At 46.3% G+C, this 57,671-nt stretch carries 53 protein-coding genes (1 of these 53 running past the window's edge); 40 read left to right on the forward strand and 13 right to left on the reverse strand.

The features are described from left to right. Positions 1–53 precede the first annotated feature (53 nt). Together B4E62_RS09505 and B4E62_RS09510 are read right to left on the reverse strand one after the other, a co-directional pair. Positions 54–1,094 carry a hypothetical protein gene (locus tag B4E62_RS09505; protein WP_331351883.1) on the reverse strand — a complete coding sequence of 347 codons (1,041 nt, stop codon included), beginning with the start codon at positions 1,092–1,094 and terminating at the stop codon, positions 54–56. 29 nt (positions 1,095–1,123) lie between these two features. Further along, the gene (locus tag B4E62_RS09510) at positions 1,124–2,083 is read right to left on the reverse strand and encodes a matrixin family metalloprotease (RefSeq protein ID WP_331351884.1); all 960 of its coding nucleotides are present in this window, start codon (positions 2,081–2,083) and stop codon (positions 1,124–1,126) included. A gap of 1,175 nt (positions 2,084–3,258) precedes the next feature. Between B4E62_RS09510 and B4E62_RS09515 the strand changes: the two genes are divergently transcribed. The 23 genes from B4E62_RS09515 to B4E62_RS09625 all read left to right on the forward strand — a co-directional run bounded on the left by B4E62_RS09515 (position 3,259) and on the right by B4E62_RS09625 (position 30,894). Next, positions 3,259–3,606, forward strand: a complete 348-nt coding sequence (locus tag B4E62_RS09515) for a hypothetical protein (protein ID WP_331351885.1) — start codon at positions 3,259–3,261, stop codon at positions 3,604–3,606. An 11-nt stretch (positions 3,607–3,617) separates the two neighbouring features. Next, positions 3,618–4,874, forward strand: coding sequence for a radical SAM protein (locus B4E62_RS09520; RefSeq protein ID WP_331351886.1), 1,257 nt, complete (start codon positions 3,618–3,620; stop codon positions 4,872–4,874). Positions 4,875–4,902: 28 nt separating this feature from the next. Beyond that, positions 4,903–5,706 (forward strand): hypothetical protein, encoded by an 804-nt coding sequence (locus tag B4E62_RS09525; protein ID WP_331351887.1) that lies wholly within the window; start codon positions 4,903–4,905, stop codon positions 5,704–5,706. Then, the gene (locus B4E62_RS09530; protein ID WP_331351888.1) at positions 5,690–6,652 is read left to right on the forward strand and encodes a hypothetical protein; all 963 of its coding nucleotides are present in this window, start codon (positions 5,690–5,692) and stop codon (positions 6,650–6,652) included. Before B4E62_RS09525 ends, B4E62_RS09530 begins: the two co-directional genes overlap by 17 nt. Positions 6,653–6,798: 146 nt before the next feature. After that, positions 6,799–6,957 carry a hypothetical protein gene (locus B4E62_RS09535; RefSeq protein WP_331351889.1) on the forward strand — a complete coding sequence of 53 codons (159 nt, stop codon included), beginning with the start codon at positions 6,799–6,801 and terminating at the stop codon, positions 6,955–6,957. A gap of 211 nt (positions 6,958–7,168) precedes the next feature. Further along, positions 7,169–9,205 carry a peptidase domain-containing ABC transporter gene (locus B4E62_RS09540; RefSeq protein ID WP_331351890.1) on the forward strand — a complete coding sequence of 679 codons (2,037 nt, stop codon included), beginning with the start codon at positions 7,169–7,171 and terminating at the stop codon, positions 9,203–9,205. 49 nt (positions 9,206–9,254) lie between these two features. Further along, positions 9,255–10,850, forward strand: coding sequence for a hypothetical protein (locus B4E62_RS09545; RefSeq protein WP_331351891.1), 1,596 nt, complete (start codon positions 9,255–9,257; stop codon positions 10,848–10,850). Further along, complete coding sequence (locus tag B4E62_RS09550) at positions 10,850–11,281, forward strand: toxin-activating lysine-acyltransferase (RefSeq protein WP_331351892.1); 432 nt, start codon at positions 10,850–10,852, stop codon at positions 11,279–11,281. Before B4E62_RS09545 ends, B4E62_RS09550 begins: the two co-directional genes overlap by 1 nt. Before the next feature lie 50 nt (positions 11,282–11,331). Then, positions 11,332–13,098, forward strand: a complete 1,767-nt coding sequence (locus B4E62_RS09555; RefSeq protein WP_331351893.1) for a hypothetical protein — start codon at positions 11,332–11,334, stop codon at positions 13,096–13,098. Positions 13,099–13,111: 13 nt separating this feature from the next. Further along, positions 13,112–13,687, forward strand: a complete 576-nt coding sequence (locus B4E62_RS09560) for a putative 2OG-Fe(II) oxygenase (protein WP_331351894.1) — start codon at positions 13,112–13,114, stop codon at positions 13,685–13,687. A gap of 38 nt (positions 13,688–13,725) precedes the next feature. Then, positions 13,726–14,922, forward strand: coding sequence for an HlyD family secretion protein (locus tag B4E62_RS09565; RefSeq protein WP_331351895.1), 1,197 nt, complete (start codon positions 13,726–13,728; stop codon positions 14,920–14,922). Beyond that, entirely contained in the window at positions 14,919–15,602 is a 684-nt protein-coding gene (locus B4E62_RS09570; protein WP_331351896.1) for an ABC transporter ATP-binding protein, read from the forward strand. The genes B4E62_RS09565 and B4E62_RS09570 overlap by 4 nt, the downstream gene beginning before the upstream one ends. A 4-nt stretch (positions 15,603–15,606) precedes the next feature. Continuing rightward, complete coding sequence (locus tag B4E62_RS09575) at positions 15,607–17,928, forward strand: hypothetical protein (RefSeq protein WP_331351897.1); 2,322 nt, start codon at positions 15,607–15,609, stop codon at positions 17,926–17,928. An 815-nt stretch (positions 17,929–18,743) separates the two neighbouring features. Beyond that, positions 18,744–19,646 (forward strand): hypothetical protein, encoded by a 903-nt coding sequence (locus tag B4E62_RS09580; RefSeq protein ID WP_331351898.1) that lies wholly within the window; start codon positions 18,744–18,746, stop codon positions 19,644–19,646. Further along, positions 19,643–20,512 (forward strand): nucleotidyl transferase AbiEii/AbiGii toxin family protein, encoded by an 870-nt coding sequence (locus B4E62_RS09585; protein ID WP_331351899.1) that lies wholly within the window; start codon positions 19,643–19,645, stop codon positions 20,510–20,512. Before B4E62_RS09580 ends, B4E62_RS09585 begins: the two co-directional genes overlap by 4 nt. 219 nt (positions 20,513–20,731) lie before the next feature. Then, complete coding sequence (locus tag B4E62_RS09590; RefSeq protein WP_331351900.1) at positions 20,732–23,059, forward strand: AAA family ATPase; 2,328 nt, start codon at positions 20,732–20,734, stop codon at positions 23,057–23,059. Beyond that, positions 23,056–24,951, forward strand: a complete 1,896-nt coding sequence (locus B4E62_RS09595; RefSeq protein WP_331351901.1) for a UvrD-helicase domain-containing protein — start codon at positions 23,056–23,058, stop codon at positions 24,949–24,951. The genes B4E62_RS09590 and B4E62_RS09595 overlap by 4 nt, the downstream gene beginning before the upstream one ends. 57 nt (positions 24,952–25,008) lie before the next feature. Continuing rightward, positions 25,009–26,487, forward strand: a complete 1,479-nt coding sequence (locus tag B4E62_RS09600; RefSeq protein WP_331351902.1) for a DUF6035 family protein — start codon at positions 25,009–25,011, stop codon at positions 26,485–26,487. Positions 26,488–26,751: 264 nt separating this feature from the next. Then, positions 26,752–27,468, forward strand: a complete 717-nt coding sequence (locus tag B4E62_RS09605) for a hypothetical protein (RefSeq protein ID WP_331351903.1) — start codon at positions 26,752–26,754, stop codon at positions 27,466–27,468. Between the two features lie 798 nt (positions 27,469–28,266). After that, complete coding sequence (locus B4E62_RS09610) at positions 28,267–28,521, forward strand: JAB domain-containing protein (protein ID WP_331351904.1); 255 nt, start codon at positions 28,267–28,269, stop codon at positions 28,519–28,521. 300 nt (positions 28,522–28,821) lie between these two features. Further along, a complete protein-coding gene (gene rpmB, locus B4E62_RS09615; protein WP_007639320.1) occupies positions 28,822–29,058 on the forward strand; it encodes a 50S ribosomal protein L28 in 237 nt (78 codons plus the stop codon). Between the two features lie 15 nt (positions 29,059–29,073). Next, positions 29,074–29,229 carry a 50S ribosomal protein L33 gene (gene rpmG / locus B4E62_RS09620; protein WP_007639321.1) on the forward strand — a complete coding sequence of 52 codons (156 nt, stop codon included), beginning with the start codon at positions 29,074–29,076 and terminating at the stop codon, positions 29,227–29,229. 264 nt (positions 29,230–29,493) lie between these two features. Next, positions 29,494–30,894: an HDOD domain-containing protein gene (locus B4E62_RS09625; protein WP_310068818.1), complete on the forward strand. Its 1,401-nt coding sequence runs from the start codon at positions 29,494–29,496 to the stop codon at positions 30,892–30,894. A gap of 72 nt (positions 30,895–30,966) precedes the next feature. Here the strand turns inward: B4E62_RS09625 and B4E62_RS09630 are convergent, their stop codons facing one another. Next, complete coding sequence (locus B4E62_RS09630; protein ID WP_331351905.1) at positions 30,967–31,608, reverse strand: PEP-CTERM sorting domain-containing protein; 642 nt, start codon at positions 31,606–31,608, stop codon at positions 30,967–30,969. 334 nt (positions 31,609–31,942) lie between these two features. On the opposite strand from B4E62_RS09630, the gene mutM reads away from it, so the two are divergent. Continuing rightward, a complete protein-coding gene (gene mutM, locus B4E62_RS09635) occupies positions 31,943–32,755 on the forward strand; it encodes a bifunctional DNA-formamidopyrimidine glycosylase/DNA-(apurinic or apyrimidinic site) lyase (RefSeq protein ID WP_310068813.1) in 813 nt (270 codons plus the stop codon). 21 nt (positions 32,756–32,776) lie between these two features. Here the strand turns inward: mutM and coaD are convergent, their stop codons facing one another. Together coaD and rsmD are read right to left on the reverse strand one after the other, a co-directional pair. Further along, complete coding sequence (coaD, locus tag B4E62_RS09640) at positions 32,777–33,256, reverse strand: pantetheine-phosphate adenylyltransferase (protein ID WP_310068811.1); 480 nt, start codon at positions 33,254–33,256, stop codon at positions 32,777–32,779. Positions 33,257–33,352: 96 nt separating this feature from the next. Then, positions 33,353–33,964, reverse strand: a complete 612-nt coding sequence (gene rsmD / locus B4E62_RS09645) for a 16S rRNA (guanine(966)-N(2))-methyltransferase RsmD (RefSeq protein WP_331351906.1) — start codon at positions 33,962–33,964, stop codon at positions 33,353–33,355. A gap of 116 nt (positions 33,965–34,080) precedes the next feature. Here rsmD and ftsY point away from each other — a divergent pair, with 116 nt between their 5' ends. The 7 genes from ftsY to B4E62_RS09680 all read left to right on the forward strand — a co-directional run bounded on the left by ftsY (position 34,081) and on the right by B4E62_RS09680 (position 40,426). Beyond that, positions 34,081–35,166: a signal recognition particle-docking protein FtsY gene (gene ftsY / locus B4E62_RS09650; protein ID WP_414633258.1), complete on the forward strand. Its 1,086-nt coding sequence runs from the start codon at positions 34,081–34,083 to the stop codon at positions 35,164–35,166. 48 nt (positions 35,167–35,214) lie between these two features. Then, complete coding sequence (ftsE, locus tag B4E62_RS09655; RefSeq protein ID WP_310068802.1) at positions 35,215–35,883, forward strand: cell division ATP-binding protein FtsE; 669 nt, start codon at positions 35,215–35,217, stop codon at positions 35,881–35,883. Then, positions 35,880–36,953, forward strand: a complete 1,074-nt coding sequence (gene ftsX, locus B4E62_RS09660) for a permease-like cell division protein FtsX (protein ID WP_331351907.1) — start codon at positions 35,880–35,882, stop codon at positions 36,951–36,953. The genes ftsE and ftsX overlap by 4 nt, the downstream gene beginning before the upstream one ends. Before the next feature lie 119 nt (positions 36,954–37,072). Then, a complete protein-coding gene (gene rpoH, locus B4E62_RS09665) occupies positions 37,073–37,933 on the forward strand; it encodes an RNA polymerase sigma factor RpoH (RefSeq protein ID WP_331351908.1) in 861 nt (286 codons plus the stop codon). A 91-nt stretch (positions 37,934–38,024) separates the two neighbouring features. Continuing rightward, complete coding sequence (locus tag B4E62_RS09670) at positions 38,025–38,408, forward strand: DUF423 domain-containing protein (protein WP_331351909.1); 384 nt, start codon at positions 38,025–38,027, stop codon at positions 38,406–38,408. Positions 38,409–38,437: 29 nt separating this feature from the next. Beyond that, positions 38,438–39,184 carry a tRNA (guanosine(46)-N7)-methyltransferase TrmB gene (gene trmB / locus B4E62_RS09675; RefSeq protein ID WP_331351910.1) on the forward strand — a complete coding sequence of 249 codons (747 nt, stop codon included), beginning with the start codon at positions 38,438–38,440 and terminating at the stop codon, positions 39,182–39,184. 201 nt (positions 39,185–39,385) lie between these two features. Continuing rightward, entirely contained in the window at positions 39,386–40,426 is a 1,041-nt protein-coding gene (locus B4E62_RS09680; RefSeq protein WP_331351911.1) for an OmpA family protein, read from the forward strand. A 50-nt stretch (positions 40,427–40,476) separates the two neighbouring features. Here the strand turns inward: B4E62_RS09680 and B4E62_RS09685 are convergent, their stop codons facing one another. Beyond that, positions 40,477–41,337 (reverse strand): SDR family oxidoreductase, encoded by an 861-nt coding sequence (locus tag B4E62_RS09685; protein WP_331351912.1) that lies wholly within the window; start codon positions 41,335–41,337, stop codon positions 40,477–40,479. A gap of 66 nt (positions 41,338–41,403) precedes the next feature. On the opposite strand from B4E62_RS09685, the gene B4E62_RS09690 reads away from it, so the two are divergent. From B4E62_RS09690 to B4E62_RS09715, 6 genes are all read left to right on the forward strand, one after another. Beyond that, positions 41,404–42,312, forward strand: coding sequence for a hydrogen peroxide-inducible genes activator (locus B4E62_RS09690; RefSeq protein ID WP_310068780.1), 909 nt, complete (start codon positions 41,404–41,406; stop codon positions 42,310–42,312). 12 nt (positions 42,313–42,324) lie between these two features. After that, a complete protein-coding gene (gene recG, locus B4E62_RS09695) occupies positions 42,325–44,448 on the forward strand; it encodes an ATP-dependent DNA helicase RecG (RefSeq protein WP_331352040.1) in 2,124 nt (707 codons plus the stop codon). Positions 44,449–44,730: 282 nt separating this feature from the next. Then, positions 44,731–46,134: an HDOD domain-containing protein gene (locus B4E62_RS09700; RefSeq protein ID WP_310068778.1), complete on the forward strand. Its 1,404-nt coding sequence runs from the start codon at positions 44,731–44,733 to the stop codon at positions 46,132–46,134. Positions 46,135–46,246: 112 nt separating this feature from the next. After that, complete coding sequence (locus B4E62_RS09705) at positions 46,247–47,044, forward strand: hydratase (RefSeq protein WP_331351913.1); 798 nt, start codon at positions 46,247–46,249, stop codon at positions 47,042–47,044. Between the two features lie 14 nt (positions 47,045–47,058). Beyond that, entirely contained in the window at positions 47,059–47,469 is a 411-nt protein-coding gene (locus B4E62_RS09710; RefSeq protein ID WP_331351914.1) for a thioesterase family protein, read from the forward strand. A gap of 2 nt (positions 47,470–47,471) precedes the next feature. Beyond that, the gene (locus tag B4E62_RS09715) at positions 47,472–48,218 is read left to right on the forward strand and encodes a ZIP family zinc transporter (RefSeq protein ID WP_331351915.1); all 747 of its coding nucleotides are present in this window, start codon (positions 47,472–47,474) and stop codon (positions 48,216–48,218) included. 17 nt (positions 48,219–48,235) lie between these two features. Here B4E62_RS09715 and B4E62_RS09720 read toward each other — a convergent pair whose 3' ends face one another. The 5 genes from B4E62_RS09720 to B4E62_RS09740 all read right to left on the reverse strand — a co-directional run bounded on the left by B4E62_RS09720 (position 48,236) and on the right by B4E62_RS09740 (position 51,653). After that, entirely contained in the window at positions 48,236–49,084 is an 849-nt protein-coding gene (locus B4E62_RS09720; protein WP_331351916.1) for a UDP-2,3-diacylglucosamine diphosphatase, read from the reverse strand. Positions 49,085–49,167: 83 nt separating this feature from the next. Then, a complete protein-coding gene (locus B4E62_RS09725; protein WP_310068764.1) occupies positions 49,168–49,401 on the reverse strand; it encodes a hypothetical protein in 234 nt (77 codons plus the stop codon). 165 nt (positions 49,402–49,566) lie between these two features. After that, positions 49,567–50,352 carry a zinc ABC transporter permease subunit ZnuB gene (gene znuB, locus B4E62_RS09730; protein WP_331351917.1) on the reverse strand — a complete coding sequence of 262 codons (786 nt, stop codon included), beginning with the start codon at positions 50,350–50,352 and terminating at the stop codon, positions 49,567–49,569. Further along, entirely contained in the window at positions 50,345–51,151 is an 807-nt protein-coding gene (gene znuC / locus B4E62_RS09735; protein WP_310068759.1) for a zinc ABC transporter ATP-binding protein ZnuC, read from the reverse strand. Before znuC ends, znuB begins: the two co-directional genes overlap by 8 nt. Then, on the reverse strand, positions 51,144–51,653 hold the full coding sequence (locus B4E62_RS09740; protein ID WP_310068757.1) for a Fur family transcriptional regulator: 510 nt from the start codon (positions 51,651–51,653) through the stop codon (positions 51,144–51,146). The genes znuC and B4E62_RS09740 overlap by 8 nt, the downstream gene beginning before the upstream one ends. Before the next feature lie 125 nt (positions 51,654–51,778). Here B4E62_RS09740 and B4E62_RS09745 point away from each other — a divergent pair, with 125 nt between their 5' ends. Then, positions 51,779–52,687: a zinc ABC transporter substrate-binding protein gene (locus tag B4E62_RS09745; protein ID WP_310068755.1), complete on the forward strand. Its 909-nt coding sequence runs from the start codon at positions 51,779–51,781 to the stop codon at positions 52,685–52,687. Here the strand turns inward: B4E62_RS09745 and B4E62_RS09750 are convergent. Both B4E62_RS09750 and B4E62_RS09755 read right to left on the reverse strand, forming a co-directional pair. Next, a complete protein-coding gene (locus B4E62_RS09750) occupies positions 52,655–52,939 on the reverse strand; it encodes a hypothetical protein (protein WP_310068753.1) in 285 nt (94 codons plus the stop codon). The two genes, B4E62_RS09745 and B4E62_RS09750, sit on opposite strands and share 33 nt — an antisense overlap. Before the next feature lie 310 nt (positions 52,940–53,249). Next, positions 53,250–53,507, reverse strand: a complete 258-nt coding sequence (locus tag B4E62_RS09755; protein ID WP_310068749.1) for a hypothetical protein — start codon at positions 53,505–53,507, stop codon at positions 53,250–53,252. Positions 53,508–53,906: 399 nt separating this feature from the next. On the opposite strand from B4E62_RS09755, the gene polA reads away from it, so the two are divergent. Together polA and B4E62_RS09765 are read left to right on the forward strand one after the other, a co-directional pair. Beyond that, positions 53,907–56,699, forward strand: coding sequence for a DNA polymerase I (gene polA / locus B4E62_RS09760; RefSeq protein WP_310068746.1), 2,793 nt, complete (start codon positions 53,907–53,909; stop codon positions 56,697–56,699). Between the two features lie 76 nt (positions 56,700–56,775). Continuing rightward, a protein-coding gene (locus B4E62_RS09765; RefSeq protein ID WP_310068743.1) for a hypothetical protein crosses the window boundary here: on the forward strand, positions 56,776–57,671 show its 5' portion. The gene runs 1 nt beyond the window's last position; only the first 896 of its 897 coding nucleotides appear in the window; it begins with the start codon at positions 56,776–56,778; the stop codon is cut by the window's right edge — 2 of its three bases fall inside, at positions 57,670–57,671.

Consider the following 57,671-nt stretch of genomic DNA (forward strand, 5'->3'; position numbering starts at 1 on the left):
CATTATTAAACGCAAAGGTGGGTCTGTTTTGAGCGCAATTCAACAATACCATGTCATTTACACTGGTCTGGTTTACTCAAACATAATGCCAATCTCTGTTGTTGCGCGATCACGTCTGCCTCAGCTTTCAATTCAGCTGCCTCAGTTGCTGCTGTTTGGGTTGTCGCGATAGCTCCTAACGAATTCAATGCGGCCGAACCAGAAGATGTTTTCCCAAATGTAAGCGCTGTGACTGAGCCTGACTCAGATAATGCTAGAGTGAATGTTTGCTTTCCGAAGAATTTTCCCTTAGGAATTGGTAGTGTGTAAAATGACGGTAGGGGAACTCTGACGTTTGCACTACCTATCTTGTCAGTATTAACTCCATCAGAAATTGTGATCTCAAATGCGCCAGTTTCCTGAAGTGGAATGTGAACGAATCCATCGCCTAAATTTTTTCCAGTATCTTTTCCTGGAGGTACATCTTTTACGACTGTATTTGCAGCCACTTGTGGACGTGGTGTGTTTATTAAATCGTATAACGCCTTGCTCTCCGGTGCCACACTGAGTGTAGTAGCGTCTAACCCCTGAGTTTCATTAACATCTTCATTCGTCAATGTTTTTCTAAATATTAGAGAAATCGGCTTCTGGGCGCCCCATTTCTCGATCTCAGAACATATCGTTCCGATATTGGCAACTGGCGTCGGAGTAGTTGCCCTTACTCTGTAAGGACCAGTCAGTCCAGCCGCTGCTGCCGCCAATACCGTAACCGCTGATTTAACAATAGCCTCGCCTTGACCATTGCTGGTTTGATTGATTCCTTTTAATCGCCCATCATCGGTAAGCGTTATACCGGTATCGACGTCAGAATACCATTTATCAATATCTCGAATATTGAACTCTAATTTAGTTTCCTCCTTATCTGCCGCATATGCTGTTATGACTGATGATTGTGATAGAACAATGATTTTTGATTTATCAAAATTGCATGCGAGCGTTTGTGTAACGGTGATCGTTGAGGCCCATGTTGCTTTATTATATGAATAGACAACATCTGGTAATGTCGAACATCCAGACAGACACGTAAAAACCGTTAGTAGAATTGCTTTTCTCATTTTACATTTCCTTTCTTTTGATGATGGACCTACATAAAGTTCTTTTTACATAAATGTGTTGAAAATGAGGTGCCAGGCTTAGGTCCGTAAAGGCAAGCTGCACCTATTTTATCCATGGCTGTTAAATTGAGGGTCCAATCAACTAAGTCATTACACGTCGGGTAGTGCATTACAGAAAATGCATCGTAGTCTGTTACAGGCTCCCATTTAGTATCTTCAATGCATTGGCCTGCTTCGGGTCTGATATGTTCATGCCTGAAAGCAAGGGTGTGCCCCAATTCGTGACGAAGTATTCCAACAAGTGTAAGTTTGTGTGGCCCATCTTTCTCTAGGGTGAATGCGCTCTTATTTATAAGTATATTACGCTTTGTTCTGTCCGATTTAGGGAAGAAAGCTCGCGCAAAATATTTTCTTCCCACATCCACTGGCCTAACGTCAAATACGACTCCTTTGGTAGATGAATCGCAGTTCTGATCAAGAGACGAAATATGGACATATTTAACATCACTACTGTTCTCCCATGCATCGGCGGCGAGGCGTAACGCTTTCACCACTGTTTCGTATTTATCAGCAAAGGTTCGACTTACACAATATGAAAGATTTTTTTTCTCTGCGCTGCTCCAAGTAACGGGTTTGCCATTGTCTGTATCAATTATTGCAAAGGGATCGTTAGCATCTAGCTGAATACCAAATTTAGTGGACTTCCATTCTCTTACTATCTCCCGATAATAAAATTCCTTTAGTTCTTCCTCATCAACTATAGGGGTGTCCCCATTCACGATAAATACTCCGTGTTCAAAAGGCTCTTTGTACACTGTCTTTCTAAACTCTTCATACCCTGCTTGTGCTGATTCAAATCTTGAAATCAAAGCTTTCGATCTAGCATGCATTAAGGCGTTGTTAATAGCTTTATTTTGCTGATAGGTATAGGCAACCTGGGAAGGTATTGAGAACAAAATCAGCAGCGCAATACATTTTGCGATTTTCATAAGTCCAATTCCTGTTAGTTGATAGCTATTCCCTACCTCTATTTAACTTTCAAGATATATTTGAGTGAATTTACTTTAATTCCGAGACATTTCATAATGTGGTGCATGTTGCTACTTTAAATGAACGGTGGAATAAACTTAATTGGCATTATGCTCTTCCACTTTAAGTGTTTGTCTATTACACATGATTACACGGCGTTGCCGAGGTATAAAATTAATTTCTATAATATGTAAGATTTTATTTCTTTATGAAATAAGGATATGGCGCCTCATAGTTCACGCTAAGAACTTTATGAAACACTTAAACAGCTCCAAAATATCTTTTTCGTTGTAGTCAATGTCTCACAATAGTTAGAGCATTTTCCTACAGACCGCTATCTCAACGATCACTAAGATTGTGGCACCAGATCTATCTATAAAAAGGATTTTAAATTGAGAATTAGTATCGTTGGCTCTACGAGTACCCACGAAATCAGATTTTTTGAGTTTCGTGCCCCGAGTGGATGGACCATCACATCCTTCTTTCAGATTGTAGAAAAACCCGATACTGGGATTGGTTGTGTTGATACATTTCACGAGGCCCTTGAGCTGATCAATTACCCTTCTTCTAAAGCAAAAGCATATATTGAAGCTACTTATCCGCTATCGCTTGGGATTAGTGAGTTCGATTGCGTCGCTAGTTCATCTTGTTCTGGTGGGAGTTCATGTATTCTGTCGGATCGGTCGAGACCTAGCCTATAAATGTTTGACTGGCGTAATACTGAGATCAGAAAAAGTTCGGGCATTTGATAGTAGAGAAATTTGCGGCTGAATCTCACCGGAATCGCCTAACCACAACTTCAGAATTGCAGCAAAGCAAGAAAATGCGCGAGGGCATTTTTATTCGATTGAGTTTTGTATCTAACTTCACACCAGTCTGACAGAAATTTCACTGACCTTATGTGTTCATCTGAAATGCTTATCTAAGTTCACTTTAATTCTGAGAAGGAATGGATTTTTACAGGTAAAAAGCGCAAGTATTCAAAGGGGGCGAGCTGAATAACATGAAGCTTTAAGCGACAGTCTCTTTTGGTTTTTTGAATTATGAAAATAGTTTTTATGTTTTTTTGACATTAATTATATTGTGCTGATATATTCTTAGGAATTGGAATTAATAATAATGGAGATTTATATCAATGAAGTATTTCCCGTCACGTTTCCTCTTTACCCTTTTTCTGTTTGCTATTTCGATTTGCAGTGCGAAAGCTGAAGAGCTAGCGTTCGTAACGTTCTTAAATGATGTAATAACTCCCATAGAAATTAAAAAAGATTTGACGCGCGATGAACTCGTAGAGTTAACGTTCACTACAGGTTATAAGGTCACGGTATATACTGAAATAAAGAATCAAGAACAAATCTACTATTTTAAATGCGAAGATCAACCCCTCATGGAAGTCCGAAATGATGTTGGCCAGCCAGGCACATATATGTTTCGCGACTTGAAAGATAATGTCTATCAAATAAAAGCGAGCATTAAACAATAAGGATGTTTTAAATGATTTCTACAAATGGAGTATTTGTACCGCTGCATGAAACCAGTCAACCTATAACGCGATTGTCAAAGATACAAATTGTTTTGAAGTTGATATCTACTTGCAATCTGCGTTGCACCTATTGCTATTGGTTCTTCAAAGGTGATGAGACATGGAAAAAGTCCAGCATTTCTCTAAAGTCTGGCACTGTCGAACATCTAATAGAATTTCTAAGTGAAGCACAGGCCGAGCTAGGCGTGGGTGAAATCGATATCATTTATCATGGTGGTGAACCCATGATGATGAAAGTTTTAGAATTTGATGATGTTTGCAAAAAGCTTAAGAATGCTTTAGGTGGAATTTGCCGCTTGCATTTTAAGATGCAAACTAATGCAACTTTAATAGATCAGCAGTGGATGGCTGTTCTTGAGGAGCATAAAGTCTTTATGGGCGTTAGTTTGGATGGCCCAAAAGAAATAAACGATATAGCTCGGGTCGATATCCGTGGGAATAGTTCGTACGACAATTCTATACGCGGAATTAAGATGCTTATGGACTCAGCGGATCAGGGAAGGCTTGCTAAGCCTGGGTTGATTGCAGTCCTAAACCCGTCTCTCAACAATGCAGATATGTACAGGTTTTTTCTGGATCTAGGATTCCAGAGTATGAATTATCTGCTTCCCAATTATTCATATGATGATAAGCCTCAAGATCTTGATGTGGCATCAATCGGTAGTGCAATGATTGAGGTTTTTGATACATGGAGTTCGCTCGAAAGCCCGTTGTCATATTCCGTTGCCTTTATTGAGAATACCTTAAATTTCTTCCAGTATATAAATGCCAAAAACTTTAAGGCTCAAGAAAATATACGGTATAACGCAATTATTGCATGTACAACTGACGGAGATATCTCAGTCGACGACAATTTGATGTGCACTGATTGGCGGCGCAATCTTATAGCTCCGAAGTTAGAAGAGACAACGGCCGGTGACTTCATAAATGGTGAAATATATTCAGTAATAGATCGTGCCTCTCAACAGCTCCCCACGGCGTGCGAGCGTTGTAAATATAGAAACCTTTGCCGTGGTGGTGAGCTTCCTCACAGATATTCTAATAAAAATGGTTTCGATAATCCCTCAATTTACTGTGACGGTTTAATCATGTTTTTCGAGCACGTGATTAATTACTTGCTCAATAACGGATATCCTGTCAGTGAGATTAATCGGAGGCTGGCGCCAGGTTATTCAATGATTCTGCAGGTTCAAGAGCGGGTTTTCTAAGATCGCCGGGAATATTCAAATAAAATTTATGCGAAAAATAAAATTCTTCGATTTCACAGAGCAGCGTGCGCAAAACCGGGTTTCATTTTATCAAAGCGTTAGACTAGCGAGCGAGGAAAAGTTCACTGAGTATTTTCAAGATGCGCACATACCTGCTGGAAGTATTTCCACGTGTGATTACGAAAGTGAATTTAACACTGGAGGTCTTTGGCGGCAAGGAAGTTCGGTAGCTGTGGTATCAGTCAACAGAGCTCTTTGTAGTGAAGCTCTTTGCGCACTTACGAGAATTCGGGCTCACAAAAGCTATCGCACTGAATTAGAGATGGTAACGAACGAACTGGTATCAAATATTTTTCAGAGCAATATTTTCAGTGGTGATGTACATGCCATCGGCTATGTGTCGACTAATGACTCCCTTCCTACTTTGACTAAAAACTTTGGTTCATCGGAGCGCGTAGGATTGCATGTCGATGATTGGACATCCGAGCCCATAATGCATCGGGGTGATTCACCCAATAGATTGGTTATAAATTTGGGTCCCGACGAACGCTTCTTTCTCTTTGTAGGTGTTTCCATCGTTTACATTGCGAAAATATATAAGAGGATATATTCCACTTCATGTGAAAACTCGTCGGATCTTTGTAATTGGTATTTAAGAAATAAAAAAAACATTAAGGTGTATGCGGTAAAAATTCTTCCAGGGGAAGCATATATAGCTCCGACAGAGAATTGCATTCATGATGCATTTACCCCAAATGGGTTAGCCAATACTACTTTTATGCTTCGATCTAATATATCACCCAAGTTGTTTGATAATGCAAAAGCCGGGTAAAAACATACTTGTTATCGCCGAGAATGCGATAGGTGATTGTATTATGATGTTGCCAGCGTTGAGGGCGCTAAGTCGGAATTCTACGGAGGGATTTAGACTTTTGGTAAGTCCGAATAAAAGAGAATCCGTTTTCTTCGAATTTGAAAAACAAATTGAATTATGGACGGATTATACATCTGAAGGTGATTACATTTTTCCGTCAGATGAAAATATCCGTAGGGCAAGTGGAGGTTGCGATAGTTTAGTGAACTTGTGTACTTGGTGGAATGATTTTGATTCTTTTATGATTGATGGCATTACAGCGTATTCTGTTGCTGAAACAAAATTCGAATCTTATCCATCATCCTTGCGCACTCACGATCTCTTACATGCTTTTGAGAATTATTTTAAAGTTGTTAACCAAATATTTGAAACTGAATCAATCGAAAATTATGTTGCACCAGTTATGCTTCCTTCTGAAGCTATCGGCTTTGCAAAAAGCATAAAGGAAAGACTAGGAACCAAAATTAAATTACTAGGAATTCATAGTTATTCTCGACCTGACAAGACAATGACGTCATGTGCATTTCCAACGGAGATAAATAAATTCCTTGTAAAAAACCCTGATTGGGTAATCGTGAATTTAGACCCAATCAAAGGAACCATCTTGGACGCAGTGTCGAGGGAAAAGGTGTTAAGGCTTTATGGGCGGCCGCTTTCATATTATTTAGCCATGGTAAACGTGTGCGATGCTTTTATTGGTGTTGATTCCTGTTTTCTACATGCGGCTGATCTTGCTCGAATTCCAAGTGTGGGCCTTTTTTCACCCACATCACCCAAAATCTGGGGTCTGAAATTTTCTAAAGGCTTAAACCTTTGCGCCGATAGTATGAGTCTGTTTGAAGGTGCGGACATTAATCTTGCGCTGGGGTCATTGATGCATGAAGTGAATGCGCAGTATTGTTAATCTTGAAAATTAAATGTTGCGTATTCATTTTGAAGGAATTTATTAACTGCCTTAAACCTATATCTAGTTTATGGTTTTTAATAAATGTCGACCTCCCTAGAGTTGGGCGCGGTGTCTAACTGGGAGTTAATTGTAAGGAGAATGTTATGAAAGAGATTAACAAAGACGATTCACTTACATCTGAAGTTACTTCGGATGTTGTTGGTAGATTATTGCAAGAAATGGAGCTGGATGCTGTACAAGGCGCCGGTTGCTCATTTTTGCAAGGTCGTGGGTTTAGTAACACCGCTTCCAGTCACTGCTAAGTAAAAGAGCCCTCTCTTGCTAAAGTGAGGGAGGGTTTTTATATGAAAACTACACTATTTCGTGAGACCGCCCTCAAGAAATATTCCAATAAAAATATTGGAAAGATATTTCCGTTTTCACCCAATAGAGACATCCGATTTTCGGTGGCTTTGGTTATCATTTCAATAATAGTAATCATGGCATTGTAGAATACTTTATCGTGCGAATAATATGATTTTTCAATCTGAAACTTCGGAGTGCGGTATTGCCTGCACCGCTATGATCTTGAAGCATTTCGGACATGACTGTTCGATTGAATCGTTAAGAGCTAAAGTGAAAGATAGGACGTTTGGCATTAGCTTACGCGAAATGGTAGAAATTCTTTCTTCTTATAACGTACAAAGCCGACCCATCAGAATCGAAGTTGAAGATCTCACAAAGATTACGTTGCCATCCATTTTACATTGGAATATGAACCACTATGTTGTGGTTGATAAAGTCAACCGTAACGGCATTAGAATTAAAGACCCGTCACACGGTGTTAGGTGGGTTGGTTTGAAGGAACTAGATGGCTCATTTACAGGAGTGTGTCTGGAGCCTTCTTTTGATGATGCACTAAAAATTCCAGCACAAAATGGAAAGAGTAAAAATGATTTTTTTGTTCTCCTTGAGAGTTTGAGGAAAAGCTACTTTACCATATTTGTTGTCATAATTTTATCTATACTAATTCAATTTCTAACAACAAAACTTCCCGTCTATATTCAAAAATACATAGATGCCCATGATTCAATTGACTCACTGCCAAAAATTCTGCTGGCTTTACTCACCATTGGTTTCCTAATTAATTTATCCGAATTCATGAGAGCCAGACTCATAAATTATTTATCTGGAAAAATTCACATAAATATAATAACAGCGATAGTCGGTAAGTTGTTCAATCTTCCGGTGGAATATTTTAGAAAACGTTCCGTAGGCTCTATGTTGTCCCGGATCGGGTCAATAAATGAAATTAGGCGCATATTAACGGACGATGTTATATCCATCTTCGTGGATTCTATATTCCTATTATTCGCTCTATACGCCACCTCGTTATACAGTCCAAAGTTAACACTAATACTTGTAGTGAGTATCGTTTTGATGGTTCTTCTGCAAATATACCATTTTCGTAATCTAGATTCCGCAGCAGCAGAAGAGGTTCAAGCTCTGTCGAACTGTGAGTCGAGTTTGATTGAGTCTATTCAATCGATAGAATCTCTGAAAAGTAGCGCATCTGATACGGTTAAATATACTCAGTGGAAAAATCATGTTTTTGAAGCAACCGGATCGGAAATAAAATTTCGTAATTTGAAGGCTCTCGTTGATTTACAACGAGGAATTATCGTTTCTGCAGAAATAGCGTTGTTAATTGTTGTATCAATCAGTCTTATGGGAAAAGGCGAAATCACTATTGGCATAGTGATGGCCTTTATAACTCTTAGAGTTATAGTGAGTTTAAGGGTCATAGGCCTGCTAAATAATATATCTAATATTCGACTTATTGGAATTCATCTTTCAAGGGTCAGAGATATTATGTATGAAGAGGAAGAGGTCTTCGGTGACCACAAGATAGAAAAGGGTAATATTGAGCTTGAAAATATTTATTTTGGCTATGGGAACAATACCATTTTCAATGGTATGAGCCTAACAATTGAAAATGAATCCCATGTCGCTGTAATAGGGGGTTCAGGCTCAGGCAAGACCACATTTGTGAATTTGATTTGCGGACTAGTCCAGCCCTCAGAAGGAAGTATAAAAATAGGCGGTATTCCCAATATCCATCTGGGCGCAAAATCATTGCGAAAAGAAATTGGTTTGGTGTTACAAGGCGATAAGTGCATTTTCGAGGGCACATTTATAGACAACATTACGATGTTTGAACCAAATCCAAATTTGGAGCATGTTAGGAATGTGATAAATATATGTCTACTTGATGATGTTGTATCAAAGCTTCCCAATGATATTCGCTCGATGATGCCAAACGGGAACATGTTATCCGGCGGACAAGTTCAAAGGATAATGATAGCTCGCGCTATCTACAGGGAGCCAAAGATACTAATAATGGATGAGGCTACAAATAATCTCGACGCTGAAACAGAAAAAAAATTACTCGAGAATATTAACAAATTGAATTTTACAAAGATATCCATCACTCATAGAAACACGGTGCTATCACATGTGAATAGCACATATAAAATTGTTGACTTAAAAATGGAAAAAATCGATACATAGATCGATCAAGTCTGCAGTATTTTGAAAATTTGGTTTGTGTGGAGTTGCCATGGAAAAACATAATTTAATCGAACTCAAAGATATAGATCGCTACAGAAACATGCTTGACGTAAAAGTATGGGGTAGCGAAGAAAATCATTTCAAATTAAGGCATGCTAAATCCGTCAAATGTGAGAGATATGGCGGATTTGGTATCGGCCGACATGGCGGCGGGGCTCGATCCGTGATTCTCGATGACCTGCAAGTGAAAGGCAGCGGACTAACACCCCTGGCAGGCATTACAAAAAATCTGAATTATGCTCATGGCACTTTAACGCTGAATGATGCAGTGTTGGAGGTGATCTATTCCGGTGTACTAGACAGATTGTTGCCTCACGGAGTTATTCCATGTAGAGCAATTTACTATACGGGAAAGGAAGGTTCGTTTGAATATGATTGGAGGGCCGGATTCCCATCAGCGAGTTTGGACGAATCAATAGTATTAAAAAAAACGCATGGAGCGATATTAATCAGAGATAACTGTAATAGACCTGCACATTACATGAGGGCAGGAGAATTTGATCCGAAGGATATATATGCTGAATTTATTTCTGCTGATCTGATAAGAATAAGAAATATAATCAAAGACCTCGATGAGGATGGTGCAAAGAATTTTATTTCTACAATAGTTAATTTTCTTACCAAATGTGCAGATCAATTTTCGTTTTCATGGATAGCTGGTTTGATGCACGGGGGTATTTCGCCTTCCAATATTTCTGTAGAGGGGGCGTGGCTCGATCTTGCAACATCTACTTTTATTGATAGGGGAAAAGATTTTCTAATTGTAGAGTATGAGTTTAGTAACGAATACAAACGTGTAGAGTCAATTATTAAAGAATGGGTATATACGTTTTCAAAATATAGCGGAAAGGAGTTAGGTTCAAGGCCTCTAATAGAACTCTATAACACGAGTTTTAACGAAAAAAAGGCTTATCACTTCCCATACATTCTTGGTCTGGCTAGAAATAAGGAAACAATGGAAGTCATTCTCGCTAACTATTGCAGGTCGTTTACAGATATTTGTAAGTTAATTACCCCGTCAGGTCGGACATATGGTGTTCCGGAAATTGGTATGGCTAATGCATTTCACCCTAGTGACTATATCTGCGGTATGGCATTGACCCCCGATAGTGAAATTCAAAAATTATATCGAGACATTTACTCCCTCAATGATAGGCCACTTAGTTTTAATGCATTCTTAACACAAGCGTTGTTGAAATGTACGAAGCGGGATTACTTGGCTTCAAAATACTACAAAAATAATGTAGAAGAGAATTTGGAGCTCAAGCTTGAGTGTCATGCCCCCGAACTATTCATAGACTCTTTTATAGAGACTTACATAAGCGATTCAGAATGGATTTTTTCCGATGAATTCTATGTTAACGAGGTTGTTTATCGTGATTCAGTTATTGATATTTTTTACGACACTAGTTCCAATTCTTTTAAGAAAAGAAATTCATCTGGAATCGTGAGTATAAATGTAGTGTCCGAGTTGGAAGCAGTAATAACCGGTAACAGAAATTCAGCTAATAGAATATATGTTAGCTATTTAAATAGAATAGAGTTTATCTACTCGGAACTAAGAAAATACATAGGGTCACACTAATGGATGAGAAAAAGTATGCAATTTTAGGAGAAATCGTGACGATTCGAGCCACGATCGGATTAGTGACAGATGCCGAAAAAATCCGAGTGCTTGTGAATTCTATAAATTATGATCATGTAGCTGTAATTAAGGACCAATTCGAGTCGCCAGCTGGATACATATCTTGGGCAAAAATTAATGAAGAGTCATTAAAGCGATTCGTTAATAACTCACTATACCCAGAATACTTCTATGAGTGGAATGAGGGGGATATTGTTATGATCACGGATATTGCGGCAGTGCATAGATATAGGTTCCAAACTCTTTCCAAGCTAAAAGATTTGGTGCGCACCTTCAATTGTTACACTTATAAAAAGGGAGATAGGGCCCCTCGCCTCAGAAATATCCGCGAAGAATACTGTGAAAATGAAATCTCAGGGAAACATTCCTAGTCAGAATTTCACTGCAAAAAATGAAGCTTTTTGTGCGATGAGAATGGAATATGAATATTAGTATAAATAGTGATGAAGTATCTCATCAAGAATTCAAAGATGGAAATGAACGAGTCGACTACCAATTAAGCTTAGGTAAAACAAACGGGATATGTTTTGCGGTTACTGTTTTTAATGAGACTCCAAATGAATTCGCACTCAGCCTTAGTGCTTTAGTTGACAATATCGATAAGTTGGCGTCTGTCGGCTTAGACAATAGTTCGATGCGCTTCACCATAGTTGTTATTTGTGATGGTAAGGAGTTTATTCATCCGGGTACGTTGGCATTATTTGCTAAGTTTGGATTTTTAATCGATGCAGATCAGGTAAGTGTTACCCGTTCGATCCTAAAAGAATTTTCTACTGATGTTATTAGAGGCATTTTGGGTGAATCTCAACCAAGTTTAATCCCTAGTAATGGTTCCATCCTGAATCAGTGGTCTGCTGACAATTTTACCGATGCACAATGCCAGCCAGTTGAATTTCTACTCGTCGTCAAAGAAAAAAATTTGGGGAAACTTAATTCTCATTGGCATTTTTATAATGTTATCTGCGTTGCGTTGAAACCTGACTATTGCGTGCAGATTGATGTGGGAACAGTTCCTCGGATTGATGCTCTTTCGGTCGCGATAGGGGTTTTGCAGAATGATTTAAATTGTGCTGCAGTGTCACCTTTCATAATGGCAAATTCAGGGATAGTTAGGTCAAAATTGCTTGAGCTATGGCAGCTTGGAGGTTTTGCGAAAGCTGGATATTTTGATTGGAAATTAGAGTCATTTTCCGGATACTTAAGTGTAATACCGGGTCAGTTTAGTGTAATTAGATGGTCTTCAATTTACTTTGACACCAATGGGGCTAATAACGGTAAGAGTCCTTTAGATACATATTTTGAGGGTTTAAGAGTCTCCTCCCCCTTTGAATCTAATTTGTACCTTGCCGAGGATAGGGTTCTTTGCTCTGGCATTTTCCTTAAATCAAATGAATCATGGAGGATTCGTTATGACAGCAAATGCGTCGCCATAACAGATACATGTAAATCATGGGAGGAACTATTTAGACAAAGACGCCGCTGGAATTTAGGGTTTTTAGCGGCGAGGTTAAATTTTCTAAGTCAATTATGGGACAGAATAAAAAGTAGAACCAATGGCGGTCGTATGAAAAATGACGTGGCTGTGTTTCTATACCACTCAATACAATTTTTGTTGGACTGGTTGACCCCGTCATTCATCGTGTCCATATATATATTTATGCGCTATGTCAATATTGACCTTTTAGGTGATTTTTACATACTGAAAATTGCATCTGAGTTGATCTTCGCAGGAATAGTTTTGACGACAATGGCGTGCTTTTTTTTATCATTGTCTTCGGGACTTTCGTATAAATATCTATCGTGTTTTAAAGCGTCAATTGCTCTACAGATAGCTTACATTGTTTTAAGTGGCGCACTAATTTCTGTTTATCTTGTTCCTAATTTTGTAACTGCAGCCGTTGGGCTCGCTGTATTTTTTCTAATTTTTAAAATCGGTTTTAAACGGATTTTTGAGGCTAGTCTATATTTTTTGATAAGAGCACCTATCAGCTTGCATGTATGGATGTACGCGATCACAAACTGTCATGATTCCAGTTGGGGCACTAAAGGGTTGCACCAATCAGCGATATCTGGATCCTGCAACTCGAAGAAAGGCTTTTCAAAATATAGGAGAAATGTGTTGATGACGTGGCTCGCAACCAACATCCTCACTATTTTGGCCGCCGTGATCATGTTCCAAAATATATAAGGATAAAACGTTTATGGAAGTTTTTAGTAACTATATACATATATCGCATAATCCAGAGATTGCATCCGCCCTCTATGATGAATGTAAGTCAATTCTCGACAGAGTTAACCTAGATGAAAAATATCTCTATGGTAAGACTTCATATTTCGATTCGGGTGCCAAGAGCATAATTGAAGACAGTCAGTTGCTTAGGGAATTTATAATTAAAAATGTTGTGGAATACTGTCAAATTGTTGGTCTTGATATTGGGCAGTCAAAACCAAACATTACGGATTTTTGGATCTCCGACATGTATAAACACGGGCATCACGACTTTCACACCCATAATATGTCTCATATAAGTGGTACCTTTTACATCAGAGTTGAAGAAAATAGCTCGCCAATAGTTTTTTGGGGTAACGATTTCGCAAGTGATCCGTGGTGGAATTTAAAAAAATCGTCCTTCAACCGATTCAATGCAGCATGTTGGAAGATCCCTGTAAAAGATGGGATGCTGCTGTTGTGGAAATCAAATATTATCCATAGTGTACCGCCAAACGAGTCTTGTAGCCGTCTCGCGGCGAGCTTTAATATTTTACTAGAATGCTAGTCATTCATTTGCAACTTTACTGACGCTGGGTATGTAAGATGGACGAGATGATAGATCAGAGGCGAAATATTAAAAAGCCGTTAGTTATCATTGCTTTGATAGTGCTATTTTTAATAGTTGTAGTTGTTTTTTTCAAAAATTTCAACAAGAGCGAATTTTATGAAATTCAAAGCGGAGTTATGGAGAAGTCAATTAGCGGCAACGGTATCTTACGCCCGTTAAACCAACAAAAAATATATGCTCCCTTTGAGGCAACTGTAGTAAAAATCCATCGCAGAGAGGGTGAGGATGTTGATAGTGGCGATGTTATTATTAGCTTAGCAAATGAAGATGTGACAGCTAAATTGCTGGAAGCAGAGCTCGTCGTTTCAAAGGAGCAATATAACTACGAAGAAAAGAAGGCGTTAGGGTCACAGCGGATCATCGAACTCGAACTCCGAAAAATAAAAGTAGAAGCAGATCTTAAGCGGCAGTCTCTCGAGTTTGATGCTTTTTCACATCTTAAAGTGGCAGATGTGATTTCAAAATTGGAGTACTCAAGAAAACATGCCGAAATTGAATCTTTACAGCTTGAGCTGCAGCAGTTAAAAATTTTGCTTAAAAAGGAAGAGGCACAATCTGCTATTTTCAATGCCGCAGTTAAGTCATTGCTTGAGAAGCAAAAAGAAAATCTTGAGGCAATTAAAAGCGCAGCTCAATTGTTAGAAGTTCGAAGTAATTTACCGGGAAAAGTAGATTCGATTTTCGAAAACTTAGAAGTTGGATCCATCGTCAAAAAAGGCCAGGATCTTGTTATAGTTGCCGATTACCTAAAGTGGATCGTAGATCTTGATGTTCCCGCTGCAGGCGCAGAGCTTATTCGCCAAGGTGACAAAGTGAATGTAAATATTCAAGAAAAGTCATTTGAAGGAAGGGTTGACAGAATTTATCCGTCAGCCAAAAACCAGCTTGTCAAAATTTCCGTGAACGTAATTGGGTTGGATGAAAGCTTTCGTGTTGGACTCCGTGTATTTGGGAAGATAACAACCCAAAAGCCAGAAAAAATAATGTTTGTTGAGAATGCTCCGAGTTACTTAGTGGATGGGTATCAGGATGTTCTCATTTCCGACGAGCGTCAGAATGAAATTGTCATTAAAGCCAGAGTGCTTAAAATTGACGATAACAAAGTCATGTTGGACGGAAATTTTTCTTCATTTACAAAAATTCGATTTATAAATCCATCGAGAACGCTATGAGTTCAATTATTAAACTAACGGACGTGACTAGGACTTTCGAATTACATCATATGCGTACAAAAGCAGTAAGCGGGGTCAATCTTGAGATTTCTTCAGGGGACTATTTGTCTATTGAGGGTGCTTCGGGGTCTGGAAAATCGACTTTGCTAAACATATTATCTCTTATCGATAAGCCTACTGAAGGTACGGTTACATACTATGGTGAAAATGCGGCTCATTTATCATCACGTAATCTAGCAAAAATTCGGAATAAGAAAATTGGATTTGTTTTTCAGACATTTAATTTGCTTGGCCATTTAACTGTCTACGACAATGTATATTTGCCAATTAAGTACTCAAGCGATCGAATCCCGGGCATTGAGCAAAGAATTGATGCTTTATTGGATGACCTTAAGCTAATCAATAGAAAGCAACATTACCCCCACCAGCTTTCTGGTGGACAACAACAACGGGTCGCTATTGCTCGTGCCGTGGTGAATGATCCTGATATCGTATTCGCAGATGAGCCTACAGGGAATCTAGATGATAGTAGCGCCAGCGATGTTATAGGTATTCTTGAGTCTCTGCATAAGAGGGGGAAAACGCTTTGCATTGTTACGCATAATTCAGGTATAGCAATGCGAGCTCACCGAAGAATTCGTTTAGACGGCGGTAAGTTAACTGAATTTTTTGTCGAGTAACAGTATGTATAAGCGTGCGGCCTTCTTAATTATAAGTATTGTAGTTATATCTACGTTCTTTCTATTCCTTCAAGTCGCGGTCTTCAAGACTCTTTCGGTTAAGAAAGTAGTGCCGGATGGCTTAAAGGATAACAGTTTCATCTCATTTTTTAGCGCAAAGCATGAAGACGTTAGGCGAATCGGTCATGAGGATACGTTGAAAATTAATGGGGTTATTGACAATGAAATTGCCACATTCTCGCTAGTTTCATCGAATTATAATGACAATACTATTCACTTGGGGCTTGTTTCCGCTAATTTTTTTAATGTTTTAGATTTGGACGGCGTCAAATCACAAGTGCTTGACTCACCTCAGAAAATCATACTGAGCAAAGAGCATGGGCAGATCCTCGGTAGGACATACCAAGTAAACGATGTCTTTTATTTAAATAGAGATACACCTTTGATTGTGACGGCGATAGCACCAGATGGTTTTAAGGGTATATCATCTGGCGGCGAGATTGGCTGGATTGCCCACAAGGGTAACGAGTTACTGTACTCCGGATACCCCACTGTAGATAAAGAAAGTCGTGCAGAATTATTTAGATTTGCACCAGAGCAATTGGCATTTGCACGTGTTGATGCGAGTTCTATTGACGCTGTTCGTAAAGCTTTGGAAAACGCCACACTTAGACCTGCCGAATATTTTCAAGCTACAGAATCTGTTGCTGTTAAATTTGGGCTGGAGGGATACATCATCTCCGCAAGGGAGGGAATGATCTATGAATGGGCCCAGTATCAGCAAGAAAGGCGTAAGGCATTTATTTTTATCGTTGCAAGTACTTTAATTTCAATCTTCGTGGTTTTCGGTCAGATTCTAAGTCAGCTTGCCAGCACACTTAAGTTGGTAGATGTATTGAAGTTGGAGGAAATTTTAGGAGCTGCACCTTTCGCAATATTTAGGCGATTAATGTTTTTTGCCTTAATTCCCGTTTTGCCCGCATTCGGTGTGTCAGTTGTTTCGGGTCTAGTCCTGTATTTTCTTCCTACAGGACAGCTTGTATTTGGCCCATCCCATTCAAATTATCTATTTATTTCTATCTTGGTAGCTTTTGTAATTGCTTTGCTAATTATTGTTCTCTCAACGTCGTTGAGCCTATTAGTCTATAACAACAAAAAAACCATGAGCTTGTCTCAAAGAGCAAGTATATCTCTTGGCGAATTATGGATGATTAGATCGTCGGTGCTTATACAAGTTGTAATTTTTTTTATCGTTGTATGTGCCATTATTCTAGGTATTAGAGAATCTAAAACGTTTTTTAAGCAGGCCCTGGGGTTTGAGAAATCTGATCTAATCTATTTATCTTTACGTGAAGTATCACAAGTACAAAATGGTGTATTTAATCATATTCAAAGCGCATTAATGAACGAGCCCAACTTCAAAAATGTGAAAATCGCATCGTTAGTTGGTGCCCCTGGGTTTGGGAAAGCTTGGTCTGGTCAAGCAAGCATCAATCAGAAATCTGCAGTAAGTGCTAACATGCTTTTTATATCAAGAAGCTTCCTTGATGTTGTTGGTTCCTCTTTAGTTTCGGGGGATGCAATCGACGATAGCGGTGCTCCTGGAGTTTTGGTTAATTATGCATTAGCTAAAACATTCTACACGGAAGATGCTGATGAATTAGTTGGGAGGGAAATAAATATTAATGTTATGGGAGTCGATATAGTTAAACCAATAATAGGCGTGGTGTCTGATTCATATGTCTCCGTACCCACTGTATATTTTAATGGTGCGGACAAACAGGGGATTGTTGTTGAGGGTGATCAATTTTTAATCGATTTCGATGGGGATGTAAATGAGCTTAGAGATTTCTTGGATCGTACATTAAGTCCCATTGGTTGGGGAGTAGGATCTCTAATTCCTCTAGAGCAGATGGTTCAAGAGATGCGTCCGAATTTAAGAAACATGAATCTAATTGTGGCTCTAACGAGTGCTGCGCTAACTTTACTAATTGTGTACACAATGGTTGTTGGAATTTTTCATGAAATTACCGCGAGGTGGGCAGAGTTTAAACTAAAGTATTATTTGGGCGCAGATTTAAGAAGCCTAATTATAGAACTCTCTCGATCCAGTGGTAAGTTAATACTATTGGGTGTGAGTATTGGTTTAGTTTTTATATTTTTTATCCGCGGATTTTTACAGGGTGCTTACCCTGCAGTTGCATTTTCTGAATTCGTTGTCGTTGCGATATTTGCTGCACTGACGGTCATAGTCGCGTTGTTTCTGGTTATATTGGCTCTTGGTTTTTTTGGTTTGAATCGATTGGCTAATCCTAGCTTGAGCTAACATTACGCTGACCAACCATTCAGGAAAGATGCTCTTGGCTAGCCAATTGCTTTATCACACTCTTCCAAGAATGTCGGTGGATACTTCTAGAGCATTATTTGCCACAACGGAAGTGTATGAGGCAAAGAAAAAGCCATTATGTTGATTTGCACCTAAATTTGACCCACTTTTGCGTTTAATAGTGACGCAAGTTAATGGGTATAAGACACTATCCTAACTGGATATTTCATTATTCTAGGGGGGTCAAAATTCGAAACAAAAGTGGGTCAAATTTATGTGCAAATCAACAGTTTACTATCAAACCCATCCTGCCGCTATAAACCCGCCGCACTAAGAATCCTGATCTTATATTGCCTAATAAAAAAAGCCCCATAAGGAGCCTTCTCAGTTTTCATTAAGGTATCCAGACACCACTAGCCAAAGCTTGGAGCCGCCTTGCGCGGCTACCCATTAGGGGATAACGGGCTGGGGAGCGCTCAATCTCATCTGGTCAGTCGCCCCGCCAGATAATTCTGAGCCAAGTATTGGGAGGAAGCAAGCTAAAATGGTCTTCTCTAGAGGGATAGTATCAAGGCACTTTAGCTTGGCTGTCTGCATAGCTAAAGCAAGTAACGTCTTTGAGTGGGTGCCAACCCAATGAGGCAGGTTAAAACAAAGGTTAACTGATGTAGACTGTTACGTCCTTAGGACGTAACAGTCTACATCTGAAAGTCATTTATTGACAAGCTTTTCAAAGCATTAAAAACATTTTCTTGACTTGTGATAATCCGACTGCTATATGTCCTAAGGACATATAGCAGTCGGAATACCAACAAATGAAAGTAACAAAAGCTCTTACTCTTTCGTTGGGCGAACTTAATATGCCCGTAATAACCGAATATCAGGTGGGCCTAGCTCTTCATAAAATCTATCGTCAAAAAGAATACAAGGGTGAGCCTGTAGCTCTACAAAAGGATGCAGCGGAGCGTAGGGATTTTAATAAGTATCTTTTGAATTTGATTGAAGACGGTGTTCTCAACACGCAATCTGATTTGCCCCCAAAGGTGTTTGCTTTCGTGGGTCATCTCCGGTGGACCCCAGAAGAAGTTGTATGTGCTGCGGACCCTTTCTCTTACATTTCTCATCTAAGTGCAATGGCTTATCATGGATTGACGGATAGGATTCCAGTGAAGCTTTATGTTTCATCTCCTGGCCCAACCGAATGGAAAAAATTTGCCCAAGAGCGAATGGAAAAAGATTTAGGTGCGAATTTAGATGAGTACACAAATAACGGACTCCCCCTGCTAACTCGATCCAACTTTGTAAAGATTGGAAAAACTGAAATTCATTCATTTAAATCCAAGCATCTTGGCGCTTATAAAAATGCGCATGAAAGAGTAATCAGGGTTTCTACAATAGGCCGTACATTTTTGGATATGCTGAGAAGCCCGGAGTTGTGTGGCGGAATCAATCATGTCCTTGAGGTTTATGATGAATATGCCGGGAAGTATTTACGATTAATAACCGATGAAATAAATACTCATGGTGCTCCCATCGATAAGGTGAGAGCTGGCTATATTATTAGCGAAAGATTAAATATTAAAAATGATGTCGTAGAGCGCTGGAGTGAATATGCACAGCGAGGAGGCTCAAGAAAACTTGACGCTGCTGGTGAATATGTCCCTACGTGGTCTGACAGATGGTGCCTTTCTATAAATATATTTGAGAAGGCAAAATGAATACCAAATTTGAAGAGATCAAGATTGCTCAATGGGTGCAATCTGCAGATAACGATGCAAATAAAGAGTTTAGAGCTGCCGTACATACTATTCTTTCTGCAATTTCGGCAGAAAAAGAATTAAAAGCCAATATGGTTTTGAAGGGCGGAATATTATTGGCAATACGCTATCAAAGCCACAGATTTACAAAAGATATTGATTTATCAACTGCTCAAACATTAAAAGATATTCGGCCTGAAAGTATTGCCGTCGCTCTCGACAGAAGTTTGGCCAATATGGTTGAAACGCTGGACTATGATTTGGACTGTAGAATCCAGAATTATAAGGTACAGCCAGCAAATCAACCTGATGCAATATATCCATCAATGAAATTCAGCATAGGCTACGCTTATAAAGGCACGTCAAAACATAAGCGTTTAATTAGCCTGCAATCTCCCAACATAATATCCATTGACTACAGTCTGAACGAATCAACACCGAACGTTGACAATTTCGAGTTGGCGCAAGGAGAAGAGCTTCTTGTGTATTCGTTGACCGACCTGATTGCTGAAAAATTTCGTTCGCTACTGCAGCAAGAAGAGCGCAACAGGTACCGTAGGCAAGATATTTTTGATTTATGCATTTTGTTGCAATGCATCGACGATTTTGATTCGGTTGAGAAGAAAAAGATCCTAGACTCATTGTTAGAGAAATCTAGAGCTAGAGGTATTGAACCTGCTGTGGATTCTTTTGAAAACGAGGAGTTAAAGAGAAGAGCGAAGGAGTATTACTCCACTATTGCTGATGAAATAGAAGGAGATCTCCCTGATTTTGAAAAATCATTTGGATATGTGGCAAATTTTTATACATCATTGCCATGGAGATAGTCATATTCAGTACTTAAGCATATGAAGTATTAGCAGTAGATTGTTGAGAATAACGACATTAGGTATTGGTGTTGGTGAACAGCAGCCACGATGTTATTTAATGTAATGGCAATACCGAAGTGACTGAATTATCTTATTCAATCCTTGATGAATTCAAATTTAATCATTCATAGATATTGAGACAATTATTTATATATAACTAAGGCTGAGGAGCAAGCCATGCGAATCGAATTCATTGAGATTGCTAATTTTAGAAAGTTATTATCGACTCGCGTGGGGCTGTCTTCAGAAAGAACCGTTTTCGTTGGTGCTAACAATAGTGGTAAAACATCAGCTATCACGGCGCTCCGATATTTCCTTGTTGACCGCGAACGATCAAGCTTTTGTTTCAATGACTTCACGCTATCCCACTGGCCAACTATCAATGCGATGGGGGCGGAGTGGGAAGACCTGCATATTGCGAATCAGCCTTTACCAGATCCCCGATGGGATCAGGTTTTACCCTTCTTGGATGTGTGGCTTCAAGTTGCTGAAAATGAAATTCACTATGTTCAGAAAATTCTACCTACTCTTGATTGGGACGGTGGACGGCTTGGTGTGCGCATGCGTTTGGAGCCACGGCACACAGCGACACTTCAGCAGGAATATTTGTCAGCACGATCTCAAGCACGAGCATTGCAAGAGGCAGCTGCTGCACTAGCGGTAGCGCAAGGCAACGCTGCTGCGGATTTTCAGATAACAATTTGGCCTCAAACGCTCGTCGAGTTCCTGCAGCGTCGGCTGAAGGCTTTTTTCACTGTTAAGGCTTATGTGCTTGACCCCGCCAGTTGTGTCGAACCGCTACACGGTATTGCTAGACCGCAGGTACTAAATGGAAGCGACCCAATTGATGGTGATCCCTTTCGCGGTCTTATACGCATTGATGAGATCAGTGCTCAACGCGGATTTGGTGTAGCAGGTGAGAGTAGTAGCGATGACAATGAAGATGTCATCAGTGGGTCAAGAAAACTGTCAGTTCAGCTCCGCCAGTATTATGCTCGTCATCTTGACCCTTACGAAAATCCGGACGCGCAAGATCTCCTCGCACTCAAGGCAATTGAAGAGGCACAGAAAGTCTTTAATCTACGACTGAGTGATGGATTCAAGGATCCGCTCAAAGAAATGCATACGCTTGGCTATCCTGGTGTTACGGATCCTAAGTTGAACATTTCGACTAGGTTGCGTCCAGTAGAGGGATTGAATCACGATGCCGCAGTTCAATTTGTTGTGCCCGTCCATAATGGCGAAACCTCGATAAATCTTTATCTACCGGAAGATTCCAATGGGCTCGGCTATCAGAATCTGATCTCTATGGTCTTTCGTCTCATGGCTTTCCGTGACAGTTGGATGCGAGTTGGTAAAGCCAAGCACAAAGTTTTAGACGATACGATTATTCCACCCTTACACCTAGTTCTGATCGAAGAACCTGAAGTGCATCTTCACACCCAGGTTCAGCAGGTTTTCATTCGCCAGGCACACAAAATCTTACGCAATCATGTCGATCTTGCTGCGAATCAGAATTTAGTAACGCAGATGGTGGTTAGTACGCATTCGAGCCACATAGCTCATGAGTGTGAATTTGATTCACTACGTTATTTTCGCCGCTTACCAAACGGCGAAAATTCGATTCCAACCTCATGTGTAGTTAACCTTGAAAATGCTTTCGGAGCCGACCAAGACACGAAACGCTTTGTCACCCGCTATTTGCGGGTTACGCATTGCGACCTATTTTTTGCAGATGCTGCGGTCTTGATAGAGGGGCCGGCCGAACGCATCTTGGTTCCCCATTTTGTAAACCATCATGCCGAGTTTGCAAAGCTCTCTGAGGGTTATATCACTTGGCTGGAAATTGGCGGTAGCCATGCTCATAGGCTCAGAAGTCTGATCGAAAAAATTGGACTCACTACGTTAGTTATCACCGATATCGACTCGTGCAACGTTGCGGGCGATAGTGCTCCACCGATTCGCAACTCAGGCTTTACAACACGCAATGCGACACTACGGACATGGTGGCCAGTATGCAATGAACTTGATCCTTTGCTAGACAAACCTGAAGGCGATAAGGCCAAAATATACGGTGAGCAACATTTCTCTATACGCGTCGCTTATCAGTCACCCACCCAAGTAACCTTCAAAGGAGCTACTGCTGAGGCCCTTTCCTACACTTTGGAAGATGCAATAGTAATGGCGAATATTGATATGTTTGGTGCGCTGCCTGGAGTTGGACTTATAGCTAAATTTCGCGCTGCCATTACTGATAGCGTTGATCTTGCTGACTTGGGGGCGACACTCAAAGCTGCTCTCAGCTCTGGAGGGAAAGCTGAATTTGCACTGGACTTGCTTGAACTTGAAAACCCTCTTGCTCTAAAACCTCCAGCTTACATTCGCGAAGGACTGCTATGGTTAGCCGCTCAGCTTGAGCACAAGCAAGTTGAGCTTGGGCTTTTACAGGTAGCAGGTGAGGAACAAATCGAGGAAGCTGTTGTTGCGAAGGAGATTGTTGCATGAGTAATGATTTCATAATGGAGTCGAACGTTACACTCGATGATCATGTAGACGAAGCATTGGCTGGATTTCTCAATCTGGAAAAACCAACGAGTTTCTTTCTATTTGCTGGCGCTGGCTCGGGTAAAACACGGTCATTGGTAAATGCGCTGAAGTATTTAGCGAAAACCTATCGTGACCTCCTCCGTTTACGTGGACGGCAAGTTGCTGTTATCACTTATACGAACGCAGCATGCGATGAAATAAAACGACGAACCGAGTACGATCCGCTATTTGTTGTAAGCACTATCCACAGTTTTGCTTGGTCGCAAGTGCAAGGGTTCAACACAGATATCCGCGCTTGGTTGAAAGATAATTTGACGCATGAAATTACCGAGCTTCAGCACGAAGAGGCAAAGGGACGACCTGGCACTAAAGCATCTGCTGCTCGTCAGGCTCAGATTCAGTCTAAGCAGCGCCGATTGGATCGACTCGAAGAAATTAAGGCATTTACTTACAGTCCCAGTGGAGATAATGGCGAGCGCAACGCACTAAACCACAGCGAAGTTATAAAAATTTTTTCAACGTTTCTGCTTATAAAACCGCTTATGCAGCGTATGTTCGTTGAAAGATTTCCATTTCTTATAATTGATGAGAGTCAAGATACCAGTCGGGGGCTCATCGACGCTTTATTTGCTGTACAGAATGTTCATTCTCACCGTTTTTGCTTGGGGTTGATCGGCGACACGATGCAGCGTATTTACCCGGATGGTAAAGAGCGAATCGAAAATGAAATCCCTCAGAATTGGGCAACGCCAGAGAAAAAGCTAAACCATCGCTCCCCTCATCGTATCGTGAAGCTTATCAACCAAATTCGAGCCAGTGTCGATGATCATAAACAGGTGCCGCGGGACGATAGGCCAGAGGGTTGGGTAAGGTTATTTATCTTCTCCGTTGATACACCAAACAAACCTGCGTTAGAACAGCGAGTACGAGATTACATGGCAACACTAACTAGTGATCAGAATTGGTCTGACTCTAGTAAATGCAAAATCTTGGCCTTAGAGCATCACATGTCCGCTCGGCGCATGGGTTTTGAAAATATGTTTGAAGCGATTGCCTCGGTGGATGAATATCGCACGGGGTTTCTCGATGGAAGCTTTGCTCCTACACAATTATTTACCCAATACGTATTACCTCTCGTCGCTGCGCAGCAGAAAGGAGATAAGTTTTTTGCAACAAAGCTGGTGAGAGAGCACTCCCCCTTGCTGAGTGAAGACGTTTTGAAGCACAGTGATAATCCGATAACACAACTTCGAGCCACCCAAGTTGCAATCGATAACTTAATGACACTTTGGGCTAACGGCGAACCCTCATGTGCTGCGATTACCGAAAGTCTTGCTAGTAGCAACCTATTCATGATTCCCGACAGCCTCAAAGCTGCTTTGGCTGCAAAGCAAACCGTATTAACAGTAACACCTGGCGATGATGCAATTGATCCACTAAGTGATCAAATTGCTGCTCTTGTTAAATTTCTGGATTGCTCATTTTCGGAAATTGCACCATATGCTGCTTATGTAGCAGGTGAGGCTCCATTTGATACTCATCAGGGGGTGAAAGGCTTGGAGTTCGAGCGCGTGATGGTTCTCATGGACGATGAAGAAGCCCGAGGTTTCTTGTTCGGTTATGAAAAGCTGTTAGGTGCTAAAGCCCCTACTGCTACCGACATAAAAAATGCGCAGGAGGGCAAAGAAACATCCTTTGATCGTACTCGGCGACTATTCTATGTAACGTGCAGTAGGGCCCAGTCAGGTTTGGCGCTCGTGGCCTATTCTTCTAATACCGCAGCTGTTCGTGAGCAGGTTATTGCCAATGGGTGGTTTACTGTGGACGAGGTTCTTTCAGCGTTACCTTAAGCAGTTTTAGCTTGAAGAGTTGTCAGGACGTAAGTGTGTATACAAATAGGATTTCAAATGAATAGCTGGTCCTCAACCACCAAAATCCCTCAAATCCCAATAGTTATTGATTCGAAGACAAATGAACATGTCTCGATAATTGGGATGAATTATTTATATGCAAAAGACGAGTTGGCTTATGTCAGGCTTAATAATTTGCGAGAACAGCGATTCAGATGTTACCGCTGCAAGCATGTAGTCATACTTTCCTGTCGATCAGATCCTGATAGTTTACACGGCCATTACTATTTTTTCAGGCATACACCTGATGTGCAATGTGAGTGGAGATATGACAGCCCATCAAAGGCGGAAATATATCAGGGTGTTCAAGAAGGATTTAGGCACTATGAGCTAAAACAGTTAATAGCAAATACATTAAATCAACTAAATGGTTGGACGATTATTTCCATTGATAAAAAATTTGTCTATAGCCCTAAAACAAATGAAAGAACCAAGCCTGACCTACTTGCCACCTTCGGCGGGAAAGAAATCGCAATAGAAATTCAATTGCGTGGAGAAAGCCCTTTAAGAATACTGAAAAGACATGAGATACATAAAGAGCGCGAAGCATATATTTTATGGGTTACTTCTAATTCTAGAGGTCATACGAGTGATGACGAAAATGAGTCTATTGATTTTCGGCAGGTTCATAAGGATATAGCATATTCCAATCGAGGAAATAGATACATCTTTACTAAAGAATTAGCTGCTGAATCTGTTAAGCGCGGGAAATTTATCCTTACAGCAGTATACGAATATCCCGAAATAAATGACAAAGCTATAAAAACATCTTGGCAATCAATCAATGTTCCTGTGGATGATCTAACATTTGATTCTGGAAATATATATTTCGTTGATTCAGTAAAGCTACAAGCTGTATTAAGGGATCGATTAAGGTCTGAGGGATTATTGTCAGCAAAAAAACTGCTAACAACTAAACGGCCAGATAGCTTTGAAAATTTTCAAATGTTAGTGAAACCTGTTTGGCCGACCTTTGACAAGGACGAGGATATACTCAGGCTGAAATCAATGTATGATGAAGATTTTAATGAGCGACAACTAAAGCTAAAGAAATCTATCGTAAGGTACTTTCAATCGGCGAGTTGGCGAACCAGGATGGATGGAAAGTGGTGGAAAAATACTGCGCTTGCTGTTAGTGCCCATAATTTTGGAATTAAATCTGAGAGTGATTTAAGAATAGTAGAAAAAATAATATTAATCTTGGGGATTCCGTTGTCAGAGCATTTATGCATTGATCATAAAAGCCATATTAGAGCGTGCCATTACTTTTTTGATTCAAAATCGTTTATCCCATACCGGCATCTGTGTAAAGCAGCGATGATTGAAAGTGTGCATGGCACAGAAATTCTTCTGCACCCCACAATAACATCCCGGATAGAAAAAGAGTCGAAAATTGTTGTGAAGTCGGATGATCTTGATAGATTCTATGAGTGGTTTATATCAGCACCTAATTTACATAAGTCATTGCTTCAATAAATAACTAAATTCTGGAAAAAGATACAGGTAATTTAGTTTGCTAACCTCAATATTTTTTGGTTGTTTTTTATTGATATACATAAACAGTATACCGAGATGATGCGTCAGGAATTCATGAGCTGGTTGGCGGCATTGGCTTGCTTATGCCTGCTTTTTGTTGATGATATAAACCTCATCAATCCGCAATACTCGATGTAGGTAGCATATTCGTTTTCCAACTTTTATTTATGTCGTCGGTCACCTAATAGGTTGTTAGGATTTTTTATGGCGGAATCACTTGAATCTCGTTTTACAAAATTTCTAGAGCTTACAGTTGGCGCTGAATCTATTGATTTGCTTCATACCCCAGGTTCAAACGACCCCAAAATGGCTGATTATTACTTGGCTGATCGAAAAATTGTGGCAGAGATAAAGTCGCTTAATGCCGACCAGATGACTAAAGGTGCTGCTGTAATCGATGAATATTTATCTGATAAAGGGGTGGTCATCTTTGGAACTTTATCATCGGCAGGATTTACGGAAAATCTAGATGAGGAGAACGCACTTAAGCTTAAAATCCAAAATAAAATGACAACGCGAATTAAAAAAGTATGTAGCGATGCCAACAAACAAATAGCTAAACAATTCGAAAGTCTTCCGCACCTAGCCACTGGTGTTTTAATTTTAATCAATGAAAATAATACCAGTTTGCATCCCAGCATGGTGGCTGATCGAATAATTGAATATGCTGCATCACAACCTAGAAGTATTCACTATTGTCTCATGATATTTGAATCTCACAGAATAAAGGTAAAGGGTAAATTGCTTCCTTATCCATTGCTATTAGACTTAACTCGTAGTTTTCGACAAAGACGTTCACTAGGTTTTCTACAGTCAATCCAATGGGAATGGGCAAAAACATATGGTCATACGGATGAGGTGTTATCTGACGAAGGTAATTTAATTTCGTATTATCCGGAAGTGCTTACATTTGGTGAGTAAAATCTCATAGGGGGCTTATAACCCGACATTGGCGCCCCTTTCGAGTTCCGGTCTGCGCCAACGCGTTAAGTATACTAATTAAGCAAATCTGAGCCAATACTTGATAGGTGAGCAAACTAATGCCTGTTAATTCTTAATTAACCGTGTCCACTTCCCTTATCCTGAGACCTACATAACTGGAATCCTCTGAGAAATATAGCCTCGGGAAGCGGCGAATTTTCTGGCGCTGGACTAGAATGTTGGCGCGCTCCTCTAAAACGAAGAAAGCCCAACTTTTAGGTTGGGCTTTCAAGTCCTCGAAGGAGGGAAAAATACAATAAGGCCTCTTGGGCAACGACTTTATGCTAGGGTTCATCGAAGAACCTGTCAATTACAAACCTCGATAAGATGTAACAATTTCGATGCAGTGCATGGGTTTTGTGTGGAATATTTAAGCATGAATGAGTAAAGTAACGAAATTGGGCTTTTCGCTCACACCGTAATAAATGGTCGCCCGTCTGGTTTGGAGCATAGTCCCGCAGGCGGTTCCGGCCAGTCTATTCAAGAGGTCGACCTTTGTCGGCCTTTTTTATTTTTACCGGGCAGCTGTTATGGCCCCTGCAGTATGCGCCCTTATCCTTCCGCCCCCTAAAGCATTTACCCCTCGTTTATGATACTCCCACTGCTTATGCAGACCGCCTAGCAAAATTCCCCCTGCCAGCTCTGCCGGATTCAGTGTTACCCCTTTGCAAAACCACTGCGCCCTCCTAGCCAGAGTCCTCACTTTAACCGAGTGATCCGAAAATTTTCTTGGTCCAAGTGGCGACACTGAATGTTTCAGCACTTACACTATATAAACGCCTGATGGCGTCAAAAACATTAAATGACCGATCTGTTCTGTTGCTCTGTAAAAGCCACAACCATCCCAGTGGTGTGGCCGAACCTAGTCAAGCCGACTGCCGTATTACCCAGCGCCTGCAGGCAGCGCTGGACTTGATCGATGTGCGGGTGATCGACCATATGGTGGTGGGCGACAGCGAGGTAATTTCCTTTGCAGAGCGGGGATTGCTCTGAAATCGCGCTATTAATTGGAGTAGCCCAGTTTTTTTGGTTAAAAAAACAGCTTTTCATTGCTATTGGAGGACTGTTTTGGTATAAAACGCGGCTCTTTGCGGCAGGGTTGTGAAGGCGTATTAAAAGAGCGCCATTTCCGCGCAAATTTCCCTTGGGATTTGCTGCTCCAACCCTGAAATTAACCCGCGTTTAGGAAAGAATAGGCTGCTTACAACAATGCTCTAGGCTGGTTGTTAGTCTGTTTTACGGTTCTAACACAGCGTCCAGCTTAGCGCGCTGAATTTTTAATGAGGCAATAAAATGTCCAAGGTATGTCAAGTTACTGGTAAACGTCCCATTACCGGCAACAATGTTTCCCACGCAAAAAACCACACCAAGCGTCGTTTTTTGCCAAACCTGCAATCTCACCGTTTTTGGGTGGAAGCTGAGAAGCGTTTCGTGACTCTGCGCCTGACTCCAAAAGGTATGCGTATCATCGACAAGCGTGGCATTGACGCTGTGTTGGCTGATGTTCGTGCCAACGGCCACAAAGTGTAATTAGGAGCTATAGTCATGCGCGAAAAAATTCGTCTGAACTCTTCTGCTGGTACTGGTCACTTCTACACCACTGACAAGAACAAGCGCACCATGCCAGAAAAGATGGAAATCAAAAAGTTTGATCCAGTTGTGCGCAAGCACGTGGTCTACAAAGAAGGCAAAATCAAGTAATTTAGTGTTCAATTCTTGATAGTTGGTTTCGCTAAAAAGCCCGGTCTGTGTACCGGGTTTTTTATTGCCTGAAATTCCCTTCAGTTAATAAGAAATGAATCTGAGGTGCCAAAAGGCAGAATTCAGCGACCTGAACTACACTCAAGCCAATAATCGATAACAAATGCAGTCAGTAGCGCTGGAGTCCAAGGTTTGAATGCGTCAATAGTCTCAACCCAACGTCTAGTCGCAGAGCCGAAAGTCACGCCAACACAGGTTTTCCCTATGACAGAAATTCGCGGGCTTGAGGAATGGATGACCACTCTAGCCGAACAAGAACTGCCGACGCTCAACGCGGTGGTAAGGGAGATCTGCGAGCTGAGTGAAAATGAAAAATGTCGCGCGGAGGATTTAACCAAAATTATTTTGCGCGATGCTGACCTCACTTCCAAAGTATTAAAGATCGCCAACTCGGTCCATTACAACCCATCATTTGCGTCGATCAAAACAGTGTCGCGCGCGATTGTCCATTTGGGTTTTGACAACCTGCGCAATATCACTCTCGCGACGACGTTGATTGAGAATTTTTTAAAGGGCAAGCCAAAAACTTTATTGATCCAAAGTTTGGCGCGCTCATTTCATGCCGCCGTGCAGGCGAAAGCGATGGTGCCGTTTTTGGATGGCGATAAAAAAGAGCAAGTATTTATTGCAGCGCTATTGCGCAATATTAGCGAACTTGCGCTTATCTCTACCGGGCGCAAAGTGGTAGAAAATTTTATTGAGGCGCGCGATCAGGACCCACAGGCCGAACACAGTTTGGCGTTGGAATATCTGGGTGTGGATACCAGTTTGCTATCGCGCCATTTAATTAAAGACTGGACACTCGGTGATCTGCTGAGCGAAGCCTGCGAAAACCATGTGCACTCCAGCGCAGCCGCGCGCGCGGTAAATTTAGGCAACCAAATCAGCACCTATATCCAGCGGGGAATGAAAAGTCAGGAGATGCAAAAAATTTGTCAACAAACGGCGAATCTGTGCAAGATTTCTTTGGACGATGCAAAAAAACAAATACTGATGATGGCGGATGAGGCTTCGGTAATTGCCAAGATTTATGGTGTAGAAGTATTGATCAGTTCTTTGCCGGATCCAGCGCTAATAGAACAAAAAGAAGAGAGTGCGGTAAAGCCTGATTATTTATTCCAACAGCAACTCAACCAAATTCACAAAGCAATGTTAGCAGGGGATGACTTCCCGAAAATTACGCAGCTGTCGCTTGCGGCATTGCATGAAGGCTCAGGTATATCCCGGGTGGCGATTTTGGTCGTGGATCATAAAAGTAAAATGCTTGATGTCCGTTATGTTGTTGGCAAGGGAACACATCTCTGGCGGCAACGCATTAAAATCAATCTTGAACAATTACACAAAGGTGAATTGTTGCACGAGTTTTTGCGCACCCAACAACCGCTCTGGTATCAACCATCCAGCGTACAGAAAGATATCGGTGCTCTACAGATGATGGGAGCTACCGGCGCTATTTTTCTCGCCCCTCTGTTACTGAATAAGCGTCTGATGGCCTTGGCTTATGCCGATGCGGAAACCGGTGTACTGAGTGCGCGCCAATTTGAGGAATTTCAACTCATTGCCAATCAATTGAATTTAATGATGCGTTTTAGCGCAAGCAGCTGATATAGGTGAGAATACTTGAGCAACAAAAAACCGCTGAGGATAATCCGCAGCGGTTTTTTTTCGTGTATTAATTTATTGGCGGCTAATGCGTTCTTGACGACGCGCCAGTGCCAACCCAATCAGCCCCAGCAAAAATAATAGCGCCGTGGTAGGCTCGGTAACCGAGACCAGCTTTTTAAAGGCGTGGTTATCGCTTTCGAAGGCAAAGCCATGGCTGGTTAATTTAACGCTGTCGAAAGACTCGCTGCCAAAATCAAAATTGATATAGCGGTTGGAGCTGTAACCCAGTTGGTTGCCATTGGCAAATTGGCCCACAATATCGCTGCCGGAATAACTTGCTACCAAGCTATTGTTCAAATAAAAACTGATGAAGTTATAGCTGTCGATTGAGCCCCAAAAAATACCAAAATAATCCGCTGCAGTACCTAAGTTAAAAATGGCACTTTGGGTGGTGGGCGCTGGGTTGGGCACTGTCAAATATTGTGAGTTGACGCCAAAGGGTTGCGCATATTTCCCGCTCTGATTACCAGTGACAAGGGCAAAGTCACCGCTACAGCTGGCATAACCGCAACCGGAATTAAAATCAATCGTCGTTGCGCCGGCGACTGAGCTAGTCACATCGCCCGCATTGGATAAAGAGACAATCGGCAGTGCTTGTGCAGCACATGTGGCTAACAACAGCGGGAAAAGCAACGCGGTAAACAGGTTTTTCATTCAACACTCCAGAAGGTAAAGAGGCCGCGACGGCGTCGGGCTAATAAGCTGTCCAAACAGTCATACACACATTTGGCACTTATCCGTTACCGCTGGATTTTTGCCAACATCATCGAATCAGCAACTTGTAGGCCAATTTCTCCTAAAAATGCGAATTGGTTCTCATTTGTTTGTGATGCACATCACATTCAGAATTCTAGCTAGGGTTTTGTGTATTTCAACGTCACAGAGAGAATATTTCGGCTTATTTTGATGAAATTTGCGCCAAATTCGATGATTTACTTCTATTAGCCATTTAGCATGTGACCATTAGCGATAAAAAACAGGAATTCCTATGCCTGAGTTACCCGAAGTCGAAACCACCCTGCGCGGTATCAGTCCCCATGTGCTTGGGCAAAAAGTGACGGAGATTGTCATTCGCCAGCCGCGCTTGCGCTGGCCAATCCCACCTGAGCTGGCGGAGTTGGTCAGTGGGCGGCGGCTGGTGAATGCAATGCGGCGCGGCAAATATCTGCTGCTCGATTTTGGCAATGGCCATGCCCTTATCCATCTGGGCATGTCGGGCAGCTTGCGCGTCGTTAACACCGACGAGCCACCATCATTCCACGACCATTTTGATTTGGTATTTGGCAAACGTGCTCTGCGCTATTGCGATCCGCGCCGCTTTGGTTGTTTGCTCTGGGTGGACGGCGAGCCGCAGTTGCACAAACTGCTGGCCGATTTGGGGCCGGAGCCGCTGACCGATGGCTTCACGGCAGATTATCTGTACGAGCGCACTCGCAAGCGCAGCCAGGCGATCAAGCAGTTCATCATGGACAGTAAAATCGTTGTTGGGGTGGGCAACATCTACGCCAATGAATCCCTGTTTATGGCGGGTATCAAACCCATCCGCAAGGCGGGTTCGCTGACACAAAAAAATTGTGAAGATCTGGTGCGCGATATCAAATTTGTATTGCAGCGCTCGATTAACCAGGGCGGGACAACACTGCGCGACTTTGTCGGCGGCGAAGGTAAGCCCGGTTACTTCAAACAGCAGTTACTGGTGTACGGGCGCGGTGGCGAGCCCTGCACCCGGTGTAAAAAGCCGCTTAAAGAGGTGCGAATGAATGATCGCACCACTGTGTATTGTGTGGCTTGCCAGAAATAATCGATCAGTAAAGGCGGCGGGTTATTTGCCGAATTTGCGCTTCAGTGCAGCCTCTACCGGGGCGGCGACAAACTTGCTGACATCGCCGCCGAGAAAGGCAATCTCACGCACGATAGAAGAAGAGATATAAGAAAGATGTTCGGCCGGGGTGAGGAAAATACTTTCCATGGTCGGCGCCAGCGCGCGGTTCATATTCGCCAACTGGAATTCGTATTCAAAGTCGGATACGGCGCGCAGCCCGCGCAATACCGCCTGGGCGTTCTGCTGGCGGACAAACTCTACTAACAAAATATCGAAACCGCAAACCGTCACATTGGGGAGATGGGCAAGAGTTTCCTTGGCCAGTGCGACCCGCTCATCCAGCGTAAATAAGGGATTTTTGCGATTGCTCGCCGCCACCGCTAGTATCACATTGTCGAACAGGCGACAGGCGCGCTCCACCAAATCGATATGGCCATTGGTGATGGGGTCAAAGGTACCTGGGTAGACCACTGTGCGCATAGGAGTATTCCGTGGTGGAGGCCGATAGGCGAGGCGCGCATGGTACAAAATTCACTGGTCACTAGCCAGCGCGAGCACCATCGCAGCAGATACAGTTTAGTTGCTATCGTCCAGAGTGTGGCGATGGTACAGGCGGAAGCTAACTTGGCCGGCCTGTTTGTCACGGTGCAATTGCCAGTTGCCGGGCAGTTGCAATTGGGCATCGCGTGGTGCTTCAAGGTAGATAACTGCCGCATCGCTCAACCAATCCTGTGCTTCCAACTCAGCAGCAATAGGCTCCCACAATTCGAGCGCAAAGGGGGGATCGATAAAAACAATATCAAATGGTTTGGGCGGTTGTTGCTTGAGCCATTGAAGGCTGTCCACCTGTTCGACCCGGCCATTGTCGGCCTGTAATAATTGCAGATTACTTTTGAGTTGCTGCGCAGCTGCGGCGTGTTTCTCCAGCAGCAAGCTGGACGTTGCGCCTCGCGATAGTGCTTCCAGGCCCAGCGCCCCCGATCCGGCAAACAGGTCGAGACAGCGTGCGCCCTGGATATCCGGCGCCAGCCAGTTAAATAAGGTTTCGCGGATGCGGTCGCCAGTCGGGCGCAGGCCATTGACGTCGGGAAAACTGAGTTTGCGTCCGCGCCAGATGCCACCAATGATGCGCAATTGGTTGCTGCCAGCCGGCTTGGGTTTGGATGATTTTGCGACAGGTTTGGGCAAGGCATTTCTCTACCGGTAGATCAGAAGTGGTAGGATAGCGCCTTTGCCGGATTTGCAGAAACCCTATCTGCCCGGGCACAGCATCCATCTCTCAGGTTAAGACCCAGACCAACACTATGTTTTTCAATCTGTTTAAAAAATCCGATAAGCCCGATACCGCAACGCCCACCGCTGATGCGCCGCCAGCCGCCGAAAAGGCGCCCGCTGAAACGGCCGTTGTGCAAGCGGAGATCGTCGCTGCGCAAGTGCAAGTAGAAGCGGCGCCAGAAGTCCCCGCCAAACTCGGCTTTTTTGCGCGCATCAAACAGGGATTGAGCCGTACCAGCAGCCACTTTGCCGAAGGGCTTGGCAATTTATTCCTCGGCCGTAAAACCATCGATGATGAGCTGTTTGAAGAGCTGGAAACCCAGCTATTGGTCGCCGATGTGGGGATGGAGGCAACGACGGAAATTATCGACAGCCTGACTGCACGCGTGGCGCGCAAACAGCTCAACGATGTCGATGCGCTCTATAAAGCGCTGCGCGACCAGCTCACTGACCTGCTGCGCCCGGTGGAAAAACCCCTAGTGATTGACAGCAGCAAACAGCCCTATGTCATCCTTGTTGTAGGCGTGAATGGTGTGGGTAAAACCACCACTATCGGCAAACTCGCCAAGCGCCTGCAAAACGAGGGCAAAAAAGTCATGTTGGCGGCAGGGGATACTTTCCGCGCTGCGGCGGTCGAACAGCTGCAAGTCTGGGGCGAGCGCAACAATGTTCCGGTGATTGCCCAACATACAGGAGCAGATTCGGCCTCAGTTATCTATGACGCGTTAAATGCGGCGAAAGCGCGTGGAATTGATGTGATCATCGCCGATACCGCTGGTCGTTTGCACAATAAAAACCATTTGATGGATGAGCTGTCCAAGGTCAAACGGGTGATGGCCAAGGTAGATGGCTCAGCGCCGCATGAAGTGTTGTTGGTGTTGGACGCGGGCACTGGCCAGAATGCCGTCAATCAGGCCGAGCAATTCCGTGATGCGGCTGGAGTAACCGGGTTGGTACTGACCAAACTTGATGGTACCGCCAAGGGTGGGGTGATCTTTGCACTGAGCAAAAAATTTGCGCTGCCGGTGCGGTTTATCGGTGTCGGTGAATCCATCGACGACCTTCAGCCGTTTGCGGCTGAGGCATTTATCAAGGCACTTTTTGACCAAAACTGAAGTTAACCAATCTGATGCTTCCTAATAATTTAGCAAACAGGGTTTGTTGTGATTCGATTTGAAACTGTAAGCAAGCGCTACGACACCGGCTACGAAGCCTTGGCGCGGGTCGACTTTGAGGTGGAGTCAGGAGAAATGCTGTTCCTTACCGGGCATTCAGGAGCCGGTAAGAGTACCTTGATGAAGCTTATTCTGCTGATGGAGCAGCCGTCCAATGGCAATGTATTTGTGGATGGCCATCACTTGGCGCGTATGCCGAAAAGCCAGCTGCCGTATTTCCGCCGCAATATCGGCGTGGTGTTCCAGAATCACCAGCTGCTGTTTGACCGCACTGTCTACGACAACGTCGCCCTGCCATTGCAGGTGGCCGGTTATCCTCATCAGGAAATCGGCAAACGGGTGCGCGCGGCACTTGATAAGGTGGATCTGCTCGATAAAGAGCGCAGCAATCCTATGACCTTATCGGGCGGAGAGCAGCAGCGTGTCGGTATCGCGCGCGCTGTGGTCAACAAGCCCACCTTGTTATTGGCAGATGAACCAACCGGTAACCTGGATCCGGAATTATCCAATGAAATCATGACCTTATTCCGCCAGTTCAACGAAGTTGGTACGACTGTAATGATCGCCACCCACGATGTGGAATTGCTCAAGCGCATGAACAAACGGGTATTGGGCCTCGTGCAAGGCAAACTGGTCCACGATGGGGTGCTCTGGTGAAATCGAATCGTCCTTCAAAACCCGAGCGCCGCCCCAATCGTATGGGTGCCAGTGCTACACCGCGCAACGAGCGCCCGCGTCGCGAGGCGCCTCCACGATTAGAGAATGTCCGCCCGCAAGGTGCGGTGTCGAGCCAGATGTCCTGGCGCGACAAGTTCGATGCTTGGAGTGCGCATCACAGCAACTCGGCAATTGAAAGCCTGTTGCGCATGCTGGGCACGCCGCTGCAAAGCCTGATGACCTGGCTGGTAATCGCCATCGCCATCGCCCTGCCGGCCGCGCTTTTCGTGGTGTTTAGCAATGTGCAGCAAATCGGCCAGAGCTGGCAGGACTCCAGCCAGATCTCGGTATTCCTGAAAAAGGAAGCTAGTGCCGGTCAGGCGCAGGATCTGCGCAGCCGCTGGGCGAAGCGACCGGATGTTGTCCAGGCTACCTACGTATCACCTGAGCAGGCGCTGGAAGAGTTCAAATTGGGTTCGGGTTTGGGCGAGCTGGCCAATCATCTCGATGAAAACCCATTGCCAGCGGTGATTTTGGTCAAACCCAAAATTGGCGGCAATGCGCCCGATGCGCTCACCTCCTTGCAACAAGCGCTGGTGGCTGATCCGCTGGTGGCCGATGTACGTCTCGATATGCTCTGGGTTAAGCGCCTGCATCAATTTATTACTGTCGCCGAGCGCTTTGTGGTTGCACTTGCGGGGCTGCTGGCCTTAGGAGTGCTGTTGGTAATTGGCAACACTATTCGTATGGCGATAGAAAATCGGCGCGATGAAATTGTCGTCGTCAAACTGGTCGGTGCGACCGATGCCTATGTCCGTCGCCCCTTTCTTTACACCGGCCTTTGGTTTGGCGTGGGCGGTGGAATACTGGCGGCAATATTGCTGGCGTTAGGATTTTGGTGGTTATCGGCGCCTGTTACCCAGCTTGCTGATCTGTATCAAAGTAGTTTTCGTTTACAGGGGCTAGGCTTTATTGAGAGCCTGCAATTAATTCTGATCGCCGGTTTTACCGGATTAATAGGAGCCTGGATCGCAGTGGCGCGGCATTTGTACCAAATCCAGCCGCGTTGATAGATGTTTTCTATCGCGCCAATTGAGAGTGCAACATCCGCGTAAAGTGAACTTTTTGGGTGCTGGCGGAACCAATAGGCGGGTGATACACTCGGGCAATCTTGAAATTGGAGGTAAACATGAGCACAAGCACAAGTCTGCAACCTATCGGCATTTTGGCCCCTGGTGCAAACCTGAATGCCTATGTTCAGGCAGTCAGCAGCTTCTCTATTCTCTCCGTTGAGCAGGAGCAGGAGCTGGCACGCGATTTGGTCACCAATGGCAACCTCGATGCCGCCCGTAAATTGGTTATGGCGCACCTGCGCTTTGTGGTGCATATTGCCCGCTCATACAACGGCTATGGCCTGCCACTGGGCGATCTGGTGCAGGAAGGCAATGTCGGCCTGATGAAAGCGGTTAAACGTTTCGATCCGGACAAAGGCGTGCGTTTGGTATCGTTTGCCGTGCACTGGATCAAAGCCGAAATTCACGAATTTATCTTGAAAAACTGGCGCATCGTTAAAATCGCCACCACCAAAGCCCAGCGTAAATTGTTCTTCAATCTGCGCGGCGCCAAAAAGCGTTTGGCCTGGTTGAGCAATGATGAAGCCCATGCGGTCGCGGCAGATCTGGGTGTTGACGTCAAACAAGTGCGCGAAATGGAAGGTCGTTTAGCGTCCTATGACGCAGGGTTTGACGCTGGTGAAGACGACGAAGATGATGGCTATGTAGCGCCGGCACATTACCTCGAAGACAATCGCTATGATCCCGCTGTGCGCTTGGAAGAATCCAATTGGGAAGAGTCCAACGTCAATGGCTTGGAAAAGGCGATGGAAAAACTGGATGACCGCAGCCGTGTCATCCTGCAGCGCCGCTGGTTGAATGATGACAAGGCGACCCTGCACGATCTAGCTGCAGAATATGGCGTATCAGCCGAGCGTATCCGCCAGCTCGAAAAGAATGCCATGAACAAAGTCAAAACCATGATGATGGAAGCCTAATTCTCGCTCCAATAGCACCCTGAAAAGCCGCGCTTAGCGCGGCTTTTTTATTGTCTGCCCATTTATAAAACGTATTTTTGAAGGTGATATTGTGGCGCGATTTTTTCTGGTGATCGCCGCTGTTAGCGGTTTTTTCGCAGTTGTTATAGGTGCTTTTGCAGCGCATGGTCTCAAGCAAATGCTCGCTCCGGAGATGATAGAGGTGGTCAAAACCGGTGTGCAGTACCAGATGTATCACGCGCTTGTGCTTATGCTGGTTGCACTTTGGTTTAAACAGAAACCTGCTGCATCAGGGTTAAAAGCCGCTGGCCTAGCCTTTATACTGGGCACCCTACTGTTCAGTGGCAGTCTTTACGCGTTGGCGCTGGGTGCTCCGCGTTGGTTGGGGCCAATTACCCCGTTGGGCGGACTCTGTTTTTTGGTTGGTTGGTTGCTGCTCACGATTTCTGCATGGCGGACCAGTTCGGCCGATTGATTTCTTTTACTTTATAACTTGTAGCCTTTATGTCCGAATTACCTGAGTTAACGCCCGATGTTGAGTCCGGCGAGGAAGGGTTTTTAATTAAGCCCGAATTTAAACCCAAATCGATCCGCAGTTTTGTGATCCGCGCCGGGCGCATTACTGTCGGCCAAAAAAATGCGTTCGATAGCTGGTGGCCGGTATTTGGTCTGAGCTTATTCAAGGGGCCCATTGATCCGGAGCAGGTGTTTGGCCGCAAGGCGCCGCTGGTACTGGAAATCGGTTTTGGGATGGGCGATTCTCTGCTGGAGATGGCGCGCAATGAGCCGGATAAAAATTTTATCGGCATTGAAGTGCATCCGCCCGGTGTTGGCCGCCTGATTAACGTAGCGGGGCAGGAAAAACTTACCAACCTGCGCGTATACATGGCCGATGCCATGGATGTGCTGGAAGATTGTATTCCCGATGCTGCTATTGACCGTTTACAGCTCTACTTTCCCGATCCTTGGCATAAGAAGAAACATCACAAACGCCGCATACTCCAGTCAGCCTTTGTTCAGAAACTCCGCCCTAAAATCGCGCCCGGCGGCATATTCCACATGGCGACCGACTGGCAGGCCTACGCCGAGCATATGTTGGAAGTGATGAATGCTGCGCCAGGCTTTGCTACCGAGTTTAGCGAAACCGGCTACGCACCGAGGCCGGATTACCGTCCGATCACCAAGTTTGAAAAACGTGGGGAGCGCCTCGGTCATGGCGTGTGGGATCTGCTGTTCAAAAAAACATCGTAAATTGGCATAAACTGCCTTAATTTGCTAAGGTAACCACCTGAAAATAATCATGAAACGGATTTCTGCAGACAATCAGCTTTTAGATCGGTAACTATTGATAGATTTACAACAGATACGTTTTAACAGCTTTAGCAACTAATCAATCGAGGGAATCAGATTGTCTTTTGGAACCTCGCTATTTTCTACGGAGAACAAATGGCTATGAAACACACACACGTACTTGCCTTATCAGCTGCTATTGCGGCAGTAATTTCAACTGGCGCCAGTGCCGACAACCACAAAGTAGAAATCCATGCTGACGCTGGCCGTACATTTTTTGAAGACTCACTGGAAGATGCCAACACTTGGGGTCTTGGTGTTGGTTTTGCCCTGACTGAAAACTGGATGTTGGATTTGGTAGCAAGTCGCTGGGACAGCGAAACCCAATCCGGTGGTGTCGATGTAGATGGCACCCAATACCGTTTAGATATGCTTTACCACATCAATACCGAGAGCGCATGGCGCCCTTATGTCGCCTTTGGCGTGGGCGATCAGGAGCGTGAATTCAACGCTGCCGATCCGTCTTCCGAGCGTGACACCCTGCTCAACCTGGGTGCTGGTATAAAGCGCAGCTTGGGCGATAGCTGGCAGTTCCGCACCGACGTGCGTGCCTTTAACAGCCTCGACAATGAATACACCGATTTAGCCGTAACTGCTGGTATTGGTTTTGTTTTTGGTGGTGAGTCAGCACCTGTCGCCGCTGCTCCTGTTGTTGCTGCACCGGTAGAAGCAGATAGCGATGGCGACGGTGTATTGGATTCTAAAGACCAATGCCCTGATACCCCCAAAACGCACAAAGTGGATGCAGTGGGTTGTTCACTGAAATTGACCGAAAGTGTAGCCATCGAATTGAACATCACCTTCGATACCGCCAAGTCGATTATCAAACCTGAATTTGAAAGCGAAGTAGCCAATTTGGCAACCTTTATGAACCAATATGCTGATACCGTTGTGACTGTTGAAGGTCACACCGACAGCCAGGGTTCTGATGCCTACAACCAAAAGCTGTCACAAAGCCGTGCTGACTCGGTGAAAGCGGCATTGATTACCAAATATGGTATAGGTGCAGATCGTGTTAATGCGATTGGTTACGGCGAAGCCAAACCGATTGCAGACAATATGAATGCAGCTGGCCGCGAGCAGAACCGTCGTGTAGTAGGCCAGGTGTCTACTGCAGTGACCAAGACTGAAACACGCAATTAATTACTGCGCGTGTGACGAAAAACCCGGCCAGTGTGCCGGGTTTTTTATATCTATAAGTTGATGAGTCCGTTATAGCCCGAGCGGAAATCCGGGTAGAGAAATGAATAACCCGTCGCCAACAAACTCCGGTTGCTAATGCGTTTATTGCCGCGTTCATTGACGGCGTCGGATGCAAAAAAATCCACAATTCCCAATTGGCTGGCAATCCAGTTGACGACCTCAACCATCGGAGTGGGTGATGAGTCCGTCGCTAGATAAACCGGCGCAAGATCTTGTTTGTGCTGCAGTTCGATCAAATGTGCGAGCACTCCGGCGCCATCATCGGCATGGATGCGGTTGGTGTAGTGCGGGCTGGCCGATGCGCGGTGTTGCCTCACCTGCTCAATCAAACGGTTGCGGCCGGGGCCGTAAATCCCGCTGAAGCGGACGCAACTGTGGGCGAAGCCGCTTTCTCGTATCACCTGTTCCGCCTCCAGCAAGCGCTTGCCGCTAAAGTTTTCGGGTTGGGTGGGCGATGATTCATCGACCCAACTGCCGTCGTTTTGTCCGTACACGGCGGTACTGGAGACAAACAGGATCAAACGCGGCTGGTGTTGGTGTTGTTTCAATCCCGTCACGAGATTGCGGCAAGTTTGCACATAAGCTTGTTCATAACCTCCATCGCTGCGCTCGGCGGGCGTCATGCTGATCACGATGACATCAAACGCTTCGCTGCCGAGCAGGGCGTCGAGTTGCCCGGTCTGGGTGGCATCGCACACGCGGTACTGGAGGTAGGGTAAATCTTCCGGCGGTTGGCGGCGCAGGCCGGTAATCCGATAGTGATGAGAGGCGAGTTGCTGTGCGAGGCGCTGGCCGATATCGCCACAACCGATGATTAATAGCTTTTCTTGTGAAGATGCGTTAATTGTCATTTGATAAAAGTCGCCAATCTGATAGTTTTAGGCTATTCACAGAAGTCTTAGTAACGGAGCTGCATTATGACCCTGACCGAATTGCGCTATATAGTCACGCTTGCCCAGGAGCAACATTTTGGCCGCGCGGCCGATCGCTGCTACGTAAGCCAGCCGACCCTGAGTATTGCAGTTAAAAAACTGGAAGATGAGCTGGGCATAGCGCTGTTCGAGCGCACCAAATCGCGCGTGCAGCCCACACCGCTCGGCGAGCAAATCGTAGCGCAAGCGAATCTGGTGCTCGAGCAGACAGCGGCCATTAAAGACCTCGCCGATGCCGGTAAAGACCAACTTAGCAGCCCCCTGTCGGTCGGCGCGATTTTCACTATCGGCCCCTATTTGCTGCCCAAGTTTATCCCCCATTTGCAAAAATTAGCGAGCAAAATGCCGCTTTATGTAGAAGAGGGCTACACCCACAACCTCCGCAAAAAACTGCGCAATGGTGAGTTGGATGTGATTATTGTGGCGCTGCCATTCGTTGAGCCGGATGTGGTTACCCAAGCCCTTTATGAAGAACCCTTTGTGGTGCTGATGCCTAAAGACCATCCGCTCGCCGCCAAAGAAGCCCTGAAACCGGATGACCTGAATGATCAACAGCTGTTGCTTCTTGGTGAAGGTCATTGTTTCCGCGACCAGGTGCTCACTACCTGCCCGAGCCTGCAACATCACGGCGAGGCCAACGCCAGCAACGTGCGCACCGCCGCCGAGGGCAGTTCACTGGAAACCCTGCGCCATATGGTCGCCTCGGGCCTCGGCCTGACTATATTGCCCGCCTCGGCCGCCGAGAGTTCGCTCTACAGCTCAGAAGTATTGGTCACCCGCCCGTTTATTGAACCGTCACCCAGTCGTACAGTTGCACTTGCCTGGCGCGCCAGCTTTCCGCGCCATAAAGCGATTGATGCCTTGCGTGCGGCGATTAAAGCCTGCCGCCACTGATCCTGGCGAGTAATATCTACTTTGGCATCTGCTAGCGAGAGAACCCTCGACCAAATCCCCGCCAGTGCTCTGAAGGGCGTTGGCGCCAGTTTGGCTGCCAAATTGGCGAAGATAGGCCTATTTAGCCTGCAAGACATCCTTCTGCATTTGCCTTTGCGTTACCTAGACCGCACCCGCATCACACCGATTGGCGCCCTGCAGCCCAACGTCAATGCGGTGATCGAGGCGGAGGTGCGCGCCTGCGATATCGTCTTTGGCAAGCGCCGCAGCCTAGTGTGTAAAGTGCAGGATGGCACCGGTACAATCACGCTGCGTTTCTACCATTTCAACAATGCGCAAAAGCAGCGGTTGGTGAGCGGCACACGTTTGCGGATTTTTGGTGAGACGCGCCGCGGCGCCTCGGGACTGGAGATGTACCATCCCGAATACGATGAGTTGAGCGCAGCGGCGCCCCTGCCGCTGGCGCAGTCGCTCACCCCGATATACCCAGCCACCGAAGGCCTGACCCAGCCACGCCTGCGCTCACTGGCACTGCAGGCACTGACATGGCTCGATACGCACGCGCTTAAAGAGTTGCTGCCCGATGTGGTGCGCCGCCAGTTGAACCAGTCTTCGCTTGCCGATGCTTTGCGCTATCTGCATCAGCCGCCGACCAATGCCAATATCCAGCAGTTGATGGATGTTGAGCATCCCTACCAGCAGCGTTTGGCGTTTGAAGAATTGTTGGCGCATCACCTGAGCCTATTGCTGTTGCGCCGAGAAACCCAGGCCGACGGCGCTACCCGCCTGAATTTGGATGCGAGTTTGCAGGCCCGCTTTTTGGCGCAGTTGGGCTTCAACCTAACTCGCGCCCAGAGCCGCGTCGTCAGTGAAATTGCCGCCGATCTGGCCAAACCTATCCCCATGCTTAGGCTAGTGCAGGGCGATGTAGGCTCCGGTAAGACGGTAGTGGCGGCACTTGCGGCTTTGGCTGCCGTCGCCAGCGGTAAACAGGCGGTGATTATGGCGCCGACCGAAATCCTCGCCGAGCAACATCGGCTCAATTTTGGCAAATGGCTGACGCCGTTCGGCATCCAACTTGGCTGGCTGACCGGCAAGTTAAAAGTGGCTGAGCGGCGCACCCAGCTGGCGGCTATCGCCAGCGGTGAAGCGCAGGTGGTGGTTGGCACTCACGCACTATTTCAGGAGGCGGTAGAGTTTGCGAATCTGGGTTTGATTGTGATCGATGAGCAGCACCGCTTTGGTGTTCATCAGCGCCTTACGTTATCGGAAAAAGGTACCAATAGAGAGAAAAATCGGCGATCCGGCTTGCTTCGCCCGCATCAGTTGATAATGACTGCTACACCTATCCCACGCACCTTGGCGATGAGCGCTTACGCCGATCTCGATTGTTCGGTGATCGACGAGCTCCCTCCCGGACGCACGCCGATTACCACGGTGGTGATCAGCGATAATCGCCGAGAAGAGGTGATCGAACGGGTGCGTCTGGCCTGCGAGCAGGGGCGGCAGGCCTACTGGGTGTGCACGTTGATCGAAGAGTCCGATGCGCTAGAGGCGCAAGCAGCCGAGGCGACCTTGACCAATCTGACGGAATCCTTGCCGCATCTGCGTATCGGCCTGATCCACGGTCGGTTGAAGCCAGCGGAAAAAGAGGCAGTGATGGCGGCGTTCAAGGCTAATACATTAGATTTATTGGTCGCCACTACGGTGATTGAGGTGGGGGTGGATGTGCCCAACGCCAGCCTTATGATTATCGAAAACCCCGAACGGCTTGGTCTTGCGCAATTGCATCAGCTGCGTGGCCGCGTAGGGCGCGGTTCGGCGGCGAGCCACTGCGTGCTGTTGTACGGTTCGCCACTATCGCACAACAGCCGCGAGCGCTTGCGGGTGATGCGTGAAAGCAGCGACGGCTTTTATATCGCCGAACAGGACTTACTGCTGCGTGGACCTGGAGAAGTGTTGGGAACCCGCCAAACCGGTGAAATGCAATTCAAAATTGCCGATTTGCAGCGCGACAGTCATTTACTACCCGAAGTCAAAGATGCCGCGCTCTTATTAATGAGTGATTATCCACAGCTGTGCGGCCAGTTAGTGTTGCGCTGGTTGGGTGAAAACCAACGCTATCTACAGGTATAACGATTGGCTTATAAGGATTTGGCGGATGTTTCTTCCTGTGGATGAGAATTGTTCCATTTTTTGACCGAGTTATCGATATCTTCCACCAGATTGCCCTGTGCACCCCTAAATCTCGACTATGCTTGGATAGATCGTCTGCCGGGAAACAATGCGCTCCGCCAATTATGTTGTTTGACTATATGAGAATTGCTTTTACTGGATTACACTCGTCAGACTAAAGCGGCCCAGAGTCATTTAAACCTATGCATATCAACCACTTGGAATTAAAAAGAGGAGTAGGCCGTGTCAGTCCCTACCAGTGTTCAATCATTGCTCAACAAGCAAAATGTGCATTATCAGGTGTCTGAAGTGCCAGTGAATGAGAATGAACGAGCGCTCTGGCATGACCAGCATTTACGTACTATGAGCGCAGCTAAGTCAGTAATCCTGCAGGACGGCAAAGGTCGGGTACAGGTGATTTTTGCAGCGGATCGCCTGCTGGATCTCAAGGCGGTCAACCGTCAATTAAGCCGCGAACTCCATGCCGCCAAACCGGAGGATGTCCATAAATTCTGTGTATCCCACAATCTGCAATCCATACCTGCGCTTCCCAAGCTCGCCGGCCTGCTGACGCTGATCGACCGCAGTCTGGTTGAGCGCAGTGAACTCTTGGCCGATTCGGGCGATGAGAAACAGCTGCTGCGTTTTAGCCGCGAAGAATTCCAGCAAATTATGGATGATGCGACTATTTGCGATATAGCCGTGCCGCTTGAGCCGCTGGAGGTGGACGATACCAGTACCAGCGATACCGATCAGATCCTCGGTGCAGTGCGCAATTTCACCCAACTGCGGGTGAAGCAGCGCTTAGAGGAAACCCTCGAATTACCGCCTTTATCGGATACTGCCCAGCGCATTATCAAGCTGCGTGTTAACCCCAATGCCGATATCAGCGATCTCGCCCAAATTGTGGAGACTGACCCTAGCCTTGCCGCGCAAGTGGTGAGCTGGGCAGCGTCGCCTTACTATTCGGCGCCGGGCAAAATCAAATCCATCCACGACGCCATAGTGCGGGTGCTGGGTTTTGACATGGTGCTCAATCTGGCGCTGGGCTTGTCGCTTGGTAAAGCCATGACCATCCCCAAAGAAGGCCCTCACGGTGCACTGCCTTACTGGCAGCAAGCGGTGTATATGGCAGCCACGATTGAAGGTTTGGTAACTGCCATTCCGCGCGACCACCGCCCCAGTTTTGGTATGGCCTACCTGTGCGGCCTGCTGCATAACTTCGGCTACCTGATTCTCGCAGAGGTGTTTCCACCCTATTTCCACAACTACTGCGAACTGGCGGATACCAATCCCCATGTGGATCATCAAGCCGTAGAGCGCCATTTGCTCGGCGTTACCCGCGAGCAACTAGGGGCAGCGTTGATGTCGCTGTGGTCGATGCCGGAGGAAGTAGTAGTGGGCTTGCGCCACCAGAACAATCCGCATTACCAGGGTGAGTACGCTGCTTACGCGAAGCTGATCTTTGTCGCACAGCGCTTGTTGCACCAGCACAATATTGGCCGCGGACCGAAATTGGCAATTCCTCCGCAGGTGTTTGAAGATTTGCATCTTGATCCGGAAAAAGCCTATACCACCGTGGCGAATATTATTGAGTCCAGCGATGACCTCAAACACATCGCCCATGAGCTGTCGCCGCACCACTAACAGCTGGATCAGCGGCAGCCAAAACCCCTTTCGAGGGGTTTTTTGTTTATGGTGTAAGTGATTTTTGATCGGTATGCTGCAGGTCATCTCCCACCAAATTGAGTAATGATTTATGAACGATTTCCCCGCTGCCGAGGCGGCCGCTATTTTGGTTGAACGCCGTATTAGTGGCAGTCAGTCTGAGCGATTGCCTGAACACTACCGCCCACAAAATCTGGACCAGGCGCTGGCTATTCAGGCCGCTGTCACTGATGCGTGGTGCGAAAAAATGGACGACAGCATCGGTGGCTGGAAATGCCTGTTACCACCGGAAGATAAGTTGGTTGTCGGCCCGATTTACACCCGCACCATAGACTCTGTACCACCGGTCAGCCTCTGGACTAAAACCACGGCTGAGGGCGAGCGAGCACGTATAGAACCTGAACTCGCGTTCTTTTTCGGCCAGGATTTACCCGCGCGCGCTGAGCCATATACCCCCACCGAAGTTGATGCCGCCATCGTCCGCACCCATATGGCATTGGAGTTGATCAACAGCCGCTACGCCGACCCGGCCAGCTGTGAATTCCCTGAAATGCTCGCCGATGGTCTCGTTAACCAGGGCCTGTTTATCGGCCCGCAGGTGGATTGCGCCAGCGCCCGTGGCGCCAGCAGCTTTACAGTGACCATGACCTGCGCCACTGGCGAAGTGATCGAGCGGCAGGGGCAGCACCCTAATACCCATCCGCGCGCGCCGCTCTATTGGCTGGCCGAATTCCTGCGCAGCAGGGGGGAGGGCATAGTCGCCGGACAGGCAGTGATTACCGGTTCCTATGCCGGGGTGATTGAAGTGCCACTCAACACCGATATCCGGATCGACTATGCTGGTTTAGGCAGCATGCAGGTGAGTTTTATGGCCAAACAGACCGCATAAAGGAGTAGAAACCAATGAGCCATGATGAATCACAACCGTTTTTTTCCTGCGACATTCCCGTCCGCTGGGGCGATATGGACGCCTATGGCCACGTCAATAATACGCTCTACTTTCGCTACTTTGAGGAAGCGCGTTTTATGTGGATGCTGGAGAAAGGGCTACCCCTCAAAAGTGATACCCACCCAGTAGTCGTCACTATTGGCTGCACATTTTTGCGCCCGATTTTCCACCCCGAGACCCTGCGTATTGACGTCTTTATCAGCGAGCCGGGGCGTTCCAGCTTTATGGTCAAGTACAAGGTCTACACCGCATCCCAACCGGACACCATGGCGGCAGAGGGCTATTCCAAAGTGGTGTGGGTGAGCAGTGTTGATGGCCGGTCGGTCCCGTTGCCCGATCTGGTGCGCGGCTGGTTTGGCAGTTGACCATGCCGCTGTGGCTGGAGGCTGGCGCTTGGGGGCTTATCGCCGCCAGCGCACTCTTACTGGGTTCGGCATTGGGCTGGTTTATCTACTTTCCTCCCAAAGTTGTCGCTTACATCATGGCTTTCGGCAGTGGCGTTCTATTTGCGGCGCTCAGTTTTGATTTGGTAGATGGTGCTTTGGCCGAAGCGGTTATGGGCTGGATTGCGGGTGGTTTTATGCTGGGTGCAGCGGGTTTTTCGCTGATCAACCACTGGCTGAATACATCCGGCGTCAAACATCGCAAACGTTCCCACAGCCAGCAACCGGCGGCGAACAATACCGGCGTGGCGATTGCGGCGGGCACCTTGCTCGATGGTCTACCCGAATCCATTGCGATAGGCTTGCTGGTTGCCAGTGGTGGCAAACTCAGCCTTGCCACTATCGCTGCTATTTTTATTTCCAATATTCCTGAAGCGCTTTCCAGTACTGCCGGTATGCGCCGTGCCGGCCATGGTGGTTGGTTTATGTTGCGGCTCTGGGGTGGTATGGCAGTCTTATCGGGGGTATTTGCGATTATCGGCGCAGTGTTTTTTGGCGGCGCGCCCGGGCACATCAAAGCGCTGATAACCTGCATCGCCGCCGGCGGCATTTTTGCGATGCTGGTGGAGACTATGATCCCCGAAGCCTTTGCCGAAACCCATGAGCTGTCAGGATTGATTGCCGCTGCTGGCTTTATCGCCGCTGTTACCATGCAGGCACTGGAAACCTGAATCCCTATCGTTAAACCTTAGGCGCTCTGTAACTCCTGCCAATGAATCTTATCGCTGTGATGCAGCAGGCGCATGCAGCCTTGATGATCTTCCACTAACGCGGTGCAGTTTTCGATCCAATCACCGCAGTTGGCGTAGCGTAAGCCGCCTTCTTCGCGCAGTGCCGGGTAGTGGATATGACCGCAGACCACGCCGTCGTAGCCGCGTCTCTTGGCCTCGGCAATGGCCTCCCGCTCATAGGTGGCAATCGCCGCTTTGGCGCCTTTGATGTTGCTTTTGATTAACCCGGCGAGCGAGAAGTAGGGGCGTCCCAGCAATTTGCGGAAGCGGTCTGACCAGCGATTGATAAACAATAACAACTCGTAACCGTGGTCGCCAATAACCCGCTTAAGCCAGCTATGGTTGATATAGGCGTCCATTGCGTCGCCGTGCATGATCAGCAGACGTTTGCCATCGGCCGTCACATACTCGTGCTCGCGCGCGATTTCAATCGGCCCGAACAACTGGCCGCTAAAGTGGCGGATCGGGTCGTCGTGGTTGCCGGGTACGTACACCACACGCACGCCTTTGGCAGCCAGTTCGTAGAATTTCAACATCACTTGATAGTGTTTTTGCGGCCAGCAAAAGCGACGCTTGAGCGACCACAAGTCCACAATGTCGCCCACCAGATAGAGGGTGTCGCAATGGATGTGGTTGAGGAAATCGAGCAAATAATCGGCCTTACAGTCGCGGAAACCCAGATGAATATCCGAGATCCACACAGTGCGGGCGTTAATCAGGTAGCTGGCAGGTTTGGGGCTATCCAGATAGTCGCTGCTGGCAGCAACAGGCAAGGGCGCAACAAGGGCATTGGCGGAAGAAGTCATAGTGCGTTTCCGTAGCTGTTTCACCCAAGTCTGCGGTGACCATGTGACGAAAACGCAACATTTTGATGAACTTTGGGTGACAGCTAGCCGCCGTTGTGTGCCGCTGTCAGGATCGGGGCTTGGTCGTGCACTAACCACTCCAATACCGCTTGACGGCTTTCCAGCATTTCCTGGTAGGTATGCAATACCACGGGATTGGGGTTTGGCTGCTGCCGCAAATGATCAATCCGCGCGAGCAAAAAGTTGATGTCGTTTTGCACCTTTTCGGCAACTTCCGTGCTGTTAAAGGCTTCGTTACCGATATTTAAAATTGTCATGTAGGCGTTGTCCTTGCTGATTTTGCCGCCAAACTTTACGTTTGTGTCAAGGCGGGATGTTGACCAGTATCCTTGAATCCCGAATGTGATAATAGTCGCAATTCTCGCTAAAGTTTGTGCGATTTGGCTTACAAAACGACAGCCTCGGAGGCCTGAATCGGCGCCTTAGGTCTGTTGTTTTTTCAGCAGTGTGAGGCTGAACAACAGGGTGGCGGAGAGCACAATCGCAGGGCCGGCGGGGCTATCCCACCAATAGGATGCCGCGAGTCCAGCCAGTACGGCGATGACACCGAGCAGGCTAGATACCAGCGCCATCTGCTCAGGTGTATGGGTCAAGCGACGGCTGGCGGCCGCGGGGATAATCAACAGCGCGGTAATCAGTAGTACGCCCACTACTTTCATCGCGATAGCAATTACCAGCGCCATTAGCAGCATCAAAGCGGTACGCACCTGGGTCACGGGTACGCCTTCCACCTGCGCCAATTCTTCGTGCACCGTAATTGCCAGCAGCGGGCGCCAGAGCCAGATAAGGGCGCCAATCACCGCCAGCGAAATAACCCAAATGCTAATCACGTCGCCTTGGCTGACCGAGAGGATATCGCCAAACAAATACGCCATAAGGTCGATGCGGTTTTCACTGAAAACACTCACGCAAACAAGCCCGAGCGCGAGAGTGGAGTGGGACAAAATCCCCAGCAGGGTATCTGTAGCAAGGAAGCGGTTGTTCTGTAGTGCCACCAGAATCAGGGCCAGCAGCAGACAGCCGAGGGCGATGGCGAGATTGAGGTTGATATCCAGTAACAGACCAAAAGTCACACCGAGCAGGGCGGAATGGGCAAGGGTATCACCGAAATAGGCCATGCGACGCCAGACAGCAAAGGCGCCGAGCGGTCCGGCTACTAGTGCTACCGCGATACCGGCGAGTAGAGCAAGCAATAAAAAATCAGGCATGGTGATCGTGTCCGCAAGCGCTGGTGTGGATATGGGCAGAGCCGCCGGGTTTGGCGTGGATCACGTTGCCGTGTGCATCGTGCTGGTGGTCATGGTGATGGGTATAAATCGCCACTTGCGGCGGATTGGCCGCACCTGCAGCTTCGCCGAACAGTGCAAGATAGGCCGGGTCGTTAGTCACCTGTTCCGGGTGGCCCTCGCAGCAAACATGCTGGTTAAGGCAGATCACCGTATCGGTTGTCGCCATCACCAAATGCAAGTCGTGGGATACCAGTAGCACCCCGCACTGGCGACGGTTGCGGATCTCGTTGATCAGTGCATAGAGCGCCGATTGCCCGGTCACATCTACGCCTTGCACAGGTTCATCCAGCACTAATAACTGTGGATCGCGCAAGAGTGCACGCGCCAGTAACACTCGCTGGGTTTCGCCGCCGGAGAGTGATTGCATGGGCATGTTAATGAGCTTATCGATACCGGTCAGCGACAGAGTCTCGGCTAGATCTGCGCGCGCTTTACCGCCTAATGCGAGGAAACGCGCCACAGTCAGTGGCAGGCTGGCATCGATATGGAGTTTTTGTGGCATATAGCCTATGCGTAGATCTGGCGCCTTGAGAACATCGCCTTCATCGACTTTGATCAGTCCGAGTACGGCGCGCACCAGAGTGGTTTTGCCCGCGCCATTGGGGCCAATAAGGGTGACAATCTTGCCCGTTCGCAGGGTTAAATCGGCGCGCTGTAAAATCTGGCGGCCATTGCGTGTCACACCCAAGCCGCGCGCTTTGATCAAATAATCACTCATGCCCATGCCCGTCATGTTCAGTGTTACCCGCGCAGTTTGCACAGAGGCCGGAGACTTCCAGCGACTGGCTCTCCACCTGAAATCCAGCGTCCTGCGCCACGCCAATAATCTGTTGGCTGAGTTGCGGTTGGTCGAGTTCGATAGCGATACCACAGGCACGGCATATCAAAAAATGGCTCTGGTGTTTGGTTGTCGGTGAAGGGCAACCGATAAACGCATTGAGTACGTTGATACGGTGAATCAATCCCTGCTCCAATAGAAAATCCAAGGCGCGATACACTGTCGGCGGCGCCACGCGGCGGGTATTGGCTTTGGCCAACATCTCCATCAATGTATAGGCGCCGAGAGGCTTGTGGTTTTGCCAGATGAGTTCCAGCACCTGTAAACGCAAATCGGTGAGCCGCACCCCGCGACCTACACAGAGCTGGCGAGCGGCTTCAAGCGCATCGCTAATGCAATGGTTATGGTCATGATGGCTGCAGGCGATGGGGGTGTGTTCCATAATTTCTCTGGCTAGATGCGCCCGGGCAAGTGGTTGGATAGAGCAGGTAGAGGGCGATGTAAACGTTCAGCTATGTTACTCTATAACCTTTCATCTGGCATGTATTTACGGGATTGGTTTGGGTTATGCGGTATTGCGGGGTTTCTTTCCAGCAGGGCTTGGCGCTTATCAGTCTGGCGTTGTTATTGGCGGTGCCAGCACAGGCGAAATTGCAGGTATTGGCGAGCATCAAACCGCTGGCGCTTATCGCACGGGAAGTGGCCGGTGACCAGGCCGACGTTGTCACCCTCTTGCCGATTACGGCTTCCCCGCACGACTATCCACTCAAAATGTCTGACCACAAACGCTTGCTCGCCGCGGATTTGGTGCTCTGGGTCGGGCCGGAATTGGAGAGTTTTCTTGCGCGCCCGCTCGCCAATCTTCCTGCGAATAGGTTAATCACCAGTTATGAGTTAACCGGCTTGCACTGGCCGTTAGCAGTGAAGGGCGATCATCATCACAGCAACCATGTCCATGTTGGGCATGATCCCCATATTTGGCTTGATCCACGCAATGCTGTGCTGATTGCGCAGGTATTGGCGGCACGTTTGGGGGAATTGCAGCCTGAGTTTGCTTCAGTCTTCCGCACTAATGCGGAGCGTTTCGCTACATCGGTACAATTATTGGATCAACAGTTGGCAAAGCAGCTGGAGCCGGTAAAGACTATGGGTTTTGCGGTTTACCATGAGGGCTATGGGCATTTTGTTGGGCGTTATGGCCTGCATCAAGTTGCTTATGTGACCTACACGCCCGAGCGGCGGCCTGGCGCACGACATCTGCAGGAGTTACGGGAGGTGCTAGCAAAGGAGGGGCAATGTCTATTTATGGAGCCATACTACAAAGCGCAGGGGATGGATGAGCTGGCAAAAACACTCAATCTGCGTATCGGTCTGCTGGATCCCATCGGTGAACAACAGGTATCCAGCTATCAACAACTGCTACAACAACTCGGCCAGAGCTTTTTAACCTGCCTTGCGGATCGGCGTGGTCACTGAGGCGTAGAAGGGTTTACGCATACTGACATCGCGCGCTTCCAGCATATCCAATTGACGCTTATTCAATTCCATGACGAACGAGTCGTAGTATTGACGAATATCTCGATCAGCTGATGCACCCGCCTCCCGCAACAACGCCAACATGCCATCCTGTGTAGCCATGCGATGGCGAACCCCGGTTTTGTGATAAACACAGCTCGCCAATTGTTGCATGCGAAAGATAGCGGTTTGGGAAAAAATTAAGGTGTCCATGACATCCTCCAGTGCGGTTATAAGCGGTTGGGCGCGTTTTTCGCGAGGAAGCTGTCCAGTAATTCAGCTTCACAGTTCGATTCTAGGTCAAGAAATAAACACCGTGAGGGGCTTAGGCGCCACTGTAAAAGCAAATTACAAATTTGTGACTGGTACAAAAAAAGAGCCCCGCAGCGACCAAACAAAAAGTTATAAGGTCAAATGCAGGGCTAATACACGAGGAGAAAATAAGGGAGATAGTCCAATCAAAACAACAGCTTAAAGAAAACTCACTGCAGCGATGACTAATCGCTGCGGCTACAACTTAAAATTAAAGAGCGAACTCTTGTGCAAGTTTGGCTTCCAATTTTTGTTCGAGGTTGGCGTTAGCTTTCTCGTTCAACACATCAGTCTTGGCAGCCAATTCTTCAGCAATACGCGCTTCCGCGTCTTCCTGGGTTTCAACCCAAGCTGTCTTAACGCCTAAATCGGCTGCAGCTAGAGTCAGTTCGGTGTTAATGGCCTCGTCAGCAAAAGCGCTGGTGGCGGTCAGTACTAAAGTTGCAAATATCAGTGCGGTCTTTTTCATCGTGGGTTCCTCCGATGGTTTGAAAATTTCAGTTGCCTTGTGAGCAACCTTTTTGTCTTGAGTTAAGGGTTACTCGGTAACAAAACGTCTTTGGTATTTTCGATCTGTTACCTTATGTAACGCATAGTAACAGACTTTTTAGATTTGCCTAGCCCTTAATTAAACTTTTTAGCTATACAAAACTATAAAATGTGAATAAATACCGAAACTTAGCGTTATAAGGTAAATTTTTCATGAGGTATGGCGCCTGGTAACACATCTTCTCGCAGGTAACACTTTTGGCTTGGTTGGCATTTAAGATGTTACCGGCGTCACTGATGCCCAGGTGTTGCGGCTCGGCAAGCAAGGGTTTGGTGTATCCTGCGGCCATCAAAAACCGCCTTATTGCAGATATTGACTATGACTGAAACTCAAACTGTCGCACCCTTGGTGCTTGTCGATGGATCTTCCTACCTCTACCGCGCTTACCATGCGCTACCCCCACTTACCAACTCCAAAGGTCAGCCCACCGGCGCAGTTAAAGGTGTGATCAATATGATGCGCCGCTTGCTGAAGGATTATCCGCGCAGCCCCATAGCCGTCATTTTTGATGCTAAAGGCAAGACGTTTCGCGATGACATGTACGCTGAATACAAAGCCAATCGCCCGCCCATGCCCGACGACCTGCGCCCGCAAGTGCAACCGATTCACGACATAGTGCAGGCAATGGGGCTGCCGCTCTTTGTTATTGAAGGAGTGGAAGCCGACGATGTAATAGGTACGCTCGCGCGTCAGGCGACTGAGCTGCAAATGCCAGTGGTGATTTCCACTGGCGATAAAGATATGGCGCAGTTGGTGAATGAGCACGTCACTCTGGTGAACACCATGACCGAAACGGTATTGGATATTCCCGGCGTCAATGCCAAATACGGTTTTGGCCCCGAGCTAATGATCGATTACCTCGCGTTGATGGGCGATAAGGTCGATAACATTCCCGGCGTGCCCGGTGTCGGCGAAAAAACTGCACAGGGATTAATCCAGGGGCTCGGTGGGCTTGACGCGATTTATGCCGATCTTGAAAACGTACGCACGCTTTCATTTCGTGGCGCGAAGACTATGCCGGAGAAATTAATTGAACACCGCGAGATGGCCTATTTATCCTATCGCCTCGCCACTATCAAAACTGATGTGGAATTAGCTATTGCTCCTGAAGCTATTCATTGCGGCCAACCTGACCGGAATCGTCTACGCGAATTGTTCGAAGATCTGGAATTTAAAAGCTGGGTTAAAGAAATAGACGATGAAAAAAATGTATCGCCTACTGCGACCGCTCTACCGCTGGTGTGCGAAGAAAATGCGGGTACAGAAAATAACCTGTCATCAGAATTACCTACAGCACCCTCCGAAACCAATTACGACATTATTACCGATAAAATCCTATTTGCTGATTGGTTAAAACGTTTGCAACACGCCGCGCAGTTTTCCTTTGATACCGAAACGACTGCGCTGGAAATTATGGATGCAAAAATTGTCGGTGTGAGTTTTGCGATTGAAGCGGGCGTTGCTGCTTACATTCCCTGCGCTCACGATTACATGGGCGCACCGGAACAATTACCGCTTGAGTGGGTGCTGCAAGAACTAAAACCAATCCTGGAAGATGCAAAAAAAATAAAAATTGGCCAGAATTTAAAATACGATCGCAGTGTACTGCTTAACTATGGTATTGAATTGCGCGGTATTCAATTTGATACCATGCTCGAATCCTATGTGTGGAATTCCATCGGCAGTCGCCACAATATGGATGACCTTGCACAAAACTATCTCGATTATAAAACAGTAACCTTTGAAGAAATTGCTGGCAAAGGTGTAAAACAACTCACTTTTAATCAATTAAAAGTGGAAGATGCAGGTCATTACGCTGCTGAAGATGCTGATATCACTTTGCGTTTGCATCAATTTTTTTGGCCGCAGCTGGAAAAAGTTGCGCCATTAAAATCGATATTTGAAACTATTGAAATGCCGCTCTTGCCAGTGCTCTCACATATTGAGCGCAATGGCGCATTGGTCGATGCCAAACTGCTTGGTCAGCAGAGTGTTGAACTGGGCGAGCGCCTCGTGCAATTGGAGCGCAAAGCCTATGATATCGCCGGGCAGGAATTCAATTTAAGTTCGCCCAAACAACTGGGTGTGATTTTGTTTGAACAACAAAAATTGCCGGTACTGAAAAAAACGCCTACGGGCACACCATCAACTGCAGAAGAAGTTTTGCAAGAATTAGCGCTGGATTATCCGCTGCCAAAAGTATTGATGGAATATCGCGGCCTGGCTAAATTAAAATCCACTTACACGGACAAGTTGCCCTTGGTGATCAACAAGCGCACTGGTCGCATACACACCAGCTATCATCAAGCTGTAGCCGCTACCGGGCGGCTGTCCTCGCAAGACCCGAACTTGCAAAATATCCCGATTAAAACTGAAGAAGGGCGCCGCATCCGCCAATCGTTTATCGCGCCTAAAGGTTATAAGTTAGTTGCAGCGGATTACTCGCAAATTGAGTTGCGCATTATGGCGCACTTGTCTGGCGACGCCGGGTTACTCAGCGCGTTTGAAAAAGGTTTGGATGTGCACCGCGCTACCGCGGCCGAAGTATTTGGTGTGGGTTTGGATGGTGTTACTTCGGAAATGCGCCGCAGTGCCAAGGCAATTAACTTTGGGTTGATCTACGGTATGTCGGCCTTTGGTCTCGCCAAGCAGTTGCATGTCGGACGCAATGAGGCGCAGCAATATATTGACCGCTACTTTGAGCGCTACCCAGGTGTACAGCGCTACATGAATAATATCCGCGCGCTCGCCCATGAGCAGGGATACGTAGAAACAATTTTTGGCCGCCGTTTGTATTTACCTGACATCAATGCCAAAAACAAAAACCTGCAGATGGGTGCTGAGCGCACTGCAATCAATGCGCCTATGCAAGGTACCGCTGCCGATATTATAAAAACGGCGATGATCAAAGTGCAGGCCTGGCTCGATCAAACGCAACTCGATGCAAAAATCATTATGCAGGTGCACGATGAGCTTGTACTCGAAGTGGCTGAAACCCAAGTTGAGCAAGTGCGCGCAGGATTGATTGAGCGCATGTCTGGCGCGGCTATACTTAAAGTGCCGCTGCTGGTGGAGGCTGGAGTAGGTAATAACTGGGATGAAGCACATTAATCGCACGCTACAATTGATCCGGGTGCACTAAAAAACTGGATCGATTGCAGCAATCAGTTCGGAGGGAATAGGCACCATGAAAAATAAATGGTTTTGTTATCTCGCATTGCTGTTGCTGCCATCATCCCCGGCGCTGGCCGAATTTGTGGTCAGCCATCGCGCGCCCTTCACTGAAGGTGATAAACACCACATTTACAGCACTGAATTGTTGCGCCTTGCGTTGGAGAAAACGCGCAAGGAATATGGAAATTTCGCTCTGCGACCTATACCGCCGCGCAACTATGCACGTGCACTCAAAGCAGCGGTCGATGATGCTTACCCCAATTTGATTATTGAGACGAGCTACGAGCAGGCGCTGACGCATCACGCCAAATTGGATTTTATTAATTTCCCGATGGATTTGGGCGTATTGGGTTATCGCGTCTGTTTTATTAATCCCAAGCTCAAGGCGAGCGGTAAAAAAATTACCTCTCTTGAGGATTTACGGCAATACACCTTTGCGCATGGTGTGGGTTGGGCGGATACGATTATTTTTCGCCACAACGGGTTAAAAGTGCAGGAGATCGATAATTACGATGGCATGTTCTTGATGGTGATTGGAGGGCGGGTTGATTTTTTTTGTCGCGGTGCAAATGAAATATTAGGAGAGATGGAGCAATTTAGTCAGCTGAAGGAACTTGATATTGATGAACAATTCTTGCTGGTTTATCCGCTGCCCCGGTTTTTCTATTTGAATGGTAAAAACAAACTGGCCAAAAAGCGTATCGAACTCGGATTGCAGCGCGCCTACGCCGATGGATCGCTGCAGGCGTTATGGGGAACACATTTCCTGCCCAGTTTGGCTCTGGTGGATCTAGGCAAGCGCCAAGTTATCCCGCTTCAAAACCCATTGCTGGATAACCTTGAGGTGAGTTTTGTGCCCGACTTTATGCCGCTATTGGACGGTGCGGGAAAAAAGCCACAGCCTGAATG

It is taken from the genome of Cellvibrio sp. UBA7671 (assembly GCA_002483145.1).
Taxonomy (GTDB): Bacteria; Pseudomonadota; Gammaproteobacteria; order Pseudomonadales; family Cellvibrionaceae; genus Cellvibrio; species Cellvibrio fibrivorans.

What these genes read in the sequence shown, in the direction of transcription:
- B4E62_RS09505 (WP_331351883.1), bottom strand. Translation starts at nt 1,094, where the DNA reads ATGAGAAAAGCAATTCTACTAACGGTTTTTACGTGTCTGTCTGGATGT.
- B4E62_RS09510 (WP_331351884.1), bottom strand. Translation starts at nt 2,083, where the DNA reads ATGAAAATCGCAAAATGTATTGCGCTGCTGATTTTGTTCTCAATACCT.
- B4E62_RS09515 (WP_331351885.1), top strand. Translation starts at nt 3,259, where the DNA reads ATGAAGTATTTCCCGTCACGTTTCCTCTTTACCCTTTTTCTGTTTGCT.
- B4E62_RS09520 (WP_331351886.1), top strand. Translation starts at nt 3,618, where the DNA reads ATGATTTCTACAAATGGAGTATTTGTACCGCTGCATGAAACCAGTCAA.
- B4E62_RS09525 (WP_331351887.1), top strand. Translation starts at nt 4,903, where the DNA reads ATGCGAAAAATAAAATTCTTCGATTTCACAGAGCAGCGTGCGCAAAAC.
- B4E62_RS09530 (WP_331351888.1), top strand. Translation starts at nt 5,690, where the DNA reads ATGCAAAAGCCGGGTAAAAACATACTTGTTATCGCCGAGAATGCGATA.
- B4E62_RS09535 (WP_331351889.1), top strand. Translation starts at nt 6,799, where the DNA reads ATGAAAGAGATTAACAAAGACGATTCACTTACATCTGAAGTTACTTCG.
- B4E62_RS09540 (WP_331351890.1), top strand. Translation starts at nt 7,169, where the DNA reads ATGATTTTTCAATCTGAAACTTCGGAGTGCGGTATTGCCTGCACCGCT.
- B4E62_RS09545 (WP_331351891.1), top strand. Translation starts at nt 9,255, where the DNA reads ATGGAAAAACATAATTTAATCGAACTCAAAGATATAGATCGCTACAGA.
- B4E62_RS09550 (WP_331351892.1), top strand. Translation starts at nt 10,850, where the DNA reads ATGGATGAGAAAAAGTATGCAATTTTAGGAGAAATCGTGACGATTCGA.
- B4E62_RS09555 (WP_331351893.1), top strand. Translation starts at nt 11,332, where the DNA reads ATGAATATTAGTATAAATAGTGATGAAGTATCTCATCAAGAATTCAAA.
- B4E62_RS09560 (WP_331351894.1), top strand. Translation starts at nt 13,112, where the DNA reads ATGGAAGTTTTTAGTAACTATATACATATATCGCATAATCCAGAGATT.
- B4E62_RS09565 (WP_331351895.1), top strand. Translation starts at nt 13,726, where the DNA reads ATGGACGAGATGATAGATCAGAGGCGAAATATTAAAAAGCCGTTAGTT.
- B4E62_RS09570 (WP_331351896.1), top strand. Translation starts at nt 14,919, where the DNA reads ATGAGTTCAATTATTAAACTAACGGACGTGACTAGGACTTTCGAATTA.
- B4E62_RS09575 (WP_331351897.1), top strand. Translation starts at nt 15,607, where the DNA reads ATGTATAAGCGTGCGGCCTTCTTAATTATAAGTATTGTAGTTATATCT.
- B4E62_RS09580 (WP_331351898.1), top strand. Translation starts at nt 18,744, where the DNA reads ATGAAAGTAACAAAAGCTCTTACTCTTTCGTTGGGCGAACTTAATATG.
- B4E62_RS09585 (WP_331351899.1), top strand. Translation starts at nt 19,643, where the DNA reads ATGAATACCAAATTTGAAGAGATCAAGATTGCTCAATGGGTGCAATCT.
- B4E62_RS09590 (WP_331351900.1), top strand. Translation starts at nt 20,732, where the DNA reads ATGCGAATCGAATTCATTGAGATTGCTAATTTTAGAAAGTTATTATCG.
- B4E62_RS09595 (WP_331351901.1), top strand. Translation starts at nt 23,056, where the DNA reads ATGAGTAATGATTTCATAATGGAGTCGAACGTTACACTCGATGATCAT.
- B4E62_RS09600 (WP_331351902.1), top strand. Translation starts at nt 25,009, where the DNA reads ATGAATAGCTGGTCCTCAACCACCAAAATCCCTCAAATCCCAATAGTT.
- B4E62_RS09605 (WP_331351903.1), top strand. Translation starts at nt 26,752, where the DNA reads ATGGCGGAATCACTTGAATCTCGTTTTACAAAATTTCTAGAGCTTACA.
- rpmB (WP_007639320.1), top strand. Translation starts at nt 28,822, where the DNA reads ATGTCCAAGGTATGTCAAGTTACTGGTAAACGTCCCATTACCGGCAAC.
- rpmG (WP_007639321.1), top strand. Translation starts at nt 29,074, where the DNA reads ATGCGCGAAAAAATTCGTCTGAACTCTTCTGCTGGTACTGGTCACTTC.
- B4E62_RS09625 (WP_310068818.1), top strand. Translation starts at nt 29,494, where the DNA reads ATGACAGAAATTCGCGGGCTTGAGGAATGGATGACCACTCTAGCCGAA.
- B4E62_RS09630 (WP_331351905.1), bottom strand. Translation starts at nt 31,608, where the DNA reads ATGAAAAACCTGTTTACCGCGTTGCTTTTCCCGCTGTTGTTAGCCACA.
- mutM (WP_310068813.1), top strand. Translation starts at nt 31,943, where the DNA reads ATGCCTGAGTTACCCGAAGTCGAAACCACCCTGCGCGGTATCAGTCCC.
- coaD (WP_310068811.1), bottom strand. Translation starts at nt 33,256, where the DNA reads ATGCGCACAGTGGTCTACCCAGGTACCTTTGACCCCATCACCAATGGC.
- ftsY (WP_414633258.1), top strand. Translation starts at nt 34,081, where the DNA reads ATGTTTTTCAATCTGTTTAAAAAATCCGATAAGCCCGATACCGCAACG.
- rpoH (WP_331351908.1), top strand. Translation starts at nt 37,073, where the DNA reads ATGAGCACAAGCACAAGTCTGCAACCTATCGGCATTTTGGCCCCTGGT.
- trmB (WP_331351910.1), top strand. Translation starts at nt 38,438, where the DNA reads ATGTCCGAATTACCTGAGTTAACGCCCGATGTTGAGTCCGGCGAGGAA.
- B4E62_RS09680 (WP_331351911.1), top strand. Translation starts at nt 39,386, where the DNA reads ATGAAACACACACACGTACTTGCCTTATCAGCTGCTATTGCGGCAGTA.
- B4E62_RS09685 (WP_331351912.1), bottom strand. Translation starts at nt 41,337, where the DNA reads ATGACAATTAACGCATCTTCACAAGAAAAGCTATTAATCATCGGTTGT.
- B4E62_RS09690 (WP_310068780.1), top strand. Translation starts at nt 41,404, where the DNA reads ATGACCCTGACCGAATTGCGCTATATAGTCACGCTTGCCCAGGAGCAA.
- B4E62_RS09705 (WP_331351913.1), top strand. Translation starts at nt 46,247, where the DNA reads ATGAACGATTTCCCCGCTGCCGAGGCGGCCGCTATTTTGGTTGAACGC.
- B4E62_RS09710 (WP_331351914.1), top strand. Translation starts at nt 47,059, where the DNA reads ATGAGCCATGATGAATCACAACCGTTTTTTTCCTGCGACATTCCCGTC.
- B4E62_RS09715 (WP_331351915.1), top strand. Translation starts at nt 47,472, where the DNA reads ATGCCGCTGTGGCTGGAGGCTGGCGCTTGGGGGCTTATCGCCGCCAGC.
- B4E62_RS09720 (WP_331351916.1), bottom strand. Translation starts at nt 49,084, where the DNA reads ATGACTTCTTCCGCCAATGCCCTTGTTGCGCCCTTGCCTGTTGCTGCC.
- B4E62_RS09725 (WP_310068764.1), bottom strand. Translation starts at nt 49,401, where the DNA reads ATGACAATTTTAAATATCGGTAACGAAGCCTTTAACAGCACGGAAGTT.
- znuB (WP_331351917.1), bottom strand. Translation starts at nt 50,352, where the DNA reads ATGCCTGATTTTTTATTGCTTGCTCTACTCGCCGGTATCGCGGTAGCA.
- znuC (WP_310068759.1), bottom strand. Translation starts at nt 51,151, where the DNA reads ATGAGTGATTATTTGATCAAAGCGCGCGGCTTGGGTGTGACACGCAAT.
- B4E62_RS09740 (WP_310068757.1), bottom strand. Translation starts at nt 51,653, where the DNA reads ATGGAACACACCCCCATCGCCTGCAGCCATCATGACCATAACCATTGC.
- B4E62_RS09745 (WP_310068755.1), top strand. Translation starts at nt 51,779, where the DNA reads ATGCGGTATTGCGGGGTTTCTTTCCAGCAGGGCTTGGCGCTTATCAGT.
- B4E62_RS09750 (WP_310068753.1), bottom strand. Translation starts at nt 52,939, where the DNA reads ATGGACACCTTAATTTTTTCCCAAACCGCTATCTTTCGCATGCAACAA.
- B4E62_RS09755 (WP_310068749.1), bottom strand. Translation starts at nt 53,507, where the DNA reads ATGAAAAAGACCGCACTGATATTTGCAACTTTAGTACTGACCGCCACC.
- polA (WP_310068746.1), top strand. Translation starts at nt 53,907, where the DNA reads ATGACTGAAACTCAAACTGTCGCACCCTTGGTGCTTGTCGATGGATCT.